The organism is Martinezella calliandrae (genome assembly GCF_030272695.1).
GTDB classification, from domain to species: Bacteria; Pseudomonadota; Alphaproteobacteria; order Rhizobiales; family Rhizobiaceae; genus Rhizobium; species Rhizobium calliandrae.
Window position 1 is genome coordinate 113,616 of the sequence record NZ_JARFYN010000017.1, and the last position, 56,944, is coordinate 170,559.

The 56,944-nt window shown below is 59.0% G+C and carries 55 protein-coding genes (1 of these 55 running past the window's edge); 28 read left to right on the top strand and 27 right to left on the bottom strand.

Annotated features, from left to right (window positions below):
• Window positions 1-511: 511 nt before the first annotated feature.
• From PY650_RS15215 to PY650_RS15240, 6 genes are all read left to right on the top strand, one after another.
• Window positions 512-1,480 (top strand): AraC family transcriptional regulator, encoded by a 969-nt coding sequence (locus tag PY650_RS15215; protein ID WP_285880178.1) that lies wholly within the window; start codon window positions 512-514, stop codon window positions 1,478-1,480.
• 113 nt (window positions 1,481-1,593) lie between these two features.
• Entirely contained in the window at window positions 1,594-2,247 is a 654-nt protein-coding gene (locus tag PY650_RS15220) for a nitroreductase family protein (protein ID WP_285880179.1), read from the top strand.
• Between the two features lie 34 nt (window positions 2,248-2,281).
• The gene (locus tag PY650_RS15225) at window positions 2,282-2,827 is read left to right on the top strand and encodes a carboxymuconolactone decarboxylase family protein (protein WP_285880180.1); all 546 of its coding nucleotides are present in this window, start codon (window positions 2,282-2,284) and stop codon (window positions 2,825-2,827) included.
• Between the two features lie 44 nt (window positions 2,828-2,871).
• Window positions 2,872-3,585, top strand: a complete 714-nt coding sequence (locus tag PY650_RS15230) for an FMN-dependent NADH-azoreductase (protein ID WP_285880181.1) — start codon at window positions 2,872-2,874, stop codon at window positions 3,583-3,585.
• A 40-nt stretch (window positions 3,586-3,625) separates the two neighbouring features.
• A complete protein-coding gene (locus PY650_RS15235) occupies window positions 3,626-4,093 on the top strand; it encodes a DUF3788 domain-containing protein (RefSeq protein WP_285880183.1) in 468 nt (155 codons plus the stop codon).
• 205 nt (window positions 4,094-4,298) lie between these two features.
• The gene (locus PY650_RS15240) at window positions 4,299-5,216 is read left to right on the top strand and encodes an NADP-dependent oxidoreductase (RefSeq protein WP_285880184.1); all 918 of its coding nucleotides are present in this window, start codon (window positions 4,299-4,301) and stop codon (window positions 5,214-5,216) included.
• A 133-nt stretch (window positions 5,217-5,349) separates the two neighbouring features.
• Here PY650_RS15240 and PY650_RS15245 read toward each other — a convergent pair whose 3' ends face one another.
• Complete coding sequence (locus PY650_RS15245) at window positions 5,350-5,547, bottom strand: hypothetical protein (protein WP_285880186.1); 198 nt, start codon at window positions 5,545-5,547, stop codon at window positions 5,350-5,352.
• Between the two features lie 166 nt (window positions 5,548-5,713).
• Between PY650_RS15245 and PY650_RS15250 the strand changes: the two genes are divergently transcribed.
• A complete protein-coding gene (locus tag PY650_RS15250) occupies window positions 5,714-5,968 on the top strand; it encodes a helix-turn-helix domain-containing protein (RefSeq protein WP_285880187.1) in 255 nt (84 codons plus the stop codon).
• Window positions 5,969-6,106: 138 nt separating this feature from the next.
• Here PY650_RS15250 and PY650_RS37140 read toward each other — a convergent pair whose 3' ends face one another.
• The 3 genes from PY650_RS37140 to PY650_RS15265 form a co-directional block, all read right to left on the bottom strand.
• On the bottom strand, window positions 6,107-6,334 hold the full coding sequence (locus tag PY650_RS37140) for a DUF2961 domain-containing protein (RefSeq protein WP_349644496.1): 228 nt from the start codon (window positions 6,332-6,334) through the stop codon (window positions 6,107-6,109).
• Window positions 6,335-6,358: 24 nt separating this feature from the next.
• On the bottom strand, window positions 6,359-8,977 hold the full coding sequence (locus PY650_RS15260) for a beta strand repeat-containing protein (RefSeq protein ID WP_285880188.1): 2,619 nt from the start codon (window positions 8,975-8,977) through the stop codon (window positions 6,359-6,361).
• Window positions 8,978-9,395: 418 nt separating this feature from the next.
• On the bottom strand, window positions 9,396-10,595 hold the full coding sequence (locus PY650_RS15265) for an ROK family transcriptional regulator (RefSeq protein ID WP_285880190.1): 1,200 nt from the start codon (window positions 10,593-10,595) through the stop codon (window positions 9,396-9,398).
• 225 nt (window positions 10,596-10,820) lie between these two features.
• On the opposite strand from PY650_RS15265, the gene PY650_RS15270 reads away from it, so the two are divergent.
• The 6 genes from PY650_RS15270 to PY650_RS15295 all read left to right on the top strand — a co-directional run bounded on the left by PY650_RS15270 (window position 10,821) and on the right by PY650_RS15295 (window position 16,883).
• The gene (locus PY650_RS15270) at window positions 10,821-12,059 is read left to right on the top strand and encodes an extracellular solute-binding protein (protein ID WP_285880192.1); all 1,239 of its coding nucleotides are present in this window, start codon (window positions 10,821-10,823) and stop codon (window positions 12,057-12,059) included.
• 75 nt (window positions 12,060-12,134) lie between these two features.
• On the top strand, window positions 12,135-13,019 hold the full coding sequence (locus PY650_RS15275) for a carbohydrate ABC transporter permease (RefSeq protein ID WP_285880193.1): 885 nt from the start codon (window positions 12,135-12,137) through the stop codon (window positions 13,017-13,019).
• Window positions 13,019-13,864 carry a carbohydrate ABC transporter permease gene (locus tag PY650_RS15280; RefSeq protein WP_285880195.1) on the top strand — a complete coding sequence of 282 codons (846 nt, stop codon included), beginning with the start codon at window positions 13,019-13,021 and terminating at the stop codon, window positions 13,862-13,864. Before PY650_RS15275 ends, PY650_RS15280 begins: the two co-directional genes overlap by 1 nt.
• Window positions 13,861-14,883, top strand: a complete 1,023-nt coding sequence (locus tag PY650_RS15285; RefSeq protein ID WP_285880196.1) for an SIS domain-containing protein — start codon at window positions 13,861-13,863, stop codon at window positions 14,881-14,883. The genes PY650_RS15280 and PY650_RS15285 overlap by 4 nt, the downstream gene beginning before the upstream one ends.
• Window positions 14,884-15,813: a PfkB family carbohydrate kinase gene (locus PY650_RS15290; protein ID WP_285880197.1), complete on the top strand. Its 930-nt coding sequence runs from the start codon at window positions 14,884-14,886 to the stop codon at window positions 15,811-15,813.
• A complete protein-coding gene (locus PY650_RS15295; protein WP_285880198.1) occupies window positions 15,810-16,883 on the top strand; it encodes an ABC transporter ATP-binding protein in 1,074 nt (357 codons plus the stop codon). The genes PY650_RS15290 and PY650_RS15295 overlap by 4 nt, the downstream gene beginning before the upstream one ends.
• Before the next feature lie 14 nt (window positions 16,884-16,897).
• On the opposite strand, the gene PY650_RS15300 is transcribed toward PY650_RS15295, so the two are convergent.
• The 5 genes from PY650_RS15300 to PY650_RS15320 form a co-directional block, all read right to left on the bottom strand.
• The gene (locus PY650_RS15300) at window positions 16,898-17,647 is read right to left on the bottom strand and encodes a 2OG-Fe(II) oxygenase (protein ID WP_285880199.1); all 750 of its coding nucleotides are present in this window, start codon (window positions 17,645-17,647) and stop codon (window positions 16,898-16,900) included.
• Window positions 17,644-18,210: a methylated-DNA--[protein]-cysteine S-methyltransferase gene (locus PY650_RS15305; RefSeq protein ID WP_285880200.1), complete on the bottom strand. Its 567-nt coding sequence runs from the start codon at window positions 18,208-18,210 to the stop codon at window positions 17,644-17,646. Before PY650_RS15305 ends, PY650_RS15300 begins: the two co-directional genes overlap by 4 nt.
• Before the next feature lie 173 nt (window positions 18,211-18,383).
• The gene (locus PY650_RS15310; RefSeq protein WP_285880201.1) at window positions 18,384-19,010 is read right to left on the bottom strand and encodes a hypothetical protein; all 627 of its coding nucleotides are present in this window, start codon (window positions 19,008-19,010) and stop codon (window positions 18,384-18,386) included.
• 86 nt (window positions 19,011-19,096) lie between these two features.
• Window positions 19,097-20,188, bottom strand: a complete 1,092-nt coding sequence (gene ada, locus PY650_RS15315) for a bifunctional DNA-binding transcriptional regulator/O6-methylguanine-DNA methyltransferase Ada (RefSeq protein WP_285880202.1) — start codon at window positions 20,186-20,188, stop codon at window positions 19,097-19,099.
• Window positions 20,189-20,322: 134 nt separating this feature from the next.
• Window positions 20,323-20,772, bottom strand: a complete 450-nt coding sequence (locus PY650_RS15320; RefSeq protein WP_285880203.1) for an ester cyclase — start codon at window positions 20,770-20,772, stop codon at window positions 20,323-20,325.
• Between the two features lie 283 nt (window positions 20,773-21,055).
• Here PY650_RS15320 and PY650_RS15325 point away from each other — a divergent pair, with 283 nt between their 5' ends.
• The gene (locus PY650_RS15325; RefSeq protein WP_285880205.1) at window positions 21,056-21,364 is read left to right on the top strand and encodes a hypothetical protein; all 309 of its coding nucleotides are present in this window, start codon (window positions 21,056-21,058) and stop codon (window positions 21,362-21,364) included.
• Here the strand turns inward: PY650_RS15325 and PY650_RS15330 are convergent, their stop codons facing one another.
• From PY650_RS15330 to PY650_RS15350, 5 genes are all read right to left on the bottom strand, one after another.
• On the bottom strand, window positions 21,365-22,114 hold the full coding sequence (locus PY650_RS15330) for an aspartate/glutamate racemase family protein (protein ID WP_285880206.1): 750 nt from the start codon (window positions 22,112-22,114) through the stop codon (window positions 21,365-21,367).
• Window positions 22,115-22,118: 4 nt separating this feature from the next.
• Window positions 22,119-22,940 (bottom strand): ABC transporter permease, encoded by an 822-nt coding sequence (locus PY650_RS15335; RefSeq protein WP_285880207.1) that lies wholly within the window; start codon window positions 22,938-22,940, stop codon window positions 22,119-22,121.
• 1 nt (window position 22,941) lies between these two features.
• The gene (locus PY650_RS15340; RefSeq protein WP_285880208.1) at window positions 22,942-23,853 is read right to left on the bottom strand and encodes an ABC transporter permease; all 912 of its coding nucleotides are present in this window, start codon (window positions 23,851-23,853) and stop codon (window positions 22,942-22,944) included.
• 88 nt (window positions 23,854-23,941) lie between these two features.
• Complete coding sequence (locus PY650_RS15345; RefSeq protein WP_285880209.1) at window positions 23,942-25,240, bottom strand: ABC transporter substrate-binding protein; 1,299 nt, start codon at window positions 25,238-25,240, stop codon at window positions 23,942-23,944.
• A gap of 29 nt (window positions 25,241-25,269) precedes the next feature.
• Window positions 25,270-26,358, bottom strand: coding sequence for an ABC transporter ATP-binding protein (locus PY650_RS15350; protein WP_285880210.1), 1,089 nt, complete (start codon window positions 26,356-26,358; stop codon window positions 25,270-25,272).
• Window positions 26,359-26,626: 268 nt separating this feature from the next.
• Between PY650_RS15350 and PY650_RS15355 the strand changes: the two genes are divergently transcribed.
• The 9 genes from PY650_RS15355 to PY650_RS15395 all read left to right on the top strand — a co-directional run bounded on the left by PY650_RS15355 (window position 26,627) and on the right by PY650_RS15395 (window position 33,989).
• On the top strand, window positions 26,627-27,340 hold the full coding sequence (locus tag PY650_RS15355; protein WP_285880211.1) for a GntR family transcriptional regulator: 714 nt from the start codon (window positions 26,627-26,629) through the stop codon (window positions 27,338-27,340).
• Between the two features lie 298 nt (window positions 27,341-27,638).
• The gene (locus PY650_RS15360; protein ID WP_285880213.1) at window positions 27,639-28,454 is read left to right on the top strand and encodes a DUF2189 domain-containing protein; all 816 of its coding nucleotides are present in this window, start codon (window positions 27,639-27,641) and stop codon (window positions 28,452-28,454) included.
• Window positions 28,455-28,555: 101 nt separating this feature from the next.
• Entirely contained in the window at window positions 28,556-28,945 is a 390-nt protein-coding gene (locus PY650_RS15365) for a c-type cytochrome (RefSeq protein WP_285880214.1), read from the top strand.
• Between the two features lie 231 nt (window positions 28,946-29,176).
• Window positions 29,177-29,980, top strand: a complete 804-nt coding sequence (locus tag PY650_RS15370; protein ID WP_285880215.1) for a cytochrome c oxidase subunit II — start codon at window positions 29,177-29,179, stop codon at window positions 29,978-29,980.
• A 56-nt stretch (window positions 29,981-30,036) separates the two neighbouring features.
• Window positions 30,037-31,815 (top strand): cbb3-type cytochrome c oxidase subunit I, encoded by a 1,779-nt coding sequence (locus PY650_RS15375; protein WP_285880216.1) that lies wholly within the window; start codon window positions 30,037-30,039, stop codon window positions 31,813-31,815.
• Entirely contained in the window at window positions 31,812-32,516 is a 705-nt protein-coding gene (locus tag PY650_RS15380; protein ID WP_285880217.1) for a cytochrome c oxidase subunit 3, read from the top strand. The genes PY650_RS15375 and PY650_RS15380 overlap by 4 nt, the downstream gene beginning before the upstream one ends.
• 12 nt (window positions 32,517-32,528) lie before the next feature.
• Complete coding sequence (locus tag PY650_RS15385; RefSeq protein ID WP_285880218.1) at window positions 32,529-33,251, top strand: heme-copper oxidase subunit III family protein; 723 nt, start codon at window positions 32,529-32,531, stop codon at window positions 33,249-33,251.
• Window positions 33,252-33,261: 10 nt separating this feature from the next.
• A complete protein-coding gene (locus tag PY650_RS15390) occupies window positions 33,262-33,594 on the top strand; it encodes a cytochrome C oxidase subunit IV family protein (RefSeq protein ID WP_285880219.1) in 333 nt (110 codons plus the stop codon).
• Between the two features lie 221 nt (window positions 33,595-33,815).
• Complete coding sequence (locus tag PY650_RS15395; protein ID WP_285880221.1) at window positions 33,816-33,989, top strand: hypothetical protein; 174 nt, start codon at window positions 33,816-33,818, stop codon at window positions 33,987-33,989.
• Window positions 33,990-34,132: 143 nt separating this feature from the next.
• On the opposite strand, the gene groL is transcribed toward PY650_RS15395, so the two are convergent.
• The 8 genes from groL to PY650_RS15435 all read right to left on the bottom strand — a co-directional run bounded on the left by groL (window position 34,133) and on the right by PY650_RS15435 (window position 44,864).
• Window positions 34,133-35,761, bottom strand: coding sequence for a chaperonin GroEL (groL, locus tag PY650_RS15400; protein WP_285880222.1), 1,629 nt, complete (start codon window positions 35,759-35,761; stop codon window positions 34,133-34,135).
• A gap of 32 nt (window positions 35,762-35,793) precedes the next feature.
• Window positions 35,794-36,108: a co-chaperone GroES gene (gene groES / locus PY650_RS15405; protein WP_285880223.1), complete on the bottom strand. Its 315-nt coding sequence runs from the start codon at window positions 36,106-36,108 to the stop codon at window positions 35,794-35,796.
• A 232-nt stretch (window positions 36,109-36,340) separates the two neighbouring features.
• Window positions 36,341-38,350 carry an aldo/keto reductase gene (locus tag PY650_RS15410; RefSeq protein ID WP_285880225.1) on the bottom strand — a complete coding sequence of 670 codons (2,010 nt, stop codon included), beginning with the start codon at window positions 38,348-38,350 and terminating at the stop codon, window positions 36,341-36,343.
• Between the two features lie 62 nt (window positions 38,351-38,412).
• Entirely contained in the window at window positions 38,413-40,578 is a 2,166-nt protein-coding gene (locus tag PY650_RS15415) for a beta-galactosidase (protein ID WP_285880227.1), read from the bottom strand.
• The gene (locus tag PY650_RS15420; RefSeq protein ID WP_285880229.1) at window positions 40,575-41,723 is read right to left on the bottom strand and encodes an ABC transporter ATP-binding protein; all 1,149 of its coding nucleotides are present in this window, start codon (window positions 41,721-41,723) and stop codon (window positions 40,575-40,577) included. Before PY650_RS15420 ends, PY650_RS15415 begins: the two co-directional genes overlap by 4 nt.
• A gap of 67 nt (window positions 41,724-41,790) precedes the next feature.
• A complete protein-coding gene (locus tag PY650_RS15425) occupies window positions 41,791-42,642 on the bottom strand; it encodes a carbohydrate ABC transporter permease (RefSeq protein WP_285880230.1) in 852 nt (283 codons plus the stop codon).
• Window positions 42,642-43,526, bottom strand: a complete 885-nt coding sequence (locus tag PY650_RS15430; protein WP_285880231.1) for a carbohydrate ABC transporter permease — start codon at window positions 43,524-43,526, stop codon at window positions 42,642-42,644. Before PY650_RS15430 ends, PY650_RS15425 begins: the two co-directional genes overlap by 1 nt.
• A 66-nt stretch (window positions 43,527-43,592) precedes the next feature.
• On the bottom strand, window positions 43,593-44,864 hold the full coding sequence (locus PY650_RS15435) for an ABC transporter substrate-binding protein (RefSeq protein ID WP_285880232.1): 1,272 nt from the start codon (window positions 44,862-44,864) through the stop codon (window positions 43,593-43,595).
• Between the two features lie 280 nt (window positions 44,865-45,144).
• Between PY650_RS15435 and PY650_RS15440 the strand changes: the two genes are divergently transcribed.
• The 3 genes from PY650_RS15440 (at window position 45,145) to PY650_RS15450 (ending at window position 48,205) form a co-directional block, all read left to right on the top strand.
• Window positions 45,145-46,335: an ROK family transcriptional regulator gene (locus PY650_RS15440; protein WP_285880233.1), complete on the top strand. Its 1,191-nt coding sequence runs from the start codon at window positions 45,145-45,147 to the stop codon at window positions 46,333-46,335.
• Window positions 46,336-46,520: 185 nt separating this feature from the next.
• Window positions 46,521-47,480, top strand: coding sequence for an acetylxylan esterase (locus tag PY650_RS15445; protein WP_285880234.1), 960 nt, complete (start codon window positions 46,521-46,523; stop codon window positions 47,478-47,480).
• Window positions 47,477-48,205 carry an esterase family protein gene (locus PY650_RS15450; RefSeq protein ID WP_285880235.1) on the top strand — a complete coding sequence of 243 codons (729 nt, stop codon included), beginning with the start codon at window positions 47,477-47,479 and terminating at the stop codon, window positions 48,203-48,205. Before PY650_RS15445 ends, PY650_RS15450 begins: the two co-directional genes overlap by 4 nt.
• Window positions 48,206-48,328: 123 nt before the next feature.
• Here PY650_RS15450 and PY650_RS15455 read toward each other — a convergent pair whose 3' ends face one another.
• From PY650_RS15455 to PY650_RS15470, 4 genes are all read right to left on the bottom strand, one after another.
• Entirely contained in the window at window positions 48,329-48,517 is a 189-nt protein-coding gene (locus PY650_RS15455) for a hypothetical protein (protein WP_285880237.1), read from the bottom strand.
• 201 nt (window positions 48,518-48,718) lie between these two features.
• Window positions 48,719-48,931, bottom strand: coding sequence for a hypothetical protein (locus tag PY650_RS15460; protein WP_285880240.1), 213 nt, complete (start codon window positions 48,929-48,931; stop codon window positions 48,719-48,721).
• Window positions 48,932-49,011: 80 nt separating this feature from the next.
• On the bottom strand, window positions 49,012-50,298 hold the full coding sequence (locus PY650_RS15465) for a DUF763 domain-containing protein (RefSeq protein WP_285880241.1): 1,287 nt from the start codon (window positions 50,296-50,298) through the stop codon (window positions 49,012-49,014).
• Between the two features lie 95 nt (window positions 50,299-50,393).
• On the bottom strand, window positions 50,394-51,458 hold the full coding sequence (locus PY650_RS15470) for a glycosyltransferase family 2 protein (protein ID WP_285880242.1): 1,065 nt from the start codon (window positions 51,456-51,458) through the stop codon (window positions 50,394-50,396).
• A gap of 551 nt (window positions 51,459-52,009) precedes the next feature.
• Here PY650_RS15470 and PY650_RS15475 point away from each other — a divergent pair.
• The gene (locus PY650_RS15475; RefSeq protein WP_285880243.1) at window positions 52,010-54,622 is read left to right on the top strand and encodes a glycosyltransferase family 39 protein; all 2,613 of its coding nucleotides are present in this window, start codon (window positions 52,010-52,012) and stop codon (window positions 54,620-54,622) included.
• Between the two features lie 411 nt (window positions 54,623-55,033).
• Here PY650_RS15475 and PY650_RS15480 read toward each other — a convergent pair whose 3' ends face one another.
• Entirely contained in the window at window positions 55,034-56,170 is a 1,137-nt protein-coding gene (locus tag PY650_RS15480; protein ID WP_285880244.1) for an aminotransferase class I/II-fold pyridoxal phosphate-dependent enzyme, read from the bottom strand.
• Window positions 56,171-56,307: 137 nt separating this feature from the next.
• Here PY650_RS15480 and PY650_RS15485 point away from each other — a divergent pair, with 137 nt between their 5' ends.
• Window positions 56,308-56,944 carry the 5' portion of a helix-turn-helix transcriptional regulator gene (locus tag PY650_RS15485; protein ID WP_285880245.1) on the top strand. 38 nt of this gene lie beyond the right edge of the window, so the window shows 637 of its 675 coding nt (coding positions 1-637); its start codon is at window positions 56,308-56,310; the stop codon falls past the right edge of the window.

Sequence of the window (56,944 nt, forward strand, 5' to 3'; positions counted from 1 at the left end):
GATGGCGATCCGCCGCGCGAAAGCGATGTGATGTCTACATGCTCGCTGAGATGATTGAAATGAAACAGATACTGGAGATTCAGTGCCATGAGCAGAATTCTTAAGAACGTTCATAAGTCTGCTGCGCGACTGCACGAAGCAGGCTTTGTGATGTGACGATGCGGGAGTTCGACGCTCTCTGCCTTCTTCCTCTTCGTGACTATACGCCCGAGGAGATCAAGAAAATCCGGAACTCAAACAAGGTCAGCCAGTCCGTGTTTGCTTAGTTCATCAACGTTAAGAAGATCACGGTTGCCGCATTGGAGCAGGGAACGAAGAAACCCAGCAGCACGGCCATCAAGATCCTTGATATTGTTGAACGAAAAGGACTGGAAGTGCTGCGATAGCAGCTTGCTTCCAGTTGCGGGTATCTGCCTAGCTTACAATTACCCCGATATGTTGGCTAAGTAGCGCGTACAGCCATCGTGCAAGTAAGATAGGATGCTTGAGCGTTTTAAGTCCCCGAGGTCCTATGTCTGAAGTCGACTGGCTGAGCCATCTCCTGCAAATCATCACGGTCACCGGTCAGCTCGAAGTCCGCTGTGCCTACGGTGCGCCATGGCGCCTGGCCTGGGGCCGGGCGGCCGCGAACGAAATCCCCTACCACGTCATCGTCAAGGGCCGTGCCATTTTCGAGGATCCGGAGACGAGAACAGCGAGGGAGTTGGTGAGCGGAGATATCGTGCTGTTACCTCACGGAGCGGCGCATGTGCTGCACGATGGCAGCGGGCAAACTCCAATCCCCACTCAGCAGCACCGAGGGTCTGCCGGTTGGATGCTGAGCGAGAACGACAGTAACGGGGAGCAACTCGATCTGTTATGTGGCCGATTCTTCATCATGCCGCCTCATGATCGACTTATTCGAACCTATCTGCCCACCAGCCTAGTGACGCGGGCTATGAACGACCATGCGGACGACAACATCGAGCCCGCTTCCAGTCAATTGGCCAGTCTGGTGGGGCTGATGCGAATGGAGGCGGCGGGCGACCGAGCAGGTGGGCGCGCGGTTCTCAATGCGCTTTCTTCGGCCTTGTTCACACTCGTGCTTCGCGCCGCGAGTGAGTCCGAGAAAGCCCCCGAAGGGTTGCTCGCCCTGGCCGGCCATCCGCGGCTGGCTCCAGCCATAGCGGCCATGCTTGCCGACCCGGCCCGGCCTTGGAAACTGCCTGATCTCGCGGACTTGTGCGGCATGTCACGCGCCACGTTTATGCGGCACTTTCAGGACAGGCTGGGTTGTTCGGCCCTCGATCTGTTGACCGATCTGCGCATCAGCCTGGCAGCCAACGAGTTAAAAAAGCCGGCGATCAGCACCGAAGCTGTGGCCGAAGCGGTCGGCTACCAATCTGTTTCGGCATTCCGCCGTGTATTTGCCGAGAGAATGGGGATGACGCCCGGGGAATGGCGCAGGCAGCCGCATAGCGGCGGAACGCGCGCGGACTAGATCGACACGCGCGATTGATCCTTTCGAGCATTATATTGAGCAAATCAAGTCTCGATATTCTCATATACGATCGTAAATTGGGCTCCGTAATCACTTGATGAGGGAGCCACCCAATGAACTACATCAGCAACGCAGCCAATGAACCGACGCTGACGAACGCCGTCATCGAATCTATCCTGAGCCGCAGGGCCACGAAGTACTACGACCCGACCGCCACCCTGAGTGACGAGCAAATTCGCGAACTGGTGCGGATCGGCACTTCGGCCCCGACGTCGTTCCACCTCCAGAACTGGCGGTTCATCGCCGTCCGTACGTCTGAAGCCAAGGCTCGGTTGCGTCCAATCGCCTGGAATCAGCCCGCGATCACAGACGCCGCCGTCACCTTCATCGTCATCGGCCAATTGGCAGATGCCAGCACAGTTCCCGAGCGCCTGGCGCCGGTGGTGGAAGCCGGCATCATGCCGGCACATTTGGTGCCCGAATGGGAAATCCCCGCTCGCGGGCTTTATGACGATCAACCCCAGCGGCAGCGCGACGAGGCAGTACGTTCAGCTACCTTCGGCACCGCAGCAATCATTTATGCAGCTCGCTCCCTCGGCCTGGGTTCGACACCAATGATCGGTTTCGACGCAGACGCCGTCCACAGAGAGTTCGGCCTGGCCGAGGACGAAATCCCGGTCATGCTGCTGACCGTAGGGCCGGAGCGGGCCGGAAACTGGCCGCAGAAGCCGCGCCTGCCAGTGGCCGATGTCCTGGACTTTGCATAATTCGCAACTCAATCAGAAACTTAAGGAGATTATGATGCCTAGAACTATTGCCCTAACGCCTGAACAGGTCCCGGCCGAATCGAAACCGACTCTCGACGCTTTCACGAAGAACATCGGTTTCACCCCAAATATGCTGGCGACCTTCGCGCAAAGCCCGATCGCGTTCAACGCGTGGGCCACCTTACTCGGCTCCCTGAGCAAAGCATTGGACGTGAAGACTCGAGACAGCATTGGCCTCGCCGTCTCCGAAGTGAACGGTTGCAATTATTGCCTGACGGTTCACAGCTTCACAGCCGAACATATGGCCAAGTTGCCGGCTGATGACATCATTCTTGCGCGAAAGGGCCATGCCAACGATCCGAAGCGGGACGCCGCCGTCCAGTTTGCGCGCAGGGTCATCGAAACCCGAGGGCAGGTCAGCGACACCGACCTGCAAGCCGTCCGCGATGTGGGCTACACCGATGCGAACATCATCGAGATCGTCGCGCTGGTAGCGATGTACTCACTCACCAACTTCTTCAACAACGTGTTCGATCCCGACAAGGACTTTCCGGCCGTTAGGCCAGCTGGATCGATCTGAGCTCTGTCCTGTCGCAACCTCATGAAGCCATTGGGATCAGTTACATGAACATTCTCCATATCGATAGCAGTGCGCGTCAAAAATCGCATAGCCGCGAGCTTTCGGCGGCGATCGTCGAAAAACTTCTTGAGGTTGCGCCCGGGGCAAGCATCACGCGGCGTGATTTGGGGGCCGAACCCCTCCCCCACACCGAGGCCCAATACGCCGCTGCGTTGGCGTCGCCGGCCACGTTGGCCGCCCCGCCCAAGGGTTCTCTCGATGTCTCGGAAAAACTAATCCAGGAAGTCGAGGCAGCCGATGTGATTGTCATCGGCACGCCCATGCACAACTTCACCGTTCCCTCCGTCGTCAAGGCGTGGATCGACCAGATCCTGCGCGTCGGTCGCACGATGACGTCGACGCCGGCGGGGAAGGTGGGAATGCTCCGGGACCATCCGGTTTTCATCGGTGTCGCTTCCGGCGGCGTCTTTACCGGCGACCGAGCCAACCAGCCGGACTTTCTGACGCCGTATCTCTCGCTGGCACTCAGCTCAATTGGGCTGAAGACCCAGCAATTTCTCCCCCTACAGGCCACCGCGTTCCTCGACTGGGACCAAGCATCCTTGGCGAGAGAGAAAGTCCTCGCCGCCCTCGACCTCACCGTGGTCACGGAGCTTCAGGCATGCACGGCGGCTCAGCCGTCCTGTCGAGCACCGGCTGCCCCTAACGCGGTGCCACCTGCTCTGGAGAGTGTCGCCAGGCGCGCACCTCAATCTTAATCCCCTCCGGCCCGCCGGCCTACGAAAACGAGGCTTTCAGATGATTTTACCAACCACCACGCTTCCCCATATCGGCGACAGGATCACCGACAATTCAGCACCGCCTGATGACAAAGCCGTTCGAGAATGGATCGGACTGGAAGCTTTCGGCCATTGGTCCAAGTTACAGACATGGATCGATGAATTCTACCCAGGCATTTTTGCGCCGGAGTGGCTCTACGGTGGCAAGAACCGCGGTTGGTCCATGCGCTACAAGAAAACCAAGGCGTTCACCACCTTGGTGCCGGAATACCGGCGGTTTTCGGCCGTGGTGGTCATGGGCAGAGCAGAACGAGAGAAGTTCGAGGAGCGGCGCTATGTCTGGCGCCCGCAGCTGATCAAGCTCTACGATGAAGCCAAAACATACGTCGACGGTAAATGGCTGACCCTTGGCATCTCATCAACAGATGATCTGCACGATGTAACGGAGCTTTTGACGATGAAGCGCCCGCCGCCACTGCGGGGTTGAATGCGACGGAAAACCTGGAAGCGCGGCAAAATCGGTGTGGTGGCTCCAGGGAAATCCGAGCAGTGGTCTGGTCGACATCGCACAGCAATTTGACATCGAGGTCGTCGCGGAAGGCGTCGAACCGATAGCTAATCTGCGCGGGAGATCGAGAAGGCTTTCCGCACCTGCAATACCCAATCCAACAAATATCTGAGGAGATAATTCCATGAAAGCGATTGTAGCAACTGATCAAGCCGCGGGAACGGCCGGCATGTCGTTGGCGGAGCGGCCCGAGCCGCAGCCGGCGATAAACGACGTCATCGTTGAGGTTCATGCGTCGGGGTTCGTCCCGACCGAGCTGACCTGGCCCTCCACTTGGACCGATCGCGCTGGTCGCGAGCGGACGCCATCGATACCCGGGCATGAGCTGGCCGGCGTGGTCACCGCTCTCGGCTATGGTACGACGGGACTGTCGGTGGGGCAGCGGGTGTTCGGTCTCACGGACTGGTATCGCGACGGCACCCTGGCGCAGTACGTTGCTGTCGAGGCACGCAACCTCGCGCCGCTGCCGGGCGATGTCGACTTCACGGTGGGCGCAAGCCTGCCGATCTCGGGCCTGACAGCATGGCAGGGACTGTTTCAGCACGGCCGCCTCCAGGCCGGCCAGAGTGTCCTCGTACATGGCGTGGCCGGCGCGGTTGGGTCGATTGCAGCGCAGCTGGCGCGCGAATTTGGTGCCTACGTCATCGGCACCGGACGCTCCGCTGACCGTCAGAAGGCGCTCGACTTCGGTGCAAATGAATTCGTCGACCTCGGGAATGACACCCTGGAAGACGTCGGCGGTGTCGATATCGTATTTGATGTCATCGGTGGCGATGTCCAGAAGCGGTCCGCAACGTTGGTCCGGCCCGGAGGAACGCTTGTGACGGTTGTCGGGCCAGCCGAGGGGCGGCCCACCGACGGCCTGGCAGTTGATTTCGTTGTTGAGTCCGATCGCGCCCAACTGAACGAGATCGTCCAACGGGTGCGGGACGGACGACTGCGGGCCAACATCAGCAACATCGCGACGCTCGACGAAGCCGTTGCCGCCTTCAATCCGATCGAGCGACGCACGGGGAAGACGATCATCCGCATTCGCCAATGAGGACTCTCGGGCGTCGGCGATCGATGATCGCGTCATCGAATAACTAAGGCGATCTTCAAACTGCATCTCGACGGCCGGCGCTGCAACGCCGGCCGTCGGTCAGCGCATCCAGCCCGAGTTCGGATAGGGCTGCTCAACCTTCCAGACCGCCCACCACGCCGTCTTTGGCTGTCTCAGCCAACACGTAGAAGGCTGCACCTAGTTCGCGGTCTTCAATACCACAAGATGCAAGTCTGATGGCCTCGCAGTAGTCTTGTCCAGCTCTCAGCGTATCAATGATGTCGAGCAGCCCGACACGATCGGCACTACCTTGTGTGTGAATTTCTGGCATTGAAACTCCCCTCGCCCGATGGGCGTCAGCGTTCAAAACGAAATTGACGCATGCGAACGCGTGCACGCTGGCAGAATCACCAGCACGCGCCTACAAGTGTATTCATAGGCGCATTGGTGGCCACCGTCAAGCGATTTCGATACAAGCGTATTCATTTTGGTGAAAAATGGCAGAACTTACACCGGAAGCGAACAGAGCGGCACGAGCAATCCTGAAATGGTCCGTCCGGGATCTCGCTGACAACGCGGGCATTGCATTTTCAACGGTTCACCGATTTGAATCGACAGGATCGGCCAGCGAAACAACAAAGGAGAAAATAAAAGCCGCGTTTGCTGCCCATGGAGTGGAAATTACGAATGGCGAATACACGGGCGCTCGTCTGCTTTTGCGACGTGAGCCGAAGGATACACGTCAGGACTAAAGAACGTCTAACGGTTGTGCACTAAATCATACGAACCGTGACAAATCGGAAGGTGGAGTTGGGACGCGCCGTTCCGGACCTGGCGATGGAAACGCCTTCGACCAGAAAAGTAAGATGCAGACGCTTTGATCGAATGCGTTAGCGCCATCGTGGTCGAGCTTTCAGCTCTTGAGCAGAGTCGAACGGGGCGCCGTAGTCCTGTGTCGGGCACCATGCCGTGTTCAAATAGTCCTCCGTGCCCGTGCCGTGCAGCGTCGGCGGCCAGGCGTCAATAGCGCCGGGCGCAGACTGGTCGCGCGCTTGCGTTAGCGTCGCCTTCTGCCCGATACCAGCCGTTCCTCTTCGTCCTTTCGAGACCGCAAATATTCCGCTCTCAGGGGCGCGTCATAGTCAGCTAAAAGCAGCATAGGCGGCAATGATCGCCTCGGCTTGCGCCGAGTTTAATGCCAGCGCCTGGGTTGTCGTGATAGCGTACAATTGCTCGCTAGACAGTATGGAAATATCATGGGCTGACAATCCCGGCAGGCCTTTGGAGCTAATCGCTTCGATCTGGCCAGTCGACAAGGTCGCAATATCCTGTGACAACAGGGCGCCGATCTCGGCGGCGGTCAGGGCAGCGATCTGCGCGCTCGACAATGAACCGATCTGCGCCGTCGACAGCGCCGCGATCTGGCTGGTGGTCAGTGCCGCGATCGAGGCGGACTTCAGCGAGGCGATTTGTGCGGTCGAGAGGGCAGCAACGGCAACGGTGCGCAAGGCCGCAACCTGCTTCGCGCTCAAGGCGCCCATCTGCGTGGAACTCAAAGCGGCGATCTGACCGGTCGTGAGCGCACCGATCTGGCTGGTGGTCAGTGCCGCGATTTGCGTTGTCTTAAAGGCGGCGATCGTGCCGGTAGGAAGCAAGGCGAGGCTATCGGTGGAGAGCTTCGACAGGGCAAGCGCGCTGATGGCTTCGATCTGGTCGCTCGACAATGCTGCAACATCCTGCGACGACAGAGCGCCGACCTCTGCAGCGGTCAGAGAGCCGATCTGCGGGCTCGACAACGAACCGATCTGCGCCGTCGACAACGCCGCGATCTGGCTGGTGGTCAGTGCCGCGGTCGAGGCAGACTTCAGCGAGGTGATTTGCGCGGTCGAAAGGGCGGCCACTGCGACGGTGCTCAAGGCCGCAACCTGCTTCGCGCTCAAGGCACCCATCTGCGTGGAACTCAAAGCGGCGATCTGACCGGTCATAAGCGCACCGATCTGGCTGGTGGTCAGCGCCGCGATTTGCGCGGTCTTCAAAGCGGCGATCGTGGCTGTAGAGAGCAAAGCAACGTTATCGGTCGAGAGCTTCGACAGGGCAAGCGCGCTGATGGCTTCGATCTGGTCGCTCGACAATGCTGCAATATCCTGCGACGACAGGGCGCCGACCTCGGCGGCGGTCAGGGCAGCGATCTGCGCGCTCGACAATGAGCCGATCTGCGCCGTCGACAGCGCCGCGATCTGGCTGGTGGTCAGTGCCGCGATCGAGGCAGACTTCAGCGAGGCGATTTGCGCGGTCGAGAGGGCAGCAACGGCAACGGTGCTCAAGGCGGCAACCTGCTTCGCGCTCAAGGCGCCTATCTGCGCGGAACTCAAAGCGGCGATCTGCCCGGTCGTGAGCGCACCGATCTGGCTGGTGGTCAGCGCTGCGATTTGCGCGGTCTTCAAAGCGGCGATCGTGGCTGTAGAGAGCAACGCAACGTTATTGGTCGAGAGCTTCGACAGGGCAAGCGCGCTGATGGCTTCGATCTGGTCGCTCGACAATGCTGCAATATCCTGCGACGACAGGGCGCCGACCTCTGCAGCGGTCAGGGCAGCGATCTGCGGGCTCGACAACGAACCGATCTGCGCCGTCGACAACGCCGCGATCTGGCTGGTGGTCAGTGCCGCGATCGAGGCAGATTTCAGCGAGGTGATTTGCGCGGTCGAAAGGGCGGCCACCGCGACGGTGCTCAAGGCCGCAACCTGCTTCGCGCTCAAGGCATCCATCTGCGTGGAACTCAAAGCGGCGATCTGCCCGGTCGTCAGCGCACCGATCTGGCTGGAGGTCAGCGCCGCGATCTGCGCCGTCTTCAAAGCGGCGATCGTGCCGGTAGGGAGCAAGGCGACATTATTGGTGGAGAGCTTCGACAGGGCAAGCGCGCTGATGGCTTCGATCTGGTCGCTCGACAATGCCGCAATATCCTGCGACGACAGGGCGCCGACTTCTGCGGCGGTCAGAGAGCCGATCTGCGGGCTCGACAATGAGCCGATCTGCGCCGTCGACAACGCCGCGATCTGGCTGGTGGTCAATGCCGCAATCGAAGCAGACTTCAGCGAGGCGATTTGCGCGGTCGAGAGGGCCGCCACCGCGACGGTGCTCAAGGCGGCAACCTGCTTCGCGCTCAAGGCGCCTATCTGCGTGGAGCTCAAGGCGGCAATCTGCCCGGTCGTCAGCGCACCGATCTGGCTGGTCGTCAGCGCCGCGATCTGCGCCGTCTTCAAAGCGGCGATCGTGCCGGTGGACAGCAAGGCGAGGCTATCGGTGGAGAGCTTCGACAGGGCAAGCGCGCTGATGGCTTCGATCTGGTCGCTCGACAATGCCGCAATATCCTGCGACGACAGGGCGCCGATTTCTGCAGCGGTCAGAGAGCCGATCTGCGGGCTCGACAATGAGCCGATCTGCGCCGTCGACAGCGCCCCGATCTGGCTGGTGGTCAGTGCCTTCACCTCGCCCGTGGACAGGCTGCCAATCTGGACCGACGACAGAACGGCCAATTGGTCCAGCCCCAAGCCTACGATAGCGCTTGCCGATATGGCGCTCATTTGCTTCGTGGTGAGAACAGCAATGTCCTGCGTACCCAACACGGCGATCTGGGCTGAGGTAAGCGCATTGATTTGGCTCGTACTCAGCGTCGCGACCTCAGCTGTGGTCAGAGATGCGATCGTGGCCGTGGGAAGCGACCGGATCAAATTGGCGGGCAAAGAAGAGATGATTGATGTCATAGACGAGCGTTCCAAATTTAAGCTTGATGGCCCTTGCGTGTCAACCGGATAGGCGGCTGCCGTTGCTTTCGGATATTTGAGCGACCACGGGGCAAAGGCGCAGGAATAATGCGAACGAATTGACTACTTGTATTTGTATAGTGCCTGCGCTCATCGCCAGAATTGTTGTTATTACAACCCGTAACAGGGACAGCTGATCCGAAGCTTGCGCGAGTTGGCTAAATGTCTCATCGCAAAATTGAGGGCGCCTCAAGGTCGGTCGATTGCCACGACTGATCGCGACATCATCACCGCTGCCGTCCGCGGGCCGCTATCTACGGTAGCGTCCGGACTGATTCGGTCACATCAGGTGGGGCCGGGTTACGTTCGTGCGGTTGCGGTTAAGAGGGAACAGATTGGAAATCGGGCCGTGAAGCGGCTAGTCCTTCAAGATTGCGGCATAGCGCGGATCGAATTCCAGGCTGATCGGTCCGGCGGCGGCGCCTAGCGCGACGGACCAAGGATCGGCCATTCCAACCTGCAGGCGCGGAACCGTACGATCCGGGCGTTCGGCGAGCGACGGCAGCAACGGCCCCATGGTAACGAGGAGCCGATCGACCAAAATTCGCGGTGCGCTGCCGCATAGGATGACGGTCTGCGGATCGAAGACAGTTTCGATCAGGTGCACGCTCCATCTGAGATCAGCGGCAGCCGTCTCGACCCATTCAACGATCCTGCGATCCTCGGTGGATACGAGGTCATGGATCTTGACGTAGAGATTCGGATCGGCCGGATCGAGAGATAGATACTGATAGAGCGAAGCCAGCGATGCACGATGTTCGAGCGGCGTCGACTTGCCTCCGACGGCCAGCAAGGCCATCCCGATTTCTCCGGCATTGCCATAGGCGCCGGTATAGAGCTCGCCGCCGAGTATAAGGCCTGCACCGATACCATAGCCGATATAGAGGCAAACGGCATGATCGAGCCCATGCGCCGCGCCGACCATGCGTTCTGCGATCGTGGCGGCGGCGGCGTCATTTTGGATGCTGACGTCGAGGCCAGTGCCGACGGCAAGAGTTTCAAGCAGTGGAAATTTTTGCCAGGCCTCCATCATCCAGGGATCGTCGCCATTTCCGGCAAGGCCGAATGGACCTGGCATCGCCGCGCCGAGGCCGACGAGCCTCTGTTCGGATTGTGATGCGATGGCCGTCAGATGTCTTCGAACGGCGGCAATGAGGTCGAGAATGACCCTGATGCCCGTCGTCGGCCCACCTGAGGGGAGCTTCGCCTCCAGTCGGACAAGTACATTCCCGACGAGATCGACGGCTATTGCCCTCGTCATATGCCGGTCGATTTGAAGACCGATAGCAAACGCCCCTTCCGGAACCAAAGCGTAGGGCGTTGAAGGCTGCCCACGGCCATTGCGCACCGTTTGCCGCGATGTCACGAGGCCGTCGCTTTCAAGCTCGTCGATGATGTTGGAAACCGTTTGTTTCGTCAGCCGCGTCGCGCGCGCCAGGTCCGCACGGGAAAGCGCCCCATTGACGCGCAACGCATCGATCATCACCCGGCGGTTATGAGCACTGGTGCCTTCGTGATTGGTGCCGCTCTTGGCGCGGATGGGGCGGGTATCGTTCATGTGCAATTCCCTCTTGACACCAGTAGAATATTGAAGAAGTAATTAAGTCAAGACAATTGACTTAATAAGAAGCCGAAGAGTTTCGCGGGAACAATCGGGGCGAATGAGGCCCTAACAACGATCCGACAAAACGAGGCATCCGATCTTGGCTGCCTTTTCAACAACCGGTCGCGACGCAAGCCGCCATCGGAAATCGCGGGAAAGTCAAAAAAACTGGAGGATGGAATGTTGAAATCCATTAATAAGACGTTGCTCGGCGCCGCGCTGATCGGGGTGTCTTTTGCTTCGCACGCATTTGCCGAAACCACGATCAACGCACTTTTCATGGCACAGGCCGCCTATAGCGAATCCGACGTGCGCGCTATGACCGACGCCTTCACCAAGGCGAACCCGGACATCAAGGTTAATCTCGAATTCGTTCCGTATGAGGGCCTCCACGACAAGACGGTGCTGGCACAGGGCTCCGGCGGCGGCTATGACGTCGTCCTCTTCGATGTGATCTGGCCAGCCGAATACGCGACCAACAAAGTGCTCGTCGATGTGTCCTCGCGCATCACTGACGACATGAAGAAGGGTGTGTTGCCAGGCGCCTGGACGACGGTTCAATATGACGGCAAATATTTCGGCATGCCGTGGATTCTCGATACCAAATATCTATTCTACAACAAGGACATCCTCGAAAAGGCTGGCATCAAGAACCCACCGAAGACCTGGGACGAGCTCGCCGAACAGGCAAAGACGATCAAGGACAAGGGACTGCTGGCGACCCCGATCGCCTGGAGCTGGTCGCAGGCCGAAGCCGCCATCTGCGACTACACGACGCTCGTCAGCGCCTATAAGGGAGACTTCCTGAAGAACGGCAAGCCGGCCTTCCAGACCGGTGGCGGTCTTGATGCCCTGAAATACATGGTTTCGAGCTACACATCCGGCCTCACCAACCCGAACTCCAAGGAATTCCTCGAGGAAGACGTTCGCAAAGTCTTCGAAAACGGCGACGCCGCTTTCGCGCTAAACTGGACCTACATGTACAATATGGCAAACGATCCGAAGGACAGTAAAGTCGCTGGCAAGGTCGGTGTCGTACCGGCTCCGGGCGTTGCCGGTAAGAGCGAAGCTTCTGCAGTGAACGGTTCGATGGGCCTCGGCGTCACGACAGCCAGCAAGCATCCGGACGAAGCCTGGAAATACATCAGCTTCATGACTTCGCAACCGACACAGAACCAATATGCCAAGCTCAGCCTGCCGATCTGGGCGTCTTCCTACCAGGACCCGGCGGTCACGAAGGGACAGGAAGAATTGATTGCTGCGGCAAAGGTTGGCCTTGCAGCCATGTACCCGCGCCCGACGACGCCGAAATACCAGGAGCTTTCGACTGCACTTCAACAAGCGATCCAGGAGTCGCTGCTCGGCCAGTCCTCGCCGGAAGATGCATTGAAATCGGCTGCCGATAACAGCGGCCTCTAAGACAGTCTAGGACGGGCGGCGCAAAGTGCCGCCCGTCTCCAATCCAGTCCGACGAATAAAAAGGGCGGCCCCAAAATGTCCGGCACCTGGATGACAACCCGCGCGTGGCTTTTGATGCTGCCGCTCCTCGTGGTCATGATCGCCGTCATCGGATGGCCCTTGGTCGATACCGTCCGCCTCTCCTTCACCGACGCCAAGCTCGTCGGCACCGAAGGCAATTTCGTCGGGATTGATAATTATGCGAAGATGATCTCCGGTTCGAACTTCCAACGGACGCTGGTCACGACGGCTCTCTTTGCGGTCATTTCCGTTGCCGCCGAGATGGTGATCGGCGTGCTGGCCGCATTGCTGCTCAATCAGGAATTCCGTGGTCGCACGGCGCTGCGCGCACTCATGATCCTGCCTTGGGCTCTGCCGACTGTCGTGAATGCGACGCTCTGGCGATTGATCTACAATCCCGAATATGGCGCCCTGAACGCGGCGCTGACGCAGCTAGGTCTGATCGATACCTATCGTTCATGGCTAGGAGAACCCGGCACCGCGCTCGCGGCGCTGATCGTCGCCGATTGCTGGAAGAACTTTCCATTGGTCGCGCTGATTGCATTGGCGGCGCTGCAGGCCGTCCCGCGCGATATCACGGCTGCCTCGCTGGTCGACGGCGCCGGGCCGCTTTCCCGTTTTCGCTTCGTGATCCTGCCCTATCTCGCTGGTCCGCTGATGGTGGCGCTGGTGCTGCGTACCATCGAAGCTTTCAAAGTCTTCGACATCATCTGGGTCATGACTCGTGGCGGCCCAGCCAACAGCACGCGTACATTGTCCATCCTTGTCTATCAGGAGGCTTTCTCTTTTCAGCGGGCCGGATCCGGTGCCTCGCTGGCACTGATGGTGACGCTGCTGGTGACTGTGCTCGCCGCCGGCTATGCCGCTTTGGTGCGCAAGACGGTGGGGAGTGCTGCCTGATGGAGCGCAGAAATCCGATCTTCACCGCATTCATCTACGTCTCGGCAATCGTGCTGGCCGGCGTCATTCTCGCGCCGATCCTTTGGCTGTTCGTCATGAGCATTTCACCGGCGGCCGATCTCGCGGCGAAACCGCTGCGCTGGTGGCCGCAAACGGCCGATTTCTCCCGTTATCGACTGCTGTTCTCGACGATCGAGAACAGCACCGGCGCCGCCTTCACCTCTTCGCTGCGCAACAGTATCGAGGTCGCGGGCATGGCGACGATCGCCGCCATTGCGCTTGCCATTCCGGCGGGCTGGGCAGTGTCGCGCACGCCATCCGTCGGCTGGTCGCTGTCCATGGTGATCGCCACCTACATGCTGCCGCCGGTGGCGCTCGCCGTGCCGCTCTACATGGGCCTTGCCTATCTCGGCATGCTGAACAACGTCTTCGGGCTTGCGCTCGTCTACCTCACCATCCTTGCGCCATTCACGACCTGGCTGATGAAATCAGGCTTCGATTCCATTCCGAGAGAAATCGAATCCGCTGCCATGATCGACGGCGCCGGCCTGTTCCAGACGCTGAAGATCATCACGCTGCCGCTTGCCATGCCGGTGATCGCGACATCGGCGCTCTTTGCTTTCCTGCTAGCTTGGGATGAATTCTTCTATGCGCTGCTTTTTACATCCGACCAGCGTGCGAAGACGCTCACCGTCGCGATCGCCGATTTGGCTGGCGGACGTGTATCCGATTACGGACTGATTGCGACCGCCGGTGTGCTTGCCGCCCTGCCCCCGGTGCTGGTCGGTCTCGTGATGCAACGCGCCCTGATTTCAGGGCTGACAAGCGGCGGCGTTAAGGGATGACCATGACCGGACAAATGACACGACCGACGGGGCTAGTTGCAATCGATCGCGAAATGGCGCGCCAGCATGCTGACGCCATCGCGTCCTGCGAAGGTGCTGCCGAAATGGCTGCAAAAGCGGCTGCCTCGCTAAAGAAGACGGGCAAGCTCCTCCTCCTCGGCATGGGCGGATCGCATGCCGTCAACCGCGCTGTCGAACCGCTCTACCGTGATCTGGGCATCGATGCGATCGCGCTACCGCTATCCGAACAACTCGGCCAACCGCTGATGCTGCAGGGCCGCACCATCTTCGTAACCTCGCAATCCGGCGAAAGCGCTGAGGTCGTCCGCTGGTTCAATGAGACCGGCGGCACGAACGAAACATTCGGGCTTACGCTTGAGAGCCACTCTTTCCTGGCAAGGACTGCGCCGTCCCTTGTTGGCGCGGGCGGCACGGAACTGGCCTTTGCTGCCACTCGCAGCCTGACGGTCACCTTTGCCCTCCATCTCGCGGTGCTTGCCGCGCTCGGCGAAGACCCAGCGGCAGCGCTAGCCGTTTTGAAATCCCCTCAAGACGTTGATATCGCGCCGGCACTCGCCGCGCTCACGAATGTCGAAACAGTCGTCACGTCCGGCCGCAAATTGCAGGGCGTTGCCGAAGCGCTTGCGCTCGGCCTCACGGAACTGTCCCGCCGCCCATGTTTCTCGCTCGAAGGCGGACAGCTTAGACACGGGCCGATGGAAATGCTTGGACCAAACATCGGCGTCGTTCTGTTTCGCGGACAAGACAATACTGAAGGCCTCGTCACCGCGATGATCGTTTCCGCTGTGGAAACCGGGGCACCGACCGTCGTCTTCGATGCATCCGGCGAGGAGCCGGTGCCCGGGGCTGTCACACTTGGCTTCGAGCCAGCGACCGGTCTTGCGGCAATCTTTGCCATGCTGCCGGTCGCGCAACGGCTGATGATCGCTTTTGCCGAAGCCCGCGTCGACAATGCGGGAACGCCGGTCCGTTCGACGAAAATTACGCGGAGTGAATGAATGAAGCCACTTGCAGTCATCGGCAATGTCAATGTCGACCTGATCCTTGGGCCTGCCGCACCTTGGCCGAAGGCCGGCACCGAGGTCATCGTCGACCATGACGAACTGCGTGTTGGCGGCGCGGCGGGCAATAGCGCGCTTGCCTGGGAGGGCATGGGTGTCAGTTTCAAGATCGCCGCCAATGTCGGCAATGATCAGTTCGGCCGCTGGCTGAGCGAAGCCTTCGGCGACCGCGCGGCGCATTGGCCGGTGCGACCGGAGGGCACGACGCTTTCGGTTGGGATCACCCATCCGGACGGCGAACGGACGTTCTTCACCACGCGCGGTCACCTGCCACATCTTAACCTTGCCGATGTCTTTGCCGTTCTCGACGGATCGACGCTTTCGGGCGGTTACGCCCTTGTCTGCGGCTCTTTCCTGACCGACGACCTGACGCATGACTACGGCGCCCTGTTCGAGTGGGCCGATCAGCATCGCGTCACGATCGCACTCGACACCGGATGGCCGCTCGATGGCTGGACTGATAAAAACTGTGCCGCCGCGCGTGGGTGGCTGTCACATTGCGGTATCGCCCTGTTAAACGAGGTCGAAGCGACGATGCTTGCAGGTCTCGACGATACGGCAGAGGCTGCGCGTCAACTGCGCTCGCATATGCCGGATGGCGCGATCGTCGTCGTCAAACGTGGGCCCGAAGGCGCGATCGCCATCGATCAGCACGGCGAATTGGTTGCAGTCACCGCACCTCAGGTGAAGGTCGTGGATACGATCGGCGCCGGCGACGTCTTCAATGCCGCATTCCTGGCAGCACTTGCCCGCGGCGAGATGCTGTCCAACTGCTTGACGGCGGGAACAGAGGTCGCCTCGCGCGCCATTTCCACCCTTCCTCGCAGCTATGGCAAGCTCAAGACTTCCGGAGAGACCATCGGATGAGCGCGCTCGAAATCCTGAACATCCGCAAGACCTATGGTCAAGTCGAGACACTGAAAGGCATCGATATCGCGCTTGAAAGCGGCGAATTCCTGGTGCTGCTCGGCTCTTCGGGCTGCGGCAAGTCCACGCTGCTGAACATCATCGCCGGCCTTGCCGAGGCGACCAGCGGCGACGTGCGGATAGGCGATCGCTCCGTTCTGGGCGTGCACCCCAAAGATCGCGACATCGCCATGGTGTTCCAATCCTATGCGCTCTATCCAAACCTGACGGTCCACCGCAATATCGGCTTCGGCCTTGAGATGCGCAAAGTGCCGGCGGCAGAGCGCGACAAAGCCGTGCGCGAGGCTGCGAAACTGCTTCAGATCGAAAATCTGTTGGACCGCAAGCCAAGCCAGCTTTCCGGCGGCCAGCGGCAGCGTGTTGCAATCGGCCGCGCACTAGTGCGCAAGCCGGAAGTCTTCCTCTTCGATGAACCGCTTTCGAACCTTGACGCCAAACTGCGCATGGAAATGCGCACCGAACTCAAGCGTCTTCATCAGATGCTGAAGACGACAATCGTCTATGTCACCCACGACCAGATCGAGGCGATGACGCTCGCCACCCGGATCGCGGTCATGCGGGACGGAAGGATCGAGCAACTAGGCACGCCGGAGGAGATCTATAACAGTCCTGCAACGCTCTATGTCGCAACCTTCGTCGGCGTGCCGCCGATGAACCTTTTGAAAGCCACGCTTCGGCCCGAAGGGTTGCAGTTGCAAGGTGCAGGCACTTGCCTGCTGCTTCCCGAACGTTTCAAGGGCAAAGTAACAGAAGGCCAACAACTTGTCCTCGGCATACGACCTGAGGCATTGCGTCTGGAACAAGCCGCTCTATCGATCGAAGCCATGCCTGAAATCGCGGAGCTGACCGGCCCCGAGCTCGTCGTCACCGCCCTTGCCGGTGACCAGCGATTGACGGCTTGCCTCCCTCCCCGCACGCCAGTCACCTACAATGGTAAGTTGTCACTATCATTCGATGATGAAGCGATACATCTTTTTGACGCGGAAACAGGTCTTAGCTGCCTTCGCTAGGCCAGCTGGATCGCTCATTTCGCATCATGAAAGATGATGCCGACGGTATGGCGCATGCCCGAGCGAAGGCGGCTGACGCCGTGCCGGAGGTTGACACGATAGCTGCCCTTGGAGCCCTGGACCGGACGATTGTGGACGGCGAAGGCGACCGCGTCGCCCTGGCGCAGCGGCACGACCTCGACGCGGCTTTGCATACGCGGGCGCTGTTCCGTCAGGACGAACTCGCCGCCTGTGAAATCCCTTCCCGGTTCGGAAAGCAGGATCGCCACTTGCAACGGGAATGCGAGGTCGCCATAGAGGTCCTGATGCAGGCAATTGAAATCGCCGGGAACATATTGCAGCAAGAGTGGCGTCGGCCGCGACTGGCCCGCATCATGGCACTCCTTCAGGAAGGCGGCATGGTCTGCGGGGTAGCGCTGATCGATGCCCATGCGGCCGTTCCAGTCGTTGGCAACCTCGGCCAATCGCGGATAGAGCGCCGAGCGCAAACCGCCAACTAGATCGGGGAGCGGATATTTGAAATAGCGGTATTCGCCCTTGCCGAAACCGTGGCGCGCCATATGAATATGGCTGCGGAAGTGCTCTTCCTGCGGATAGAGATCCGCGATTGCCCGGCATTCCTCGGGCGACAGCAGCTTTTCCATCACCGCACAGCCAAACCCGGTTAGCTCGTCCGATAGCTTCTGCCAATCATATAGGGCGACACGCGCCTCTGCGGAGTGCGCCGCAGAGGCCGATGGATTGAGTTTCGAATGGGCATTCATGCTCTCGCTTCCTTCTCGATGAGCGCGCGCTTGCGCTCGATACCCCAACGATAGCCCGACAGAGTGCCATTGCTGCGGACGACCCGGTGACAGGGTATGCCCAAAGCAATCGCGTTTGCCGCACAAGCGCTGGCAACGGCGCGGGCTGCGTTCGGCTCGCCGATGCGACGGGCAAGCGCGGCGTAGGTCACCATGGCGCCGCATGGAATTGCGCGAAGAGCATCCCATACCCGGCGTTGGAACGGCGTGCCGCGCCGCATATCGAGCGGAAGATCAAGTCCGGCTTCAGGTCTCTCGATTAACCGAACAACTTTATTCAGATCACCGCGAAGGCGTGGTTCGTTCGAAATCAGTCCGCTCGTCGGAAAGAGCGCCGCGAGATCATTCGTCAGGGCGTCGTCGTCCGATCCGATCAGGACAGCGCATACCCCGACGACGCTGCGTGCGACGAGTATCTTGCCGAAGGCGCTATCGCCGATCGAATAAGCGATGTCGTTTGAAGTGGTAGCGCGCTTGGCCGACAACTCGCGCCGCGAGATGGCATCCATGTTGGTGAGGCTCATTTGCTTAGCTCCATGATCCTTATGATCATCGACAATAGAGCTACAGGCATCCGTCCTCACTCCGGTCCTTGCTTTCAAATCGCCAAGTTTTCTTGGCATTTGGCGATGCACATATTCGCGACCTGCAGACCAGCAATCCGAGCCCATCAAATTGGCCGGTGGAGTTGGCCCGTTTACAATGTCCCGATCATGGGGTGAAGGATCGCTCGATAGCCGGCCCGAAGCGCCAAGAATGTCGATGGCGGGGTCAGCATGCCCTCGGCGTGAACGAGCTTCTGCGGCCCCTCATAGCCATTCTCGGTCCAGCGAAAAGCCCGACCATCAGATATCGTGTAGGCCGAACCGGATGCGACGATGACCGTGCCATCCGATAGCTCACGCAGCGGCCCCGGAAGCGCATGTATGCGTTTACGTCCTCGCGCCATACGTTCGCTGTGGAGGACGGCGTCCATGACGGCTACCGGGGGCTCGGCCTGTCCCCTCGCCCCCGCCCACGCCGCGCGAAATGCCTTTGCGGCCTCCCGTCGGCAGAAGAAACAGGGACGATGGCCCGCGGCCAATGCTACGGCCTCGTCGAGAAAGAAGAGCTCGGTCCAGCTCCTGTTAGCCATGACATCACGGCGGCGGCCTTTGTATTCGCAAGTGCAAACTAACCACGCCTTGCTTGACCAGCGCTTATTCAAAAGCGTTTTGGTCGCCGGATTGTGGATGATGCCGCGATTGCCCGTGAACAGTCCTTTCTGCGAAATCGCCACGATATCGCCGAATGGGGTCACGCGATTCTGAAGGGGTGCGTTCATATCAGAAATATTGCCTCGCTCGAGCGACATGCGCCAGACATATCAGGATGCGGCGGTTGCAATACGGAAAGATGCTGATCGGGCCTTCAGCGGCCTTCGGCGACTTCACGATCAAGCAGAACACGTTTTCGCTCCACGCCCCAGGCATAGCCGGAAAGCGAACCGTCATTGCGCACCACTCGATGGCATGGGATTGCGACAGCAAGATTGTTGGCCGCACACGCTCCAGCAACGGCGCGTACCGCCTTAGGCAAGCCGACCCGGCGAGCGATCTTCGCATAGGAAACAGTCTGGCCAGCCGAGATCTCCTGCAACGCCTGCCAAACGCGCTGCTGAAAGGCCGTGCCGCGAACGTCGAGCGGCAAGTCGGTTCCAAGACCGGGCGCTTCCACGAGGCCGACGACACGCGCCACAAGGGCTTCGTAGTCGCCGTCGGCGCCGATCAGGTTGGCGCGGGGGAAACGATCCTGGAGATCGTGCAGCAGCGCATCGGGATCGCTGCCAAGGAGAATAGCCGCCACGCCTTTTTTGCTTGACGCCACCAAGATTGCGCCCAGCGACGATTGACCGACCGCAAAACGAATATCCTCATTGGCACCTCCCAGTCGATATTGGGTCGGCGTCATTCCGAGCATAACGGTGGATTTTTCGTAGAAACGGCCGCTCGAATTAAACCCGGCATCGTAAATCACCTCGGTCACGCTGTTGCCGCTCGCAAGGCCTTCACGAACTTTCGCCGCGCGGTGTGCCGAGGCGTAACCTTTGGGCGTCAGGCCGGTTGCGGATTTGAATAGCCGGTGAAAATAGCTGGCGCTGCGTCCGGCTGCGTCCGCTAAGTCGTTTAGAGACGGCTCTTCCTCGCTTTCTTCGATCAAGCGGCAAACGCGCGCGATGATCGCGGCGTTCTCGTCGTCTGCGGAGGGACCATCCGGATTGCACCGCTTACAAGCGCGAAAGCCGGTTGCTTTAGCAGCCGCCAGCGAACCATGCAGTTGCACGTTCTTGGGATTTGCGGTTCGCGACGGACAGGAGGGCCGGCAATAAACGCCGGTCGTTGCCACCGAGTACCAAAGATGGCCATCGGCAGTCCGGTCTCGGGCGATGATGCGGGCCCAACGCGGGTCATCGGCGACCGCCGTTTGTCTAAATGCCGTCCGGTTTCTGGGCATCACGGTCATGTCGTTCGTCCCTGTGTGTTCTCACGCAAGTGCCCCATTATTGGTTGCAAAAGCGCCGCGCAGCCACCCGATTCTTGCATAACCGGAGATGGCGTGATGGCCGCCGCCCGAGAAGTTGGGCGGCGACCTCCCCATCAAGCGGCCTTGATGAGGCCGAGCTGCGTGAGCGCCGTCACACCGTCGTCGAGACCGGTTTCCTCGGCGATCTTGCCATTTTCGATGCGCAGGATGGTGGTGCCGGTGAAGCGCATCTTACGACCGGACGCAGCCGGCAACGATCCGACCAGAAAGTCAGCAAACGCCGGCCCCATATGCGTGCCGCCGCCCTCCCATTGGCCGACGACATAGTCGCCTTCGGCAATGAGGTCGGCAGTGCCCCAGAAATTGAGGTCCGGGAATGCCGTGCGGAAACCAGTTATAAAGGCCTTGATGTCGTCATGGCCGCGACGCGCCTCGTGCAGCGAATACTTCAGCAGCATGTCCGGCGCGGCCACCTCGTCGACGACAGACAGGTTGCAGGTCTCGCCCCAGAATTCGGTGAACCAGCGCCCGACGATCGCCTTGTTGTCTTCTTCTTTGCTCATGTGGATGTCCTTCTTGATGTCTCCAGCAGGGATCACCGATCTCGGTCGATGACCTGAACAAAGGGATAGGCCGATCCAGCAGGGTCAAAACTCCGGTTCTTGCTCCGCAATCGAATCCATCGCGTTACAAAACCACCGGAACGCGATCATCGCGGGCGCCACTTCGCCTGCCCATGGTGACAGATGCCGCTGAAAAGGAGATGGTTTGGTTTGAAAGCAAGGAACGGGGTGCCGACCGTTTGGATCGGTGGGAAAGTTCGCCTGTTACAGAGGGAGAATACAGATGAAAGCTCAAATCACCGTGCTTGCCGCGCTCGCGGTCTTCGTAGCCTCTCCGGCATCCGCAATCCAGCGACTTCAAACCGCCTCGAGATCGTGCGCCGAAGTCCAATCCTTCGTTCGGGCGAACCGAGCGGTTATTGTGCAGTATCGGTCGGCTCGGGGTTCGGCTCCACTACTTTATGAGCGCGCCGTCGCCAACTCCGACGTCTGCCTTGGTAACGGCTTTGCGGAAGAAACTTATGTGCCGGCAAAGGATAAACGCAATTGCGCCATCCTGGTCTGCCGCTCCACCACCGATCTACGGCCGTGATTAGGTTAAGGTGGGCACATGTTTTGCCGCAAAATTGCTCATCGCGCCGCTGAAGGGCTTCGGCAGCGGCGAGGCGTAGGAGCCGCGTTTGCTCGTGGAAAGGCCGAGTGACACCAGAGCTTCTGCCTGTTTGACGGCCGCCGCGACGCCATCGATGACTGGCACGCCGTAGATTTCTTGCAGCTCGCGCGCAAGATCGGTCATGCCGGCGCAGCCAAGCACGATCGCTTCCGCTCCGTCCTCCTCAAGCGCTCGTTCGATTTCCGCCCTCAGCTTGCCGATCGCACCGGATGCCGCGTCCTCGAGTTCCAGTACGGCGATATCGGAGGCACGCACCTTCGCCCGTCCGCCCATGCCGTAACGCTGGATGAGGTTGTCGATCAGGACTCGCGAACGCTCCAGCGTTGTCACGACCGTGAAGCGCTGGGCGAGAAAGCCGGCCGTTGCGACGGCGGATTCGCAAAGCCCGAGAATAGGGACATCGCAAAGCGCTCGCGCCGCCTCAAGACCCGTATCATCGAAACAGGCGATGATCGCGCCGTCATAACCCGTCGTCCGCCGCTCTCGGAGTTCGCTGAGGAGCCCGGGAACGGCAAGCGCGCCGTCATAATATCCCTCGATGGAAGCTGGTCCCATCCTTGACGTGGCGGCAATGATTTCCGTCCCGGAGGCTGCAACCGCACGAGCGGCGATAGCAGCCTTTTCCGTCATCGATGCACTGGTGTTCGGATTGATGAGCAATAAACGCATGATCTCAGCTTTTCTTGGCCTGCCGGCGACCAAGCATGGTCATGACTGCGAGCGCTACGAGAATGATGGTGAAGGAAAAGAGTGTCGTCACCGTTCCCAATGCATAAAGCACGGGCGTGGTGACGTTGGTGGTCATCCCGTAAATTTCCAGGGGAAGTGTGTTGTAGGTGCCCGATGTCATCAGGGTACGTGCGAACTCGTCATAGGACAGCGTAAAGCCGAACAGGCCGACGCCGATCAAGCTCGGGGCGATCATCGGCAGCACGACGTAGCGGAATGTCTGCCACGAGGTCGCCCCAAGATCGCGTGCAGCCTCCTCGTAAGCCGGTGAAAAGCGGTTGAAGACCGCGAACATGATCAGCACGCCGAAGGGCAGCGTCCAGGTCAAATGTGCGCCGAAGGCTGAAGAATACCAGGCAGGCGCAAGGCCGCCCTGCTGAAAGACGACGCCGATGCCAAGAGAGATGATGATGGACGGAACCACGAGACTGGCGACTGTCGCATAAAACAGCAGCGATGCCCCGCGGAAACGGCGGCGGAAGGCCAAGCCCGCCAGCAACGACACGACGACGGTGACGACCATCACCATCAGCCCGAGAATGAAGGATCGGCGGAACGAGGCGCCGAAATCACCGACCGCCTGCTTTTCGAACAGGTTCGCAAACCAGTGCAGCGAGACACCGTTCAACGGAAAGGTCAGGCCGCCATCCGGTCCCTGGAAAGAGAGAATGAGGATTGCCGAAAGCGGCCCGTAGAGAAACAGCACGAAGAGGATGAAAAAGATCGCCAGGAGGTAGAATTCCAGGCTGCGCTTTTCGCGGTTCATCTCAAAGCTCCTTGCGGATATCGACGACCCGCAGGATGGCGGAGACCATCAGCAGGACGAGGATCAGCAGCACGACGGCATTGGCCGCCGCGGCTGGGTATTGCAGCAGCGACATCTGGTTTTTCATCATCAGCGCGATGGAGGCGCTCTGGCCGCCGGACATAACCTGCACCGTCGAAAAATCCGCCATGACAAGCGTGACGACGAAGATCGTGCCGATCGCCATTCCGGGCTTGGCAAGCGGGATCACCACGTTCCAAAGGATCTGCCAGCCGCTGGCGCCGGCGTCCCGCGCCGCTTCGAACAAGGAGCGGTCGATGCGCATCAGTGTGTTGAAGATCGGCGTCACCATGAACAGCGTATAGAGATGCACCATGGCGAGGACGACGGCGAAATCGGAGTAGAGCAGCCATTCGATCGGCTTTGGAATAAGACCCATATGGATGAGGGTCGAATTGACAAGGCCATTGCGCCCGAGCACCGGGATCCAGGAGATCATGCGGATGATGTTCGACGTCATGAATGGCACGGTGCAGACGAGGAAGAGGATCATCTGCGTCGATGTGCGGCGAATATGGAAGGCGAGGAAATAGGCGACCCAGAAGCCGATCACCAGCGTCAATGCCCAGACGATGGCGGTGAATTTCAGCGTGTTGAGATAGGTCTTCCAAGTGACCCACGAACCCAGCGTGTCGGTATAATTCGTAGTCAGGAAGGCGGGATAGAGACCGGCGAAATCATAATCCCAGAAACTGACGACAGCGATCATCGTGATCGGCAGCAGGAAGAAGAAACCCAAGATCAGAACGAGCGGCGCTGCCTGCAGATAGGAGATGAGATACTGCGGCACGCCAAAACCGCTAGCTGATTTCCCTGTTGCCTGGTCTGTCTCTGAGGAGGCGATCGCTGCCATGTTCCGGTCTCTCCGTTAGCGGCTTCCTCCCCCCGCTTGCGGGGAGAGGATTGATTTTAGGGCTATATTCAGTTTTCGCCGGATTGCTTTAGGCGGCGATGAACTCGTTCCAGCGGCGGACCATGTAGCGGTCTTCGTCCATCACAGAGTTCCAGCAGGCGACCGCGCCCATGCGGGCTTCAAACGAGCCGCCGTCGCGAACGGCGCCGGCCTTCTCCATGACCTTACCCTCCGGAGACAGGATATCGCCCTGCGCCGGCTTGCCCTCGATCCAGTAGCCCCATTCGTCAGCCGACATATACTGTTTGGCGGTCTCCATGCAGGCGGAGTAGTAACCTTGGCGGTTAAGATAACCGCCGACCCAGCCGGATGTGTACCAGTTGATGTACTCGTAAGCCGCGTCGAGTTGCGCGCCTTTGAGGTGCGAGGCGAGGCCAAGACCGCCACCCCAGGCGCGATAGCCTTCCTTGAGCGGCTGGAAGACACAGGCGATGCCCTTCGAGCGGACCGCGGCAACGGCCGGCGACCACATCGACTGGATGACCACTTCGCCCGATGCCATCAGATTGACCGACTCGTCGAAGGACTTCCAGAAGGCGCGGAACTGGCCGTCACCCTTGGTCTTGATCAGGAAGTCGATTGTTTTATCGATCTCGGCCTTCGTCATGTTGCCCTTGTCGGCATATTTGATTTTGCCGGCCGCTTCCATGATCATCGCGGCATCCATGATACCAATCGACGGGATGTTGAGGATCGCAGTCTTGCCCTTGAAGGCTGGATCGAGAATGTCGGCCCAGCTCGTGATCGGGCGGCCGGTGAGGTCCGGGCGAATGCCGAGCGTATCGGCGTTGTAGATGGTCGGAACCATGGTCATCCATTGCGTCGGCTCCTTGGCGAATTTCTTGGAGCCCTGCGCTTCGACGAAACCAACCGTGTGTGGCGCCGTGCCCTGGGCGATGACGCTGTCCGGCTTCAGCTTGCCGTTGATGAACAGCGGCACGATCTTGTCGTAATATTTGAGCTTCTTGACATCCATCGGCTGCATTACGCCGGTGGGAAACACCTTCTTGGCGATCCAGTATTCGATGTCGGCGATATCATAGCTATCCGGCTGCGTGACGGCGCGCTGGGCGGCAGCGTCGGAGTCGGTTGCCGTCATCTCCAGCGTAATGCCGAGATCGGCCTTGCACTTCTCGGCAATGGCGTTGATGTTCGAAACGCCGGTGCCGAACTGGCGAAGCGTGATGTTCGATTGCGCCCAGATCGTCGGAAAGCCGGTGATGAGGCCGGAGCCGGCAATCGCGCCGGCGGCGGCAGCGCCAGTCTTCAGAAGCGCACGGCGGGAGATTCCTTTTTCCGGCTTGGTTGTCTTGATTTCAGTCGTCATGTCAGTTCCCCTTTTTTGATGCTTACGGGTTATGCGGAAACGCGGCCAAGGAGGACCGCGTCCTCTTTGGCCCAGCTCAGAGACACCGCATCGCCTACCGATACGGGTTTGGCGAAGTAATCGCCGTCGCTCGCGATGACCGTGAAGTCGTCACTGCCCGCGCCGATGACGGTGATTTTCACCGACGCGCCGCGATATTCGATGTTGGAGACTATGCCGTTGAAGCCGAGGGTCTTTTCGGAGGCCTCCTGGAGGCGCACGCGGTCAGTGCGGATGCCAATATCGATGGCTTCGCCCACTTGCCTGCCGGATCCGCGCACAGAAAAGCTCTGCCCCTCGAGCACGGCCATTGTCAGCACGCCGTTATCGCTCGATGCCACCCGACCGGAAAGCACGTTATGGTCCCCCATGAAGCGGGCGACAAAAGCCGTTGCCGGACGCTCGAAGACTTGGCGCGGCGCAGCCGCCTGCTCGATCCGGCCATCGTTCATGATGACGATGATGTCGGCGAGCGCCATGGCCTCCTCCTGGCTGTGCGTCACATGCACGAACGTAATGCCGAGCGTCTTTTGCAACTTCTTCAGCTCGGCGCGCATGCGGATCTTCAGGAACGGATCAAGTGCCGACAGCGGCTCATCGAGAAGCAGAGCCTCGGGATCGGTAATCAGAGCGCGGGCAAGCGCCACACGCTGCTGCTGCCCGCCGGAAAGCTGTGCCGGACGCCGCGTGGCATAGGCCTCCATCTGCATCAGCTTCAGCATGTCAAGTGCCTTGGCCCGACGCACGTCCTTGTCCACGCCCTTCATCTTCAGACTGAAGGCGACGTTGTCGATGAGGTCGAGATGCGGAAAGAGCGCATAGGACTGGAACATCATCGCCGTGCCGCGCTTGGCTGGCGGGAAGTCGGTGACGACCATGTTTCCAAGCCGGATATCACCGGACGTGATGCTTTCATGGCCCGCGATCATGCGAAGGGTCGACGTCTTGCCGCAGCCCGACGGACCCAGAAAGCAGCAATAGGAACCTGCCGGGATCTTCAGGCTAATGGCATGCACGGCGGTCGTCGTCCCATAGACCTTTGAAACGGATGCTATATCGATCTCTGCCGCTTTCGACATCGTGTCTCCCTCTGTTCGAGAAAGACAATGCATCTGCCGTGCCAGTTCTGCCGCACTGCACCAACTCTTTGTGAGTTATGGGGTTTTGCCACGATCCTTGCGAATGCCCATGTGAAAGGCGAACAGATGTCTGCACATGAAATAGGCTTTCGTCTGCAATATGTGCACTAAATCGTATACGATTGTACTCGTGTTTTTGCGACAAAATCCATTTAACTTTCGCGACAAACATGGATATCATCGCGCTGATTATCAGGTATCCGATTTCATGAACCCTTCAGCCGACCTGCTCCGGACGACAAACGATTCCAATGAAACCGGCGCACAGCAAATCCGCGATGCCATTCGCGAAGCGATCGTCGAGCGCAGGCTTTCGCCGGGCACGAAACTTTCGGAAAGCGATGTCGGCAATCTATTCAACGTCAGTCGGACGCTGGCGCGCGCAGCCTTGCAGGCCCTATCCTATGAAGGACTTGTCAGTGTCGAGAAAAACCGGGGCGCATTCGTAGCCTATCCTTCACCGGACGAAGCCCGGCAGATCTTCGCCGCACGCCGTCTGGTGGAGCCTGGTATTCTCAGCGAAGCGGCAAAGAGGATCACGCCCGCGCAGATTCAGCACCTGAAGCAGCTCTTACTTGAAGAAGGCCGGCTTATGAGCGAGCGCGGTCAGTCCGCACGCCGCGCCGAGATCAAGGCATCCGGCGATTTTCATCTCATGCTCGCCTCGATCTCCGGCAATTTGATCATGCAGCGCTTCATGGAGGAGCTTGTCGCTCGTTCGTCGCTTGTGATTGCGCTCTACGGCCAATCAAGTGCTTCGAGTTGTGGCCACGCGGAACATGGCGATATTATCGCTGCCATCGAGCGAATGGACGTCGAGGCGGCGCGTGATCTGATGCTCCACCATATTTCGCATATCGAAACCGATCTCGATCTGCGGGAGCGCAAAGGCTTCGGTTTGAAAGAAGCCTTCGAACGTTAGAACGAACCCGTGGTGCGCCCTTGGCGCAGCGCCGTCTTCGCCTGAGATACCAAGACCCGCAGAAGGACAACAAGCAAGGAGCTCGCTGCGAACGCTTTGCATAACGACCCGAGGTCATGTGTCCCCGGTTCCACGCGTTCTAGCCCAAAAATGACGAACCTCTAATTTAAGGAACAGGCGACAAAGGCCATAAGATTTGATAGATCTTATGACCACGGGTTGCGGCTTGATGTGTCGGTAAAAAATGCCGGCCGCCTTTGCACCACCAGCCGGACCAAGGTGGAGGAGGAGAGTTGCTATGGCGACATTCCATGTCATGGCCGGTGCGAGCGGCGAATATGCGCGGCCGGAAGTCCGCAGAATTGGCGTCGCCGATCTTGTCGACGCGCTGAAGTTGGGACTGGAAGACTTCAAAGAGAAACCATCCCATTACGTTTTTCTCTGTCTGATGTATCCGATAGCCGGCGTCTTTCTGGTCGTATGGAGCTCCGGCGCCGACCTGCTACCGCTACTTTATCCTTTGATGTCAGGCTTTGCACTGATTGGCCCGATCGCTGCCATCGGCCTCTACGAGATCAGTCGACGCCGCGAGCAGGGGCTTGACAGCTCATGGCATCACGCGTTGGACGTTCGGCACTCGCCGGCGCTACCGTCGATCGTCGCGGTCGGTCTCATGCTATTCGTGCTTTTCGTCGCCTGGCTGATCGTCGCGCAGCACATCTACACCATGACCTTCGACGAGGCGGGCCTGACCTCGATCTCCGCCTTGCTGTCGGACGTGCTGACGACTTCGCGGGGTTTCTCGCTGATGCTTTGGGGAAATCTGGCCGGGCTCGTTTTCGCAGTCATTGTATTGGCGACGACGGTGGTGACTTTCCCGCTATTGCTAGATCGAGATATCGGCGCCGTCGCGGCCGTGGACACAAGCATACGCGCCACGCTTACCAATCCAGGGCCGATTGCGCTTTGGGGATTGATCGTCGCGGCACTGCTCGTCGTTGGCACGATCCCGATCTTTGCCGGTCTTGCGGTCGTCATGCCTATTCTGGGGCATTCGACCTGGCACTTATATCGAAAATTGATTGCTCCCGCCTACCCGAACCGCACGCCTTGAATTCGTAAAGGAAATTTACCCCTGATCATCCTCCAAGCCGTTGCGACCTGCCAGATGACAGTCGTGTTGGTTGGATGGCGATGAAGAGAATGAGGATTGCCATGTCTTACCGTTTTCTTTCGACCTGTCTGCTTTTTGCCATCGCCTCCCCATTTAGCGCACTCGCTCAGCAAGGCGATGCCACTGCGGGGGCCACCGTTTTCAAAAAATGCGCCATCTGCCATATCGCCGAAACGGACCAGAACAAGGTCGGCCCTTCGCTGAACGGTCTGTTCGGCAGGACAGCGGGAACGCACCCGAATTTCGCCTATTCGCCGGCGATGCAGCAGGCAGGCAAGGGTGGCCTCGTGTGGGACGAGGCAACGCTGCGCGACTATTTGCACGACCCTAGGGCGAAGGTGAAGGGCACGAAAATGACCTTCGTCGGCCTGAAGGACGACACCGAGATTACCAATCTGATCGCCTATCTGAAGCAATACTCCAAACAGTGAAATGCGAAATGTAAACGAGCTGTTTCCCGCATCGCCGGTCGGATCGGCTGGGATCTGCTTAGTGACCGGACGCCGCCGATCCGTTCCCGTGGCGTCAATATGCTCGGTGCGGTTTGCGTGGATGAACTGCTGCAATTGCTGCAATTGCCCGTCCGATTTGTTCATGAGATAATACTAAAACGTTTCGCGATGGGATTGTGGAAATGTTCGCGGCCGGGTCGGGGAGGAGAGATGGTTGTCGTATTGATTCTCGTTCTGCTGGTGGTGGGATCGATCGCGTTCCACCTGCTTAGCCCTTGGTGGTGGACGCCGATCGCGTCGAACTGGAGCTACATCGACAACACGATTGTCATCACGTTTTGGATCACCGGCATCGTTTTCTCGGCGGTCGTGTTGTTCATAGCCTATTGCATCCTCCGCTTCAGGCACCGGGCGGGAAACCAGGCGGCATACCAGCCCGAAAACAAGAGGTTGGAATGGTGGCTTGCGGGGGGAACGGCAATTGGCGTGGCTGCAATGCTCGCACCGGGCCTGTTCGTCTGGAAACAGTTCGTCACGGTCCCTGCCGATGCCAGCGAGGTCGAAGTCGTCAGCCAGCAATGGCAATGGAGTTTCAGGCTCCCGGGGGCCGACGGAAAGCTTGGGCGGGCGGATACGCGCAATGTTACTGCGGACAATCCGCTCGGTTTGGACAAGAACGATCCCGCCGGAATGGACGACGTCATCGTCGAAGGCGGTGAACTGCATATACCGGTCGGCAAGCCGGTGGAGGTGCTTTTGCGCTCGATCGACGTCGTTCACGATTTCTACGTACCGCAATTCCGGGCCAAGATGGACATGATCCCCGGCACGGTCACCTATTATTGGTTCACGCCGACGCGAACGGGCACCTTCGAGGTTCTCTGCGCGGAGTTGTGCGGCGTTGGTCATCCGCAGATGCGCGGCACGGTCGTGGTCGATAACGACACCGACTATCAAGCCTGGCTGCAGCAACAGCCGACTTTCGCCAAATCGACGGCGTCGGCGCAAAAGTAAGTGCCATGCGCAGCTGAGGAGGAAGGCCGCATCGGAAGGAACAGGGAGGATGGAATATGGTCGACATCGGATCCGGCACTGAGCAGGTCATCCGGCCCGCTGAAGTCGAGGATGTGGAGCTTTATCACCCGAAAAGCTGGTGGACGAAATATGTCTTCAGCCAGGACGCCAAGATCATCGCTATCCAGTATTCGCTGACCGCGATCTCGATCGGCATGGTGGCGTTGGTGCTGTCCTGGATGATGCGCCTGCAGCTCGGGTTTCCGGGCTACTTCTCCTTTATCGATGCCGAGCACTATTATCAGTTCATCACCATGCACGGCATGATCATGGTGATCTATCTGCTGACGGCGCTGTTCCTCGGCGGCTTCGGCAACTATTTGATCCCCTTGATGCTCGGCGCTCGCGACATGGTGTTCCCCTATGCGAACATGCTGAGCTATTGGCTCTACCTGCTCGCTGTCATCGTGTTGGTCGTCGGCTTCTTTGCCCCGGGCGGGCCGACCGGCGCCGGCTGGACGCTCTATCCGCCGCAAGCACTTCTATCAGGGACACCTGGGGGGCGTGACTGGGGCATCATCCTGATGCTGTCATCGTTGATCCTGTTCATCATGGGCTTCACGATGGGTGGACTGAACTATGTCGTCACGGTGCTGCAGGGACGCACTCGCGGCATGACGCTGATGCGCATGCCCCTAACGGTATGGGGCATATTCACCGCAACCGTCATGGCGCTGCTTGCCTTCCCGGCCCTCTTCGTGGCCGCCGTCATGATGCTGTTCGACCGGCTGCTCGGCACAAGCTTCTTCATGCCCGCCATCGTCGAGATGGGCCAGCAGTTGCAGCAAGGCGGCGGCAGCCCCATCCTTTTCCAGCACCTATTCTGGTTCTTCGGACATCCGGAAGTCTATATCGTTGCACTTCCTGCCTTCGGCATCGTCTCGGATCTGATCAGCACCCACGCACGCAAGAACATCTTCGGCTACAGGATGATGGTCTGGGCGATTGTCATCATCGCAGCGCTGAGCTTTGTCGTATGGGCGCATCATATGTATGTCAGCGGCATGAACCCGAACTTCGGGTTCTTCTTCGCGACCACAACGCTGATTATCGCCATCCCGACGGCCATCAAGGTCTACAACTGGGTGTTGACTCTCTGGCGCGGCGATATCCATCTGACATTGCCGATGCTGTTTGCCCTGGCCTTCATCATCACATTCATCAATGGTGGATTGACCGGCCTCTTTCTCGGCAATGTCGTCGTCGATGTACCGCTGTCCGACACCATGTTCGTCGTTGCCCATTTCCATATGGTAATGGGGGTCGCGCCCATTCTGGTGATCTTTGGCGCAATCCACCATTGGTATCCGAAAGTCACGGGGCGCATGCTGAACGTGACGATGGGCCATATCCACTTCTGGATCACCTTCCTCGGCGCCTATGCGATCTTCTTCCCGATGCACTACCTCGGCCTGATGGGCGTGCCCCGCCGCTATTATGAGCTTGGCGAAACCGCTTTCATTCCGCCGTCGGCCCATACGCTGAACATGTTCATCACCGTTGCCGCGTTGGTGGTGGGAGCCGCTCAGCTTCTGTTCCTGTTCAATCTCGCCTGGAGCCTTCGCTTCGGCCGGCAAGCGGGCGGCAATCCATGGCGGGCGACGACATTGGAATGGCAGACACCGCAAACCCCGCCGGTTCACGGCAATTGGGGCAAGGAACTGCCGATCGTCTACCGGTGGCCGTATGATTACAGTGTCCCCGGAGCAAGTCAGGACTTCCTGCCGCAGAACCAGCCGGCTTCGGGCGGATTGTCCGCAGGGGCGTCGTCATGAGCGCCATTCTGATCTTCCTGGCGGGGATCGCCGGCATCATCATCTGGTGGATGGCAGGGCAGCGGCTGACCTCGAAGCCCTGGCTGGAAGCAGGGGTGGCGGGCGATGCGCCGGAGATGCGGGGGTCACCGGCGACAGCGGCGAAAGTCGGTCTCGGCATCTTTCTCGCTGTCGTCGGCTCCCTGTTCACGCTCCTCATCAGCGCCTATCTTAGTCGCCTCAGCGGCTCAGACTGGTGGAGTATTCCGATCCCACGACTGCTTTGGGTGAATACCGCCGCGCTTGCCACCAGCAGCGTCGCGCTGCAATGGGCGAAGATGGAAGCTCGTCTTGACCGCAGCGAGATGCTGAACACGGCCCTCGCAGTGGCGTTCGTGTTGGCTGTTCTGTTTCTGGCCGGACAGGTCCTGGCGTGGCGGCAATTGGTTGCGGCCGGCTATGTGCTTGCCGACAATCCATCGAACAGCTTCTTCTACATGATCACCGGCCTGCATGGCCTGCACATTCTGGGCGGGCTTTTCGTGCTCGGACGGACGACAATCCGTGCCCGGACAAGCCAGGCTCCGGCGAGGGTCAGCCTGAGCGTGGATCTCTGCGCCATCTATTGGCATTTCATGCTCGTTGTCTGGCTAATCCTTTTTGCGCTCTTCGCAGGCTGGGCAAATAGTTTTGTCGATCTCTGCCGCCAATTGGTCACTTGAGGAGATTCGATGATGACCGAATCCATAGAAAGACCGGCAAAGGATCCACTTCTGCAACCAGCGGGACTGCGCGGCGTCGCAGCTGACCTGTCGTCGGACCAGAGGGCGTTCAAAAACGTCTCCTGGGGCAAGGCGATGATGTGGATCTTCCTCCTGAGCGACACTTTCATCTTTGGCTGCTTTCTGCTGGCCTATATGTCGGCACGCATGTCGACCACCGTCCCCTGGCCAAATCCCAGTGAGGTTTTTGCCCTGACGATACGAGGTACGGAAGTCCCGTTGATCCTCATCGCCATCATGACTTTCGTCCTCATTAGCAGCAGCGGCACGATGGCCATGGCTGTCAACTTTGGTTACCGCCGCGATCGCCGCAAAACCGCCGCGCTGATGTGGGCGACGGCGGCCCTCGGCGCGACATTCGTCGGAATGCAGGCATTCGAATGGACCAAGCTGATCACGGAAGGAGTCCGCCCCTGGGGCAACCCGTGGGGTGCGGCGCAGTTTGGTTCGTCCTTTTTCATGATTACGGGCTTTCACGGCACCCACGTTTCAATCGGGGTGATTTTCCTTCTGGTCATCGCCCGCAAGGTGTGGCGGGGCGACTTCGATCAGGGAAGGCGAGGTTTTTTCACCAGCCGCAAAGGCAATTACGAGATCGTCGAGATCATGGGCTTATACTGGCACTTCGTCGATCTGGTCTGGGTATTCATCTTTGCATTCTTCTATCTGTGGTGAGGATGGCATTATGGCGCAGGCGCAGGCACATTCCGGACAGCAACATCCGCTAAAACTTTACTTGATGGTGTGGGGGCTGCTTTTCGTTCTCAGCACCTTCTCCTACTTGGTCGATTATCTCGGCATTCAGGGCTATCTCAGATGGTTTCTGATCCTACTGTTCATGATCCTGAAGGCGGGGCTGATCGTCGCCGTTTTCATGCACATGGCGTGGGAACGGCTGGCTTTGATATACGCCATCCTGGTTCCACCGGTCCTGGTGCTTGTCTTCGTCGCTTTGATGGTATCGGAATCGAACTACACGGCGCTGACTCGGCTGACCTTTTTCGGTGCTGGCCCGTAAGAGGATGGCGCTGCTATATCGCCGATATAGAAATCGGCAGTGGGGGAACGGCCTGGCTGGTTTCCCCTTCCCCACATGAGTTTTTTCGACCGTGTGCCAAAACCGGGGGCCTTTGAGCCGCCGCTCGCCTCACCGTGAAAATTTCGATCTCCGAAATCTTGGGAACCCATCCTGTCTGTACCAGTTGTTCAAGTGTACGACTTGAACAACGGAGACAAGAAATGAGCAAAAGCGACGTTCAAAAACTCCAGAAGCGAGCCGAACGGCAGGTGAAGAATACCAGCGCTGGCGGCCACCTTGGCGGAACATATTTTGGTCAGCAGCCTGACGGCAAAACGATATCGTCATCCACCAACGACAGCGCCAAAGCGCGGAGGAACGATGGCAACAGCTGATTTCATTGTAATTCCAAGAGCGGAATTGAACATCCTTGAGACGCCGAGATAAGACGCTACGCACGGCATGATGGTTAGGCGACCGACCCCTCGGTCCCCGCGGGCAATGGCCCGCCCAGCGGGACGAGCCATCATGAGGATCACTAGAAGTCCATGCCGGCGCCGGGAGGCAAGGCCGGGCCAGCCTCCTTCTTTGGCTTCTCGGCAATCATCGCTTCGGTCGTCACCAGAAGCCCGGCGATGGAGGCAGCATCTTGCAACGCTGTGCGCACGACCTTGGCCGGATCGATCACACCCATGGCGTAGAGATCGCCATATTCGCTGGTCTGAGCGTTCCAACCGAACGAGAAATCGGCTTTCTCGCGGAGCTTACCGACGACGACCGAGCCCTCGGCGCCCGAATTCTCGGCAATCTGACGAACGGGCGCTTCGATTGCCCGACGGACGATCTCGACGCCCACGCGCTGGTCCTCATTTTCGGTCTTGAGCCCTTCGAGCGATTTGACCGCCCGAAGGAGCGCCACGCCGCCACCCGGCAGGATGCCCTCTTCGACTGCAGCACGGGTTGCGTGCAATGCATCGTCGACGCGATCCTTCTTTTCCTTAACTTCGACTTCGGTCGAGCCGCCGACGCGGATGACGGCAACGCCGCCAGCGAGCTTGGCAAGACGCTCCTGCAACTTTTCGCGGTCATAATCGGAAGAGGTTTCTTCGATCTGGGCCCTGATCTGGGTAACGCGGCCTTCGATCTCGTTCTTCGATCCGGCACCATCGATGATGGTGGTTGTTTCCTTCTCGATCACCACTTTCTTGGAACGGCCGAGCATCTCGAGGGTGACGGACTCGAGCTTGATACCGAGGTCTTCGGAGATGACAGTGCCGCCCGTCAGGATGGCGATGTCTTCCAGCATGGCTTTGCGGCGATCGCCGAAGCCCGGAGCCTTGACGGCAGCGATCTTCAGGCCACCGCGCAGCTTGTTGACGACGAGCGTTGCAAGAGCTTCGCCTTCGACGTCTTCGGCGATGATGAGGAGTGGCTTGCTCGACTGGACGACAGCTTCGAGAACCGGCAGCATGGCCTGCAGGTTGGAGAGTTTCTTCTCGTGGACCAAGATATAAGGCTCTTCCAGCTCCGCCCGCATCTTGTCCTGGTTGGTCACGAAGTAGGGGCTGAGGTAGCCGCGGTCGAACTGCATGCCTTCGACGACTTCGAGTTCGGTTTCGGCGGTCTTGGCTTCTTCAACCGTGATGACACCTTCATTGCCGACCCTTTCCATCGCTTCGGCGAGAAAGTGCCCGATTTCCGGGTCGCCATTGGCAGAGATCGTGCCGACCTGAACGATTTCGGAATTGTTGGAGATCTTGCGCGCCTTTGCCTTCAGTTCCTTGACGACGGCGTCAACGGCGAGGTCGATGCCGCGCTTCAGGTCCATCGGGTTCATGCCGGATGCGACGGCCTTGGCGCCTTCGCGAACGATAGCTTGGGCAAGCACCGTCGCAGTCGTCGTGCCATCCCCGGCGATATCGCTGGTCCTGGAGGCGACTTCACGCAACATTTGGGCGCCCATGTTTTCGAACTTGTCCTCGAGTTCGATCTCCTTGGCGACGGTAACGCCGTCCTTGGTGATGCGCGGAGCACCGTAGGATTTGTCGATTACGACGTTGCGGCCCTTGGGACCCAAGGTCACCTTGACCGCATTCGCGAGAATATCCACCCCCTGAATCATGCGATCGCGGGCATCGGTGTGGAATTTGACTTCTTTGGCAGCCATTTTTCACTCCTCCATAGGCAGCAAAGTCTTGATCAAGCGGCTCTTTCGTCTGCGGTCTGGGTCTCGATGACGCCCAGAACGTCACTTTCCTTCATGATCAGCAAATCTTCACCATTGATCTTGATCTCGGTGCCGGACCATTTACCGAACAGAATGCGATCGCCGGTCTTCACATCGAGCGGTTGGATCTGGCCCGCCTCGTTGCGTGCGCCAGGGCCAACGGCCATGACTTCGCCTTCCTGCGGCTTTTCCTTGGCGGTGTCCGGAATGATGATGCCGCCCTTGGTTTTCTCCTCAGACTCGACGCGGCGGACGAGAATGCGATCATGAAGTGGTCGGAACGTCATGCTCTCCTCCCTGACAGACAATTATAATCAATGCGCGCGTGCCCGGACTCGACCACCGATACGGGCCGTTAAGGTCCTTCAGCGTTCGATAGAATTGATCTCGTTTAGCGCGTTTTCAAGTGAGAAAGAGCGAAAATTTTGGCACTCTACGCCGCCGACTGCTAATGCGATCGAAAGAGCCGTAAATTCGGCTCAATCATTCGGTCTTTCGCAGATGTTTCCACCTGCAAGTCTAACCATTTTCCAGCCAGCGCCTCTCCTCGAAAGAAAGCTGAATGTCAAAGGCGCCAAGGCTGTGATTGAGCTCGGCCAGCGAACGGGGACCGATTAGCGGTATGACCGGCCAGGGCTGCTGCAACACATAGGCGAGCGCAACCTGGATCGGGTCCTTTCCAAGCCGTTTTCCCAATTCTTCGCTGCGATCCCTGCGCGCGAAATTCGTCTCCGAATACCATGCACGAGCCAGTTCCGGATCGCTGAACTTGCCGCGGCCGGCGCGGTCGGTGAAGAAGCCGCGTGCCTGGCTCGACCAGGCGAAATTGGTGATCTTTCGGTCCGCAAGCCACGATCTCCATTCGGCGTCGGAAGAAGCAACGCAGCCAGCCCAAACTGGTTGAACCATGTCGGCCAGCGAGAAATTGTTCGAAAGCACGCTTGGCCTCGTCTTGCCGGTGCGTTCGGCATAGGCAATCGCTTCATCCATGCGCTCGCGCGTCCAGTTGGAACCGCCGACCGGGCCTCGAATGCGCCCTGCCCTGACTTCGGCATCCATGGCGTCAACGAACTCGCCAACCGGGATATCCGGGTTGTCGCGATGCATGAAATATATATCGACATAGTCGCTCTTCAGCCGATCCAGACTAATGGTCAACTGCTTGCCGATGACATCAGGATAACAGAGCGGGCTGTGTGCCCCTTTCTCTATGATCACCACCTTTTCGCGGACGCCGCGGCTTTGCATCCATTCACCGATCAGGCGGTCCTGCGTCCCGCCGCCATATTGAAAGGCGGAGTCGATCAGATTTCCGCCGGCCTCGAAGAAGGCGTCGAGAACGATCGCCGCACCGGGAAAGGTGGAAAATTCCATCATGCCGAGCGCGGCCTTCGACATCTCCTTCGACAAGCCGGCGATCGTTCCGCGCGCCACATGGTCTTGCCTGCGCACAAGCACGTCGGCGCGCAGCGTCCGGGTGCGGACTGCAGGCGTCTCCAGGGCATATTCGAGGCCGATCGCGGCGCGCCATTTATCCAACACCCGCAGATTGCCGATCGTGTCCGCCCGCGTCATGCCGGGATAGGCAAATTCTTTGCGGCCTGCACGGATCGCAACTCCCGCAGCGTCAACCTCAAAGCTGTAGATGTGACGTGGTTCATCAACGAGAACATCCTGCCGTGTGCCATCGACGGTAAAAAGCCGGATCGTCGCCGTTCCGCCTTGCTTGCCGGCAGCAAACCAGAATTGATCAAGCTCGATCCGCCCTTGCGTGCCGAAAATGCGAAGGACATTGTCCTGTGCCAGCGACACCGAGCAGGAAAGCTCGGCGATGATGCCGTTCGGGAAATGCAGCACGGCTGCACTCCATTCGTCGACGCCAGTCTCGCCGAGATGGCCCACGGCAAAGACCTTGTCGGGCTCGATTACACCCGTTTCGCTGCCGATCCCGGCAATCAGGCGCGCCATCGAAACGGGATAGCCGCCGACATCGAGAATGCCGCCGCCAGCAAGATCGTTCGAAAACAACCTGTGACTGCGATCATACGGCAGCTTTGCGAAGCCGAAGCTGGATTTGATCAGACGCACTTCGCCGATCGCCTTCGCCTTCAAGAGCTCGATCAGCTTCGCGGACAATGGATGCAGGCGATACATAAAGGCTTCGCCGAGAAAAGTGCCGGCCTGACGCGCGGCCTCCTGCATCGCCTCCGCCTCTGCGGCCGAAAGCCCCATCGGCTTTTCACACAGGACGTGCTTGCCATGCTCAGCCGCTTTGATTGCCCATTCGGCGTGGCTCGGATGCGGCGTGGCGATATAAACGGCATCGATTGCCGGATCCGCCAGCAGCGCATCGTAGCCATGGACGATGCGCGCCCGCGGAAAGTTCTTGGCAAGATCCGGCTTATCAGGATTGCGCGTTCCGATTGCCTCGACGCGACCGGTCTTAGACTGTGCAACGCCCGCAAAGAAATCAGCAGCGATCCGGCCGGGTCCGAGGATCCCCCAGCGTATTTTATCCATATCTGTCATGATGAAACGTCCTTTTGCTGTGATCGGCGCCCTGACAACGAAGCGGGCGCCGCAAATTCGTGTCAGCTCAACTCGACGATCGCGCAGCCATAGGCTTCGAGGGACAGAGCGCCAGACACCGGCTTTCCGGCGTCAAGGAGATTGATGCCGGCCGGTACGCCGGTCAGTTCGACGCGCTGGTCGACGTAGTTCTGGATGAAAAGCAGACGCCGTTCATCGTTTTGGCGCATTGTCACTTCGACACCGCCGGGCAGCTCGGCGATCAGCGGCTCAACCCCTGCCTCCGCAAAGGTTCGGTCGGCGACCGCTGCCGTCAGCTCTGGGGTCAAATAGGTGCCGAGATAGAGAACCCTGCCCTTGCCGACCTTGCGCGAGGTCGCCATCGGCACCCCTACGGCATAACGGTTCGACCAGGTCGCCACCACCTCGACATCATCCGCAATCGTCAGGTTCTCGTAGAAATGCGCGGCCTCGAGCTCGCGGTTGCCGATCGTGAAACGGCGGACGCGGCGATGGGATTCAGCCGGGCGGTTGGGGGGTACGACCACTCCCCCGGAGCGCCCCATGACATCGAAAAGGCCACTGGCGCCCGGCGCGGCAAGCCGGCCAAAATCCTCGACCTTGACGCCGGTCAACCGCGAGAGCGATGAACCAGGCGCCGTCTCGCGGATGACGTGATTGTTTTCATCACGCGTGCCGGTGCGAGCGCCGATGATCACAGTGCCGCCGGCGCGGGCAAAGGCCTCGAGCCGTTCGGTCCAACCATCCTTCCACATCACCCAATGCGGAACATAAAGGAGCTTCAATCGCGAAAGATCGTCTTCCGGATGAATGAAGCCGCAGGCGATGCCTCGGTCGTAGCAATATTGATGCAGCAAGACCGCATCGTCTTGCGGGCTCGGCAGGCCGATCGAGTAGGTCTTGTGCGCCTCCTGATTATCGAAATCGGCGCCTGCGATGCCGACATCCATACGAACATAGGTGCCGAGGATCTTGTCCTTGAGCATCGTCATCTCAGTGGCGAAGCGTTTTGCCTCGTCGTAGCGATGGCGCGGCACATCGTCGTGATCGATGACGCCCATCCAATAGATTTCCGCGCCAAAATGCGCTGGACGCCAGCGGAAGAACATCAAACCATCGGCGCCACGTGCGACGGAGGACATCGCCATGCGCCGCATTTCGCCGGGCTCGGGCGTCAGCGTGCAGAAGCCCGGCTGGCTGCCGAAGCTGGATTGCTGTTCCGGAACGATATAGTTGCCCGAAAATCCGCGACAGATATCGAGATGCAGCGCCTGAACCTTGGCGTGGTTGCCGATGCGTTGGAACTCGTCATAGAGCATCGGGTAGATATCGTAGCCGACAAAATCGAGATCAGTGGAGAACTGACCACGAAAATCGATATCGCGTAAGCCGCCGAGATTATGGAAGATGAACCAATCGGCCCTGGTCGCGCGGAGAATTTCCACCTGATCATGCTGGAAGCGCGCCGTCGCAAAGGCCAGAAAACGATGATAATCCTGCAAATGGCCCGGACTTGGGAAGGTCGGCGCGAAGTCGAGGGGAAGCACGACCTGACTAAAATCGTCATAGGCCGTCGCCCAGAAATCGCCGCCCCAGGCGAAATTTAGCTTGTCGATCGTGCCGTATTTATCCGCGAGATACGCCTGGAATTCCTTCAGCGTCGAGGACGAAAAGGATTCCGGCATGCTTGTATTGAGTTCATTGTCAGTCTGCCAGCCGATGACATCAGGATTGTTGCGATAGTGCTCGGCCATCGCCTGGGTGATGCGCTTGCTGTGCTCGCGGAAAACAGGGCTTGCGGTATCGGCGTGCTGGCGCGAACCGTGGCTCATCATTCGGCCGTTACCGTCGACGCGTAGGATTTCCGGGTGAGCCGCCGTTAGCCAGCGCGGGGGCGTTGCGGTCGGTGTGCACATGATGGTGCTGAGACCATGACGGCCAAGGACCGCGATGGCTCGATCGAAGAGATCGAAATCGAATGTGCCCAGCGTGGGCTCGAACAGATGCCAGGCGAACTCGCCGAGACGGACGACATTAAAGCCAGCTTCGGCCATGCGCTTGGCGTCGCGTTCCCAATAGCTTTCGTCGACATGTTCTGGATAATGCGGCGCGCCGACCAGAAACCTGTTGGTCTTGATGGTGCGCCATACGGAAAGGTCCGTGGTACTGCTGCTGACTGACACTGTATCGAGCTCCTGAAGGATCATTTGTCGAGGATCGGCTTGCGGACCGTAATGGTCCGCTCGTCATTTTCGGAAAACAGGTAGACCTCGCGCGGATCGATGCGAAGGCTGATCGGTTGATCACCATCGATGCCGGCGACGCGGCCGACCTGCACGGTGATATTGCCGGTGCCGCTCTCGGAGCTGACGCATTGCAGCTGTCCGGCGTCGACGTAGAGGATCGTCTCTCGTCCGAGATGCTCGACGAGGCGGACGCGGCCGGAAATCGTGGCGCCGGCGGAGATGGCGTCCTCCTGGACCGCAATGCTTTCCGGACGGACACCGAGGGTCAGCGTCGTTCCCATTTGCACCGAGGCATTAGCTGCCAGCTCCATGGCGATCGGCGCCAGGCCTGGCGCGGAGACGGTCACCCTGCCTCCCGACACATCGTCGACGGTCACGGGGAAGAAGTTCATGCGGGGCGCACCGAGAAAACCGGCGACGAAAAGGTTGTCCGGGTTGCGGTAGAGTTCCAGCGGCGAGCCGACCTGTTCGATGACGCCGCGATTGAGAACCACGATCCGGCTCGCCATGGTCATGGCTTCGATCTGGTCGTGTGTCACATAGACCATCGTCGCGCCGAGTTCGGCATGCAGGCCGCTCAACTCGACTCGCATCTGCGTTCGAAGGGCTGCATCAAGGTTCGATAGCGGTTCGTCGAACAGGAAAACATCGGGCGAACGCGTGATCGCCCGACCGATCGCCACACGCTGGCGCTGACCGCCCGAAAGCTGCTTCGGCCGCTTTTCGAGCTGATCGGTGATCCTGAGGATCTTGGCCGCGCGCGCCACCGTAGCGTCGATCTCCGCCTTCGGGCGCTTGGCCATGCGCAGACCGAAGCCCATATTCTCGGCGACCGTCATATGCGGATAGAGTGCATAAGACTGAAACACCATGGCAATGCCGCGATCGCCGGGTTCCGACTTGCTGACATCGCGGCCATTGATGAGGATCTGGCCCGAAGAAATCGTTTCCAGCCCGGCGATCGATTTCAAAAGAGTGGACTTGCCGCAACCGGAAGGGCCGACCATGACGATGAACTCGCCGTGCTCGACGCAAAGATCGATGCCGCGCAGCGCATGATAGGCGCCGTAGCTTTTATTGACATGTCGAAGTTCGAGACTGGTCATGCTTCTAGGCTCACAGAAGAAGGATTGGCACAAGGCGTGGGAAAAACGAATGGATGGGACAAGATCATCACCCCTTCACAGCGCCCATGGTGAGACCGGCGATGAAGTGTCGCTGCATCAGGAAGAACATCACAACGGGCGGCACCGCGACGACGATCGTGCCGGCAGAGATCAGGTTCCAGGCCGACACCCATTCACCGCGCAGATTGGCAAGACCGGCCGTGACCGGTTTGACGGTGTCGCTCACCGTCAGCACAACAGCCCAGAAATAGTCGTTCCAGACGAAGGTGAAGATGAGGATCGCGAGTGCGGCAAGCGCCGGTCGAACCAGCGGGATCACCACGTGGACGAGCGTCTGGAAGGGCGAAGCGCCCTCCGCCCTCGCCGCCTGGAACAATTCATCCGGCAGAGCCGCGATGAAGTTGCGCATGAAAAGCGTCGCAAAACCCGTCTGGAAGGCGATGTGGAAGATGATGAGCGCGCCAGTCGTATCATAGAGGCCGATCCGGACCATCAGGTCACGCACCGGTATCATCATGATCTGATAGGGCAGGAAATTGCCGCCGACGAAGAGCGCAAAAACCAGCATGTTGCCGCGAAACCGGTAGCGCGCCAACACAAAGCCGGCAAGCGTGCTTAAGGTCAACACGCCGATGACGGCGGGTATGGTGATCGTCAGGCTATTCAGGAAATAGCGCGCCATCGGCGTCTGCGTGAAGACGGAGGTGTAGTTCTCGATCAGGCCGAACTGTGTGGGCCATCCCCAAAGATTGCCGCCCATGACATCCTGCGTCGAACGGAACGAGGTGAGGATGACAGCAAAGAGCGGGCACAGCCAGAGGATCAGGATGGCAAGAACGACAATGAAATAAAAGCGGCGCTGCCAGATGGCATCTTGGGGGATCGGGCGCGGATACATCAGGCCCCCCTTTCCTCGATGTGGATGATACGCGTTAGGTACCAGACGATGAAGACCGCCATGATCACGAACAAAACAGAGGCAATCGCCGCGCCATAGCCGAAGCGGTAGGAGAAAATTGACTGTTCGAACATCTGGTAAGCCAACACTTGCGAAGAACCGAACGGCCCGCCCTGGGTCATGACCGACACCATGTCGAAGGATCGAAGCGCCCCGACGACGGTAACGGCAATGGCGATGAAGGTGACCTGTGTCAGTTGCGGCAGGACGATATGGCGCAGCATATTCCAGCCTCTGGCCCCATCCACCCGACCCGCGCCGATCAGTTCCTCACTCAGATTATTGAGGCCGGCAAGGTAGAGCACCATGCAAAAAGCGATCTGCGGCCAAAGTGCCGCGATGACGATCGCAAAAGTCACGAAGCGCTCGTCCGATAGCACGGCCGGCGCCGTCGCGCCGAAGAAACCGAAGACCAGGGCGAGCAGCCCGAGTTGTGGGGTATAGACCCAGGTGAAGACGACGCCGACGGCGACCGAAGCAAGGACCAGTGGGATGAAGAACAGCGACTTCATCAGCCGCATACCGCGGATCTTCTGGTTGACCAGCAAGGCAATCGCCAAGCCCAGGGGCGGCGCAGCCATGAACATGATCAGCCAAATAACGTTGTTCCTCAGCGAGACGTAGAACTGTGGATCGTTGAAAAGCTCGACATAGTTGCCGAAACCGATCCAGGTCATCGGGCTGAAGCCATCCCAATCGTGCAGGCTGATCCAAAGGCTCTCGACTGCCGACCAAAGGATCACGACGGAAAAGAGAATGGCAGCCGGTAATATTAGCAAAGAAGGCGTGAGCCACCAGCGATGGCGGCGCCAAGATGTCATCATTTTATATCCTCTTTTGGTTTGGAGAGGCGGAGTTGCTGCCCCGCCTCTCGGTCGCTGGGAGGAGACTTAGAGTTTGTAGATGCGCTTACGCGTGCCCTCGAGCCGCTTCAAGATCACGTCGCGCCGTTCGGGCTTCGCCATGAATTCCTGGAAGCCGACGAGGCCGGCCTGGGCCATGTCGGGGTCGCTGTCGCGGTCGTAATATTGCGACGTGCCCTTGACAGTCTTCAGAGCCTCGACGGCGGCGTTGACCAGGGGATCCTTGCTTGGCGGCAGATCGTTGCGCGGCGGAACGTTGCCGCCAGGCTCCAGATAGGGACCGAGATTTTCCGGACGGTAGAAATAAGCCAGGAACTCGCGTGCACCCTGCTTGTTCTTCGCATTCGTCGGAATATGAACTGAGTTCAGCGAGAACTCCTCGAAACGGCCGACCTTTGGGTCTATCGTCGGGAATGGCGCGAAAGCCAGCTGGTCTAGCTCTTCTTTCGGGAAGACGTAGCGGACGAACGCGCCGAGATTCATCATGCCCGCTTTCTTTTGCGCCAGAAGCGCACCCGCTTCCTGCCAACCGAAGGACGTGTTGTTCGGCGTGAAAAAGTCCTGCTTGAGCAAGGTTTCCCATTGGTCGAAGACCGGTTTGAGCGCCGGATCGAGGTAGCTCATCTCGCCGTTCATCAGCGCCATATGCTTGTCGAGGCCGTTGATGCGCAGATTCATCTGGTCGAACCAACCGGCGGCGGGCCACAATTCCTTGGTGCCCATGGCAACCGGCGTCAGGTTGGCGCTCTTGCACTTGGCGGCGAAGGCCAGGAAATCATCCCAGCTTCCTGGCACCGATGTACCGAGCTGGTTGAAGACATCCTTGCGGTAGAACATACCCCACAGCGTTCCGCCCGTCGGCAGGCCGTATTGCTTGCCATCGACCGTGACGGCGCCTGTCGCAGCGCCCAGCACATCCTTGTATTTCTCTTTCTCGAAGAGATCGGAAATATCGTCGAAAAGGCCGCGCTTGACGAAGGCGCGCATGCGGTTCCCCGAAAACCAGAAGCAGACGTCCGGAGCGCCGGCGACGAGATAATTGCGGATCGCGGTCTTGTGCGCCTCGTGGTCCATGTTATTGACCACAACCTTGACACCGGCCTGCTTGCCAAAATCATCGGCAATCTTGCGCAGGACCGCGAGCGCATCGGCATTGCTCTCGTCGGAAATGATGTTGATGTCCTGGACCTGCGCAATGGCCGGCATGGGCAGACCCGCCAGGGCGGTAGCGGAAACCACTCCCGCGCCCTTCAGAAAACTACGCCGGCTTGATGGCCTTCCAAACAAATCGAAAGTCATGCGAACTCCTCCCTTTGTGACACTGACTGCCATCCTGCGTCAGGGAGCCGAACGGAACGCCCTCCTAGCGTTTTTGTTCGGCGCCGGGTACATGGGCGCAGCAAACCTGCCGAGGCAGCCGCATGTGCGCTGCCCGGATCGCAGAGTTCGACAATCCAATGTGCCTCTTGACTGACTTCTTCGCGCTTCCACACGAACCAGATGTTGATCGGCGGGGGAAGTTATGCATATGTCTGAAGCGGACGCAATAATTAATTTACAAAATTAAGAAAGAGAATTCGTGAAACTGAAAGGCGACCAAAGCACATCGCGCGCCATGAACCGGCGGCTTATCCTCAACCTGCTGAGGCGTGAGGGGCCGAAAAGCCGTGCAGAGATCGCGACGATTACCGGCCTCAGCCCGGCGGCGGTCACCTTCGTCATCGCGGATCTAATCGAGGAGGGGCATGTCACTGAAGGCAAGGCTGTCGCCGGGCTTTCCGGCCGCAGGCCGATCCCTGTCGAGATCAATTATGCCAGCGGATTGGCGATCGGTTTCAAGCTGATGGTCGGTTCCGCGGAGTGCGTCGTCACCGACCTTGCCACCAGCCCGCTTGCATCCCTGCGGCTCACCCTTTCCGATCATGATCCGGAAAACGTCGCCAAGACGCTTGCAGCAGCAGTTCCTTCGCTTCTGAAATCGGCCGACCGGGGGAATGCGCGGCTTGCCGGCATCGGTATTTCAATGCCCGGCGTTATCGGCAATGACCAAGCTACCTGTGTGCGCAGCCATCGCTATAATTGGGACAACGTCCCCCTCGCCTCCATGCTAGCGCAGAAGGTCAAGGTGCCCGTTTGGCTCGAAGACGACACGAATGCCTATGCGATTGCCCAGCAGCTTTTCGGGGTGGGGCGACAGCATCGCAACATGGCCGTGCTCGCGATTGGCGTCGGCATCAGTTGCGCCCTCATCATCGAAGGCAAGCTTTATCGTGGCGCCAACGGTGCTGCCGGCAAATTCGGTCATGTGGTTCACGAGGAAAACGGCCGTCTTTGCGAATGTGGCAAGCGTGGCTGCCTCATGGCCTATTACTCCCAGCCCTCGATGTTACGCACCTGGCGCGAAAGAACCAACCGCGATGGCAGCCATGGCCTGCCGGAGATGCTCGATGCCATGAACAAGAATGAACCGGTGATCAGCAGCATCGTCCAGGAAGCGGGTATCGGCATCGGAAAAGCTCTCGCAAATCTCGTCAATGTCACCGATCCCGAAGTGATTGTCGTTGGCGGTGAAGCCGTGTCTTTCGGGGATGCTCTCTTCGGGCCACTGAGGTCGGCCATGGCTATTCACACCTTTCGGCCTGCTCCTCCATTGCTTCCGGATTGGGAGGATAATTCCTGGGCACGGGGAGCAGCGGCGCTCGTCACACAGAAATTCTTCGACTTCGAGACATCAGGCGGAACGACGGGGCGTAGCGAGGCGCAGGTCTAAACGTCGATCGCTTAGAAAGGAGCTTCCCACCCTCAAGGAGGCCAGACACTCTTGCGCAACGTCCTCTTCGTGCCGACCGCGGTGTTGCTCGACCTTCGGCGGGCTCAGGCAGATGACGTGGTTTTGTCCGCATTGCTGGACGTTCAAGTCTTGCGTCGCCAATCCTTTCACGAGACAAGCGTCATATGAGCGTTCCAACGACACACCCCTTCGCCTTCGATCCGACCTATGGCATGAAGCTCGAGCAGCTCCTGGCCATCAAGCCGCCTGAGACTGCCCCTGGTTTCGAGGATTTTTGGACCGAGCGATATGAGCGCGCGATCGCCGTCGACCCGCAGCCGAAGCTCTACCGTAGCAAAATCGAACATCCCGACTGGCATGTTCTCGACGTGACCTACACATCAACCGGCGCATTTCAGATCAGCGGCTGGCTGCTTCTACCCCGCGATCAGGAGGTGCGTCGAGGTCTCGTCGTCGGGCATGGCTATGGCGGGCGCAACTTACCCGACTTCGATCTGCCAGTGGAAAAGACGGCGGTACTGTTTCCCTGCTCTCGCGGGCTGTCTCTCAGCGCGCATCCGCCGATACCGGCCGATGCTGGCGGGCATGTCCTCTACGGTATCGAGAAACCCGATTCCTATATCATCGGCGGCTGCGTCGATGATCTGTGGATCGCCATCTCGGCGCTCACTGCCCTTTATCCCTGGCTTGTGGGCCACATCGGCTATAGCGGCATCAGCTTTGGCGGCGGTATTGGGGCGCTAGCGATCCCGTTCGATGCACGGATCGATCGCGGCCATCTCGTCGTACCGACCTTCGGCCATCGGCCGCTATGGCTGGCCTTGCCAACTGTTGGCAGCGCCGATTCCGTCCAGGCCTATCAGAAAAAGCACGGAAGCGTGCTGGAGACCTTGCGACTGTTCGATGCGGCGAGCGCGGCTGCCTGCATCAAAATACCGATGCTCGTCGCTGCAGCCCTGTTCGATCCGGCGGTAGCGCCGCCCTGCCAATTCGCTGTCGCGAATTCTTTGGCAAAATTTAACGAAATCTTCATCCTCGACGCCGGCCATTTCGACTATCTTGGCAGCAGTGAGCAAAATGCGCTCCTTCGTGAAAAAGTCAGACGATTTTTCAAGGTGCCATGAACCGAGAATACCTGCGCTGGTACAGCCAGCGCCTGCATCGAGACATGGAGCTATTGGTGTTCGGTCATTCCGGCGCCAAGGTATTGATGTTTCCGACGCGGGACGGGCGTTTCTGGGAATATGAGCAGCTTGGTATCGTCGCCAGCCTTGCCGAAAAATTGCGGGCCGGCCATCTGCAACTCTACTGCATCGAGGGTCTGGCCACCGAGACCTTTTACGGATCCCATCACCATCCAGCTGAGCGCATTCGCCGGCACGCCGCCTTCGAAGAATATATTCTTAACGAAGTTCTGCCGCTGATGTCGCAGAAAAATCCTCATGACTGCACCATCGTGCATGGCTGCAGCCTCGGCGCGTTCCAGGCCGCCAGCCTCGTCTTTCGCCACCCTCACCTTTTTCGAAAACTCGTCGCCTTTTCCGGTCGCTACGATCTAACGATGAAGGTCGAATCCTTTGGCGACCTGTTCGACGGCTACTATGACGACAATGTCTATTTCCACACGCCGACGCATTTCCTTCCAGGGCTTGGATGCGAATGGCGGCTCGAAAGGCTGCGTCAGGTCGACATTGTCCTGACCATAGGGGGCGACGATCCTTTCCTCGACAACAACCGCCACCTCAGCCGGCTTCTCGTCGATAAGCAGATTGGCCATCAGCTGCATGTCTGGGACGGGCGCGCGCACCGGGCAGGTGCCTGGCGCCAAATGGCGCCGCTCTATATTTAACGGTCACGTGGCATCGCAATCCTGGCGAAGCCACGAGAATGGCCGAAGGATAGAAAAATCAAAGTTTTATCGCGACAGATCGTCGTCCATCGCACCTTCTCAGGATATCGGCGAATATCCGGCTTACACCAGTCCCACCGGAATAGGCGCAAGCTCTTTGGCGGCACCATAGTCGCGCTCGTGCGATCTGCGGTGACGTTTTTCGCGACTTGAGGAAAAGTCGATGCGATTATGCTCCACCATACCGTCCGGATAGGTTCCGGTATCTTCGGTTTCCACTTCGGATTGAGCGGTGACGATTTTGAAATTCATCATGTTTCCTCCGGTGCGGCGCAGAAACGGTTAGCCCCGCGCTTGGTTCCATGAGTAAACACAAAATTATTAAAGAATTAACTACGTTCGTTAATTATTTTGGGCGACGGCGTCGATTTCAGCGTATGAGGCAACCGATTCCTTGGCGCCCGGCGTCGTCGCGGGGGCGCAGACATCTCTCTTGGCTACTACCGGACCGAGTCAGATGGCGTTAATTGACGGCAGGAAGGACATCACTTCGTTGCGGCGTCTGAAGCTCAGCGTCTCAATACGCTCGTTCCAAAAGCTCTCCGCCTCCGGCGGGTCGGGTTCCCAGCAATTGGTCGACAAGAGGTTGTCGTCCATCACCAGCAAACGATGGCCGCCCAACCGCAAATATTCTGTCGCCAGCTCTTTTGCAGCATTCGTCATCATCGTCCTGCTCCTTAAATCGATCATCTGGAGGTCAACAATCGAACAGGGACTATGTTCCTTTTTGGCGTGAGAGCCCGTTGTCAGCCTTTTGACGGCTGCCGGCGTCTTTTTGCATCGTCTTCCTCAGAAGGGATGGGAGGCTCCCAGCCGAATACGCTGCGTCCGCCGTAGAAAGCGGACTTGTCGAATTCGCCGGCAACAATCTCCTTGAGATCGGGACCGGTGACGTATCGTTCGAGCACGCGGGACTGATCATCCAAGCGCTTCAGTGCCTGCAATTCCTCGTCGCGACCCAGCCGGCCTTTCCGCACAGCCGATTTCATGACACTGATGGTCTCGTCATAGACCTTCAACGGAACCGGGAACGGGTGGCGATCTTTGCCGCCATGGGCCAGCGAAAATCGGGCGGGATCGGAGAAGCGATAGGGTGCGCCATGCACCACTTCCGCGACCATTGCCAGCGCCTTGACCGTTCTTGCACCAACGCCGGGCGTCAGCAGCAGGGCCTCGAAATCCACCGGCCCGCGTTCGGCAGCAGCCGCCAGATTTCCATGCAATCGCCGCATATTTACATTGGTTTCGCGCACATCATGGTGCGCCGGCATGATCAAGTGTGGCAGCATGGGTTGGGCCTGGTCTTCGCCGACTGCCATCGGCCCGGCTTCCAGCGCGGCCAGCTCGCGCACGATCCTATCCGGTCCTAAGGAGGCCAGCAGGTCGAGCTGACCTGCGCGTGACTGATCGGCGCGCCGATCGGCGAGATTGACGATCTGACCCTGGTCTCTTCCCTCGATTGCCGCGTGCGGGGAGTTAAGGAAGCTAGTCAGCCCCTCCGACAGCCAATGATACCGCCGCGCCTGCCGTCGATCGCCGTTCATCCCCTGCTGGACGACGACCCATTTACCGTCGTCCGTCACGATGAAGCCGTGCAAATAAAGATCGAATCCGTCCTGAAGTGCCGCACTGTCGACCTTGGCGACCAGCCGGCTTGTCGTCGCCAGCGCCTCACCATCGATGCCGACACGATTGCCGATCGCGGCCAACTCACCCGGCGTCTTGCGTGACTGAGCACCGCGACCGCCGCAGACGTGGATTCCGAGTTCGCCAGAAAGCGGTGTCAGCCCTCGTTTCAGCGCGCCAAGCACGCTGGTGGTGATGCCCGAGGAATGCCAGTCCATGCCCATGACGGTGCCAAAAGACTGGAACCAGAACGGATCCGCCAATCGGCGCAATAGTTCGTCGCGCCCATAGTGCTGAACCACCGCCTCGGTGATCACGGCGCCCAAACGTGTCATCCGGTCGCCGAGCCATTTCGGCACCCGCCCTCCATGCAGGGGAAGATCAGCGTTACCAGCTCTTTGCGCCAAGTTCATTGCTCTCCGTCTCAGATGGAAAGCAATGTAGTACCGCCAGCCGCATTACGCCATGCATGCATGTCGATCCACAGCATCCGTGGCCCAGCCTATCCGACGGCATGGCGAATGGTCTTCGACAGTCGCAAGAGGAAGGCCGGCCTCGATGAGGCAACGAGCTTCCATGACAGGACCGCTTTCGCCATGCGACCAGGAAGGACGCCGACGGAAAAAAACCATGCCGCCTGCATCGCACGCCGCCTGAAGGATGCATTCATTTTCACGCTGGCGACGGCGCCGGCGGCGCCGAGTGCAAATCTTGAATCGCTGATCATGGGATGCCGGGATTTGTCCATGCAAAGCGATGCCAAGCGCTCTTCCAAATGAACGGGATCGTGAAGATTAACATCGTCTGGCACCGTCAAGCCGATCTCGGCCGCCTGATCCGACAAAGCATCGATGCGATGGAAGTCATGCTCCATTCGCCAGCGGGCGCGCTGGCCGAGCTTCTCTGCAAAGACAGAGTGATTGGCACCATGGATGCGGTAGGCTCCAAGGCAGGATTCGATCGACGTCACCTTTCCATGAAGAGGCGTTACCGTCACGAGATAGCCGTCGGCGCCTTGGCGGAAATCCGTCTCCGGAACCGGCATGACCACATCGAGAGCCGAGCGCTTAAAAGCCAAGCCGCTGGTCACAGTGGTCTGATAGCGCCCCCTCTGGAGCAGCTTCGGGGTGACATCGCCGGAGTCGAACGGCAGTTCCTGAGGAGGGAAGACATCCCTCACCTGCATATCCTCATCGACGAGGTGCAGTCTGAACTGCGCCTGGACGGTCTCTTCCTCCCAGGCATCGACGACTTCGGATACCGCGTTCGGGTAAAGATAATCGTCGGCATCTAGAAATAGGACGATCTCGCCCCGGCTCTGCTCAAAACCGGTGTTGAACGCCGCAGCGTGCCCGCCGTTGGCTTCTCTCAGGCACGTCTTAATTCGAGATCCATAGGAAGCAACGACATCGGCCGTGTTGTCGGTCGACGCATCGTCGACGACGATGACCTCAGTATCGGCGTAATTTTGCTCCAAGGCGCTGTCGATAGAGCGCCTCAGAAATCGTGCGTAGTTGTAATTCGAGATGATGATGGAAACTGGAACACGGTCTGTGATGGGGTGCATCGCATTGAACCTCGCAAATTTGCTTTGGTCGCGGCGAACCTACTCATTCAGGTCCTGTGGATTAAAACCCGTTCCGCCGAGCGCAACTTTCTAAAGCTGAAAGCTACTGTCACAGACATGCTGGCCGAAGGGTCGCGAAAGTACGCTTGGTACATCTGTACCGCCACGAGCCTCCCCAGCTTTATGGCTTTTGAATGACTGTGATGCCCGATCCCCCTAGCCAAACGAGAGGCGCTCGATCGCGTGGCTCGGGTCTTTTCGCCTTAGCAAAGCCTTAAAAACAGTCTTCAGGTGGTTGTCAGCGTCATTGCCGATAGTCGCGCCCGCCGGGAAAGAAAGCGATTCTTCATGAAGCAAGTGCAAACCCAAAATTATTATTCGGTCGCTCGGATCCTACTGTGTTGGTTTCGCACTGTTCTAGCGTCCCCGCGCTCCGGCGCGTTGTTATCGTCTGTAAGCCTGTGAACCATTCCCTCAATATTTCAGATCGGTTATTGAAGCCGGCCGGCAAAGCTCTTGCATCCGAGCCAGACGCTTCTCCTGACAATACCATGACACATCAACAATTGATTTCAGTTGTCGTTCCGACCCTCAACGAGACCGACAATATCGATATTCTCCTGTCCTCTCTGCTTTCGCAGTCCGGTGGCGACATCGCGCTGGAGGTCCTGATCGCAGACGGCGGATCGACCGACGGCACCATCGAGCGCGTCCGGGCATGGGAGCGCAAGGCATCCGTCAGACTTATTTCCCCGGGCGGCAAGGGAGGCTTGGCTGGGGATGTCCTGGCAGCGGCGAGATATGCCAGCAGCGACATCGTCGTGGTCATGGACGCCGATTTGAGCCATCCGCCGGAGGAGATCTGCAATCTCGTTCTACCCATTATCGACGGGACGAGCGACATGGTGGTTGGCAGCCGCTATGTGCCAGGCGGCGCCACGCCGGATTGGCCGCGGTCCCGGCGGTTGCTCTCGCGCCTCGGCGGCGCGTTAGCCTGGCCCTTGACCGATATGCGGGATCCGATGTCCGGGTTCTTTGCCGTGCGCAAGGAGCGGCTTCTGGCGATCGATCCAAAAGCAATCGGTTTCAAGATCGGCCTCGAGATCATCGCGGAAGGCGGCGACGCGCTTCGGCTGACCGAGATCCCGATCACCTTTCGCGACAGGGTGCACGGACAAACGAAGATCGGATGGGGGCATATGATAGACTATGCCCGCCGTCTGCTGGTCCTTGCGGGAGGCGCGGTTTCATTTGGTAATGCGACCCGTTTTGCGGGCGTCGGCCTGATTGGCCTAGTTCTCGACCTGCTTATCTTCCAGACTCTGTTCGGGATGGGCTTCGGGTTGGTAGCAGCGCATGTCACCAGCTTCGCCGTCGCCACGATTTCCAACTATATTCTGAATTCCAGGTGGGCATTTGCGAGCGACGGGCCACGCCTCAATGAGCGGGATTGGAGACGCTACATCCGCTTCGTGACCATCTGCCTGCTTGCTTTCGCCTTGCGGGGCGGCGTGCTGGCCGGCGCTGTCGAGCTCCTTGGATGGCCTCCCCAGGCCGCCATCATTCTCGGCGTCGGGGCCGCTGCCATCGTCAACTATCTCGGCAATGCCTTCTTCGTGTTCCCGTCTGAGAACCCACGCATGCCATCTGACATCCGATGGCGCGTGGCGGCAATCGGCGTGTTGGGTTACATCCTCGCTTTGCGCTTGGTTTTCCTCGGGCTTGTCGACCTCGTGCCGGAGGAAGCCTATTACTGGAATTACGCCCAGCATCTCGACATCGGATATCTCGACCATCCCCCAATGGTCGCCTGGCTGATATGGCTTGGAACAAGCCTATTTGGCAATACAGGGTTCGGTGTCCGTATCGGCGCTTATCTCGCCTGGATCGTGACGTGCGTTTTCGCTTTCCGGTTATCGCGCAATCTGTCCGGCAAATCGGCGGCGTTCGTCAGCGTCCTGCTCGTCGCCATCTTGCCGTTTTTCTTTTCCACCGGCTTCATGATGATGCCGGACGTACCGTTGACGGCGGCGTGGGCCGGAACGCTTTACTTTCTCGAGCGGGCGCTGATAGGAGATAGGCGTAGAGCTTGGTGGGGCGTCGGCCTGTGCGTGGGCCTCGGGATGCTCTCCAAATATACGATCGCGCTCCTCGGTCCCGCCACGTTGATCTTCCTTATTGTCGACGCCAGGGCGCGGCGTTGGCTACTTCGCCCAGAACCTTATCTTGCCGCCGCAGTCGCAGCCGCACTCTTCTCACCCGTGATCTACTGGAACGCGACGCATGCTTGGGCATCGTTCGCATTCCAAAGTTCAGGGCGTCTGCAAAGCGCAAAGACCTTTTCGCTTCCCGACCTGATCAGCAGTGCAGCGATCCTGCTGACACCATTGGGATTGGTGGCCGCGATGACTGCGCTGGTGACCAAAAACCGCGTAACGCTCGCAACGAACACGGACGGGCAGGTCAGCCGCCGCTCTCTCTTCATCAAGATCTATACGATCGTTCCCCTGTCGGTCTTCGTCGCCTTTAGCCTCTTTCATGAGGTTAAGCTTAACTGGACGGGGCCGCTCTGGCTCGCACTTTTGCCGGCAATCTCGGCAACCATCGTCGCAGCCGGCGACAGCCTATCGAGATTTGACGGCCTGTTGCGTCGGTTATGGATTCCGACTGTCATGACCATGCTGGTGATCTACGGGCTTGGTCTGCATTATCTCGTCCTCGGGTTCCCTTTGGTCGGTCACTTCGGCAACATCCGGACGCTGCCTGTCGCGTGGCAGGAGTTCGGCCACGAGGCAGGCCTGATCGAACGCAACGTCGAAAAAGAAACGGGCGAGCAGGTCCTGCTGGCCGGAATGGACAGGTATTTCGTCGCAAGCGAGATCGCCTTCTATGATCGCGTGGACGACGACGCCGTTCGGACCTCCGTGGGTCGTGGCGCGCTCGGCCTGGATAGTCTCATGTACGGATACTGGTTTAAACCTGCCGACCTGCAGGGGCGCAATGTCATTCTTTTCGGGCTGAAAAGGGGGGACCTCGAGCAGGCGTCCTTTGACGGGCTCTTTTCGCGGTTGAGCGAGATCAAAGAGCAAAAGGTAACAAAACAAGGAGCGCCGGTCGGCAGTTTCTTCTACAGAATAGGATATGATCTACGCAGCCGCATATAGTGAGGCGGGATATCACCGTTTTGGCGTTTACCTGCCGCGCCGGAGGATGAAACTGGGAACAGGTATGTTTCATTGAGCCGGAGTGCCGCTTGTTTGGGAACTCACCAACGAGATTAAAGCTTGGCTGGCGCCTGAAAAGTTACAGGCGCTCAGGGTGGTTGGATGGTGTGCTCAAGGCAATGGTCCTTCTACCGCGACGCCATGGCTTTCTTACGAGATCTACTTCCCCGCGTAACCTGCATTGCGGTCCGCCATTTGCCCCGAACTATCGACCGGGCTGTACCGCGATGACACCCTTCGATGGCAAGGCTCCTCCTTTAGCCAACAAGGGACTTCGCATCGGATATCGTCTCACGCTCTTCTTCCGCCCGCTAGTCGGTATAGCTGGGGTAGTCGGTTCGGCGGAGTATTCTATTGGCCGTTTCGCAATAGGTAAGAGCGCATCGCCGCGATACCTTCTTCGATATTGGCACGCCCGAAGCCAATGCGAAATCGGTTGTCGGGCGTTGGATTGAGTTCGGAGCGATAGATGCTGGCCGGCAGCAAAAGCACGCCCGCGCTTTCCACGAGATTGCGCGCAAAATTTTCCACCCCATCGGCGCCTTTGTAAAGCGGATAGCCTACGCAGCCGCCGTCGGGGGTGTACCATTCGAACAGGCCCTCGAATTCGGCAAACAGAGCCTTCAGCCGATTGAGGTTGCCAGCGATCATGCGATTGTTGCGGTCGAGGATTCTGTCGGCATTTTGCAAGGCGATCTTCGCCAGGCTTTCGCTGGGAGCAGCGTTGCAGATCGAGATATAATGCTTCATCCGCTCCATCCGCGAGATCACGGCGCGGTCCCGGCAGGCGATCCATCCGATACGCAGGCCGGGAAGCCCGAAGGCCTTGGACGTCACCGCGAGCGAAAGACCACGTTCGTACACATCAGCTGTCGCCGGAAGCTGCGGTTTGCCGTTAACGCTGAGGCCCCGATAAACCTCGTCGCTGAAGAGCCAGATGCCATGTTGGCGGCACAGGTCCACCAAGGCATAGAACCTGTCCCTCTCAAGGATCTTGCCGGTCGGGTTGTGCGGAAAATTGATGGATATCAACTTGGTATTCGGACGGATCGCCGCCCGCACCGCGTCGATATCGAGCGACCAGCCGTCGGTCGGATCGAGCGCCACTCCCGAGGCCTCGCAGATGCTCAGCGGCACCGTTTCGGCCGACTGGTAGTTCGGCGTCACCACGATCGCGTGGTCGCCCTTTTCGAGGAGCACATGCATGGCGATGTAAATTCCCTCGCCTGCGCCCGCGAAACAGAGAACATCCGCGCTCTCCATCTGCCCGTACAGGCCGGCAATGATCTCCCGTAGTGCCGGATCGCCAAAGGTCTCCGTGTAGCCGAGCCACTGGCTCTTGAACGCTGCTTGCTGCTCCGTCGACCCCATTGCCAAAAGCTCGTCCAATGTCATGCTCTGCGCGTCCGACGCCGTCATGTGATAGCGCGCCGTAAACTCCCATTTCGAGAAATAGGTCTCGAGCTTGAAATCGGGCAATGCGGGCATGACGGGTTTCTCCAACTTGGACCGTGACTGGATCGCCGCAGGGCGGGCGAGAAGCTCGGAGACGGCAGGGTAGAAGTCAGTTGACATTTTGTCAAATACAGAGATTTTGTAACAGCCGCTCAGATAGGAATGCCGCCATGTCAAAGAAGGTCGCCGTCAACGCCAAGGAGCCGACGTCTGGCGAGGATGTGCTGCATTTTGCGCCAGTTGCGGAGGCGATCGCGGTACTGCTCAAACCGCATGCAGAAGTGGTCATCCACGATTTGAGGACGGCGAAGATCGCCTATATCGCAAACAATATCTCGCGGCGTCATGTCGGTGGCTCCTCGTTGACTGACCTTAAGGATATCGGCTCGCTCGACGCCGACGTGATCGGCCCCTATCGAAAGACCAATTTCGACGGGCGACAGCTCAAGTCCGTAACCTCGGTCTTGCGCGAAGGGAGCGGGGCGCCCTACGGATTGCTGTGTGTCAATTTCGATATCGCGTTGATGGAGTTGGCGCGCGATGCGCTCACCATGCTGACAGCATTCCAGGGGAGCGGCAAACAGCCGTCAGCCCTTTTCCAATCGGACTGGCAGGAAACCGTGAACGCCGCGATCGCGGACTTTCTCAGCGAACGCGGGCTTGCGGCCTCGGCTCTTGCCAAAGAGGACCACGCCAGTCTGGTGGAGGCGCTGGAACAGGAGGGCTATTTCGCGATCCGGAATCTCGTTCCCTATCTGGCGCGGCTGCTCGGAATCTCACGCGCGACGATCTACAAGCATTTGCGGG

Coding starts and splice junctions, on each gene's coding strand:
- PY650_RS15215 (WP_285880178.1), top strand. CDS start 512: ATGTCTGAAGTCGACTGGCTGAGCCATCTCCTGCAAATCATCACGGTC.
- PY650_RS15220 (WP_285880179.1), top strand. CDS start 1,594: ATGAACTACATCAGCAACGCAGCCAATGAACCGACGCTGACGAACGCC.
- PY650_RS15225 (WP_285880180.1), top strand. CDS start 2,282: ATGCCTAGAACTATTGCCCTAACGCCTGAACAGGTCCCGGCCGAATCG.
- PY650_RS15230 (WP_285880181.1), top strand. CDS start 2,872: ATGAACATTCTCCATATCGATAGCAGTGCGCGTCAAAAATCGCATAGC.
- PY650_RS15235 (WP_285880183.1), top strand. CDS start 3,626: ATGATTTTACCAACCACCACGCTTCCCCATATCGGCGACAGGATCACC.
- PY650_RS15240 (WP_285880184.1), top strand. CDS start 4,299: ATGAAAGCGATTGTAGCAACTGATCAAGCCGCGGGAACGGCCGGCATG.
- PY650_RS15245 (WP_285880186.1), bottom strand. CDS start 5,547: ATGCCAGAAATTCACACACAAGGTAGTGCCGATCGTGTCGGGCTGCTC.
- PY650_RS15250 (WP_285880187.1), top strand. CDS start 5,714: ATGGCAGAACTTACACCGGAAGCGAACAGAGCGGCACGAGCAATCCTG.
- PY650_RS15260 (WP_285880188.1), bottom strand. CDS start 8,977: ATGACATCAATCATCTCTTCTTTGCCCGCCAATTTGATCCGGTCGCTT.
- PY650_RS15265 (WP_285880190.1), bottom strand. CDS start 10,595: ATGAACGATACCCGCCCCATCCGCGCCAAGAGCGGCACCAATCACGAA.
- PY650_RS15270 (WP_285880192.1), top strand. CDS start 10,821: ATGTTGAAATCCATTAATAAGACGTTGCTCGGCGCCGCGCTGATCGGG.
- PY650_RS15275 (WP_285880193.1), top strand. CDS start 12,135: ATGTCCGGCACCTGGATGACAACCCGCGCGTGGCTTTTGATGCTGCCG.
- PY650_RS15280 (WP_285880195.1), top strand. CDS start 13,019: ATGGAGCGCAGAAATCCGATCTTCACCGCATTCATCTACGTCTCGGCA.
- PY650_RS15285 (WP_285880196.1), top strand. CDS start 13,861: ATGACCATGACCGGACAAATGACACGACCGACGGGGCTAGTTGCAATC.
- PY650_RS15290 (WP_285880197.1), top strand. CDS start 14,884: ATGAAGCCACTTGCAGTCATCGGCAATGTCAATGTCGACCTGATCCTT.
- PY650_RS15295 (WP_285880198.1), top strand. CDS start 15,810: ATGAGCGCGCTCGAAATCCTGAACATCCGCAAGACCTATGGTCAAGTC.
- PY650_RS15300 (WP_285880199.1), bottom strand. CDS start 17,647: ATGAATGCCCATTCGAAACTCAATCCATCGGCCTCTGCGGCGCACTCC.
- PY650_RS15305 (WP_285880200.1), bottom strand. CDS start 18,210: ATGAGCCTCACCAACATGGATGCCATCTCGCGGCGCGAGTTGTCGGCC.
- PY650_RS15310 (WP_285880201.1), bottom strand. CDS start 19,010: ATGAACGCACCCCTTCAGAATCGCGTGACCCCATTCGGCGATATCGTG.
- ada (WP_285880202.1), bottom strand. CDS start 20,188: ATGACCGTGATGCCCAGAAACCGGACGGCATTTAGACAAACGGCGGTC.
- PY650_RS15320 (WP_285880203.1), bottom strand. CDS start 20,772: ATGAGCAAAGAAGAAGACAACAAGGCGATCGTCGGGCGCTGGTTCACC.
- PY650_RS15325 (WP_285880205.1), top strand. CDS start 21,056: ATGAAAGCTCAAATCACCGTGCTTGCCGCGCTCGCGGTCTTCGTAGCC.
- PY650_RS15330 (WP_285880206.1), bottom strand. CDS start 22,114: ATGCGTTTATTGCTCATCAATCCGAACACCAGTGCATCGATGACGGAA.
- PY650_RS15335 (WP_285880207.1), bottom strand. CDS start 22,940: ATGAACCGCGAAAAGCGCAGCCTGGAATTCTACCTCCTGGCGATCTTT.
- PY650_RS15340 (WP_285880208.1), bottom strand. CDS start 23,853: ATGGCAGCGATCGCCTCCTCAGAGACAGACCAGGCAACAGGGAAATCA.
- PY650_RS15345 (WP_285880209.1), bottom strand. CDS start 25,240: ATGACGACTGAAATCAAGACAACCAAGCCGGAAAAAGGAATCTCCCGC.
- PY650_RS15350 (WP_285880210.1), bottom strand. CDS start 26,358: ATGTCGAAAGCGGCAGAGATCGATATAGCATCCGTTTCAAAGGTCTAT.
- PY650_RS15355 (WP_285880211.1), top strand. CDS start 26,627: ATGAACCCTTCAGCCGACCTGCTCCGGACGACAAACGATTCCAATGAA.
- PY650_RS15360 (WP_285880213.1), top strand. CDS start 27,639: ATGGCGACATTCCATGTCATGGCCGGTGCGAGCGGCGAATATGCGCGG.
- PY650_RS15365 (WP_285880214.1), top strand. CDS start 28,556: ATGTCTTACCGTTTTCTTTCGACCTGTCTGCTTTTTGCCATCGCCTCC.
- PY650_RS15370 (WP_285880215.1), top strand. CDS start 29,177: ATGGTTGTCGTATTGATTCTCGTTCTGCTGGTGGTGGGATCGATCGCG.
- PY650_RS15375 (WP_285880216.1), top strand. CDS start 30,037: ATGGTCGACATCGGATCCGGCACTGAGCAGGTCATCCGGCCCGCTGAA.
- PY650_RS15380 (WP_285880217.1), top strand. CDS start 31,812: ATGAGCGCCATTCTGATCTTCCTGGCGGGGATCGCCGGCATCATCATC.
- PY650_RS15385 (WP_285880218.1), top strand. CDS start 32,529: ATGACCGAATCCATAGAAAGACCGGCAAAGGATCCACTTCTGCAACCA.
- PY650_RS15390 (WP_285880219.1), top strand. CDS start 33,262: ATGGCGCAGGCGCAGGCACATTCCGGACAGCAACATCCGCTAAAACTT.
- PY650_RS15395 (WP_285880221.1), top strand. CDS start 33,816: ATGAGCAAAAGCGACGTTCAAAAACTCCAGAAGCGAGCCGAACGGCAG.
- groL (WP_285880222.1), bottom strand. CDS start 35,761: ATGGCTGCCAAAGAAGTCAAATTCCACACCGATGCCCGCGATCGCATG.
- groES (WP_285880223.1), bottom strand. CDS start 36,108: ATGACGTTCCGACCACTTCATGATCGCATTCTCGTCCGCCGCGTCGAG.
- PY650_RS15410 (WP_285880225.1), bottom strand. CDS start 38,350: ATGACAGATATGGATAAAATACGCTGGGGGATCCTCGGACCCGGCCGG.
- PY650_RS15415 (WP_285880227.1), bottom strand. CDS start 40,578: ATGATCCTTCAGGAGCTCGATACAGTGTCAGTCAGCAGCAGTACCACG.
- PY650_RS15420 (WP_285880229.1), bottom strand. CDS start 41,723: ATGACCAGTCTCGAACTTCGACATGTCAATAAAAGCTACGGCGCCTAT.
- PY650_RS15425 (WP_285880230.1), bottom strand. CDS start 42,642: ATGTATCCGCGCCCGATCCCCCAAGATGCCATCTGGCAGCGCCGCTTT.
- PY650_RS15430 (WP_285880231.1), bottom strand. CDS start 43,526: ATGATGACATCTTGGCGCCGCCATCGCTGGTGGCTCACGCCTTCTTTG.
- PY650_RS15435 (WP_285880232.1), bottom strand. CDS start 44,864: ATGACTTTCGATTTGTTTGGAAGGCCATCAAGCCGGCGTAGTTTTCTG.
- PY650_RS15445 (WP_285880234.1), top strand. CDS start 46,521: ATGAGCGTTCCAACGACACACCCCTTCGCCTTCGATCCGACCTATGGC.
- PY650_RS15450 (WP_285880235.1), top strand. CDS start 47,477: ATGAACCGAGAATACCTGCGCTGGTACAGCCAGCGCCTGCATCGAGAC.
- PY650_RS15455 (WP_285880237.1), bottom strand. CDS start 48,517: ATGAATTTCAAAATCGTCACCGCTCAATCCGAAGTGGAAACCGAAGAT.
- PY650_RS15460 (WP_285880240.1), bottom strand. CDS start 48,931: ATGATGACGAATGCTGCAAAAGAGCTGGCGACAGAATATTTGCGGTTG.
- PY650_RS15470 (WP_285880242.1), bottom strand. CDS start 51,458: ATGCACCCCATCACAGACCGTGTTCCAGTTTCCATCATCATCTCGAAT.
- PY650_RS15475 (WP_285880243.1), top strand. CDS start 52,010: ATGACACATCAACAATTGATTTCAGTTGTCGTTCCGACCCTCAACGAG.
- PY650_RS15480 (WP_285880244.1), bottom strand. CDS start 56,170: ATGCCCGCATTGCCCGATTTCAAGCTCGAGACCTATTTCTCGAAATGG.